The following is a 57671-nucleotide window of genomic DNA, read 5'->3' on the forward strand; positions in this document are numbered from 1 at the left end:
TACCCTGCCCTTCAAGCAAGCCATTGCCGCCAGACTGCATGACACTGAACGCCTGGCTCATACCATCAATCACCGCGCGATACTTGTCCTTGTTCACCAGCGCAACAGAGTAAAGCACCACGAACAAAGCAAAGATCAGCGTCATATAATCGGCATAGGAGACCAGCCAGCGGTCAAGATGCTCGCGACCCTGCAAGTGCAACCGATAGCGCTTGCGCATGGCTACTCTCCTTTCAAATAGGCCCTGAGCCGGCGTTCAACCTGCAAGCCGTTTTCACCATGGGCGATAGCCAGCAGCCCTTCCAGGGTCATCTCCTGAAAGAGTGCATAGTGATAGTGAAATGCGCGTAGCCTGTTGGCGATAGGCAGGTAGATGAGATTGGCAAACCCCACTCCATAGATGGTTGCCACAAATGCCACTGCGATCCCCGCCCCTAGCGCTGACGGGTCTTCGAGATGAAACATGGCCTGGATCAGGCCCAGCACGGCACCGATGATCCCGATGGTCGGACTGTACCCCCCCATGGCTTCAAATACCCTGGCGGCATGTTCATTGCGCTCCTGCTCGATATCGATGTCCGCTTCCAGCAGCATACGGATATCCTCTGTGGAGACCCCATCGACAATCATACCAAGCCCTTGGCGGGTAAAGTTATCCTCCTCCTGCTCGGCCTGATTTTCAAGGGCAAGCAGCCCTTGCTGGCGCGCAAAGACGGCCCATGACTGCAACCGTTCGGCCTGCGTCGCAAGATCCTGGCGGGGAGGGGTAAAAATCCATAACAGCTGGCGCAACGCCAGCAAGATGTACTTGGCTGGGGTCTGCAACGTGACGGCACCAACGGTACCACCCAGTACGATCAAAAAAGCGGGGCCGTCCACCAGCGTCAACAGGGAGCCGCCATGCCACAGTTGCGCGATGGCAATAGCCCCCAATGCCAGGAGCAGACCGAGCAAGCCCATGATTAGCGCCCCAACTCAACCAGAATACGCTGGGCCACCTTGTCCAGAGGGAGTGATTCGCTGGCAATCCCCGCTTTGGCTACTGCTTGGGGCATACCATATACCACGCAGGAAGCCTCATCCTGAGCCCAGATGGTTGATCCCTGCTCTTTCAGCAGTCTGGCTCCATCACGGCCATCAGCCCCCATACCGGTCAGCACAATCGCCAATACCTTGTCGGCATAGGTTTTGGCCGCAGAGGCAAAAGTGATGTCCACACAAGGCTTGTAATTGACCTTGTCGTTGCCATCCACAATGCGAATGCGGGCCCCTGCACCACGACCTTCCAGCAGCATCTGTTTGCCACCGGGAGCAAGATAGGCATGCCCTGGTTTAAGCACATCGCCATCTTCCGCTTCCTTGACGCCAATCTGACATAACCCGTTGAGACGGGCAGCAAACGCGGCAGTAAAAGTGGCTGGCATATGCTGGATAAGCAAGATGGGATGGGGAAAATCCCCCGGCAACTTGGTCAGCACATTTTGCAAAGCAACTGGTCCGCCGGTAGAAGTGCCAATCGCCACCAACTGATAACTCTTGCCACTGCGCTTGAATGAGGCACTTGGCACCGTACGTTGCAGGTCAAGCTGACGATCAGGAGTTCTGGGCGCAGTGCTGCCCAGCGGAGCACGAGTAACCGGTTCAGGTGCTTTGGGGCGAGCAGCTGATGTCATCAGGAAGCGCTTGCGAGAGATCTCCTTCACCCGTTGTTGCAACAGTCTGACCGCTTCATCTTTGTCTCTGGCAATGTCCTCAAACTTCTTGGGCAAGAAGTCTAGGGCACCGGCGTCCAGCGCATCCAGCGTAGCCTTGGCCCCTTCATGGGTCAGGGAGGAGAACATCAGAATGGGGGTTGGGCACTTGGCCATGATCTCCCGCACCGCACTGATGCCATCCATCACGGGCATCTCTATGTCCATGGTGATCACATCAGGGCGCAGTGACAGCGCCTTGTCCACCGCCTCACGTCCATTCTGGGCCGTATCAATCACCGTCAGCATGGGATCCTGATTGATGATCTCGCTCACCCGACGGCGAAAGAAGCTCGAATCGTCGACAACTAATACCTTGACTGCCATTGTTGTTTTTCTAACTCCTTGGGCCTGAGCTATTAATGTCTACGCGCATATGCTTTGAGCAGACTCGGCACATCCAAAATAAGAGCAATTCCGCCATCACTGGTAATCGTCGCCCCGGCCATGCCAGGGGTGCCTTGCAGCAGGTTATCAAGTGGCTTGATCACCACCTCTTCCTGACCAATCAGGCTATCTACCACAAACCCGATTTGCTGAGTGCCAATCTGCACGATCACCACATGTCCGGTATCCTGACGTGAACGTTTGTTGGCGCCACGAATCAACCATTTGTGCAGATAGAAGAGCGGTATCGCCTTCTCGCGCACAATGATGGTGAGCTGGCCATCAACCATGTTGGCCTTTTTCAGATCCAGATGGAAAATCTCGTTCACACAACCAAGGGGAAGTGCGAAGGTCTGCTCACCCACTTCCACCATCAGAGTCGGCAGAATGGCTAACGTCAACGGAACCTTGATTTCAAGACGGGTACCTTTCCCCCAAGTGGAATCTATATGCACCGACCCATTGAGGCTGACAATGCTGGTTTTAACCACATCCATTCCGACACCACGGCCAGAGATATCAGAGATCTCGGCCTTGGTTGAAAAGCCCGGGGCAAAGATCAGGTTATAGGCATCGTTGTCGCTCATGCGAGCGGCAGTATCTGCATCCAGAACACCGCGACTGATGGCAATAGACTTGAGTTTCTCAGGATCCATCCCTGCCCCATCATCCTCGATGCAAAGCAGAATATGATCACCTTGCTGGGAGGCGCTAAGGGTGATTGTCCCTTGCCGCGGCTTGCCCGCTTTCTCTCGCACATCCGGCATTTCGACCCCGTGATCGCATGAGTTGCGAACAAGGTGAACCAGAGGATCGGCGAGCGCCTCTACCAGGTTTTTATCAAGATCGGTCTCTTCCCCCACCATCACCAGCTCAATCTCTTTCTTGAGGGTTCTGGCCAGGTCACGCACCACGCGCGGGAAACGACCAAATACCTTCTTGATTGGCTGCATGCGGGTTTTCATCACCGCACCTTGCAGGTCAGCCGTTACCACATCCAGATTGGCAACCGCCTTTGACATCTCTTCATCATTGCTGGCAATACCTAGGCTCACCAGCCGGTTACGAACCAGTACCAACTCACCTACCATGTTCATGATGACATCGAGGGTCTTGGTATCCACCCGCACCGTCGTATCGCTTTGCACGGCACTGTTTTCTGCTGGCGCAGGCGCAGCCTTGGCGGCAGGCGCTGGTGCCTTGGCTGCTTCAGCGGGTTTTGCGGGGGCTGCCGGTACTGGTTTGGCAACAGGAGTGGCCGGTTTGGGCGGAGTCACCGCAGCAGGTGCGGCAGGTGCGGCAGGTGCGGCAGGTGCGGCAGGTGCGGCAGGTGCGGCAGGTGCGGCAGGTGCGGCAGGTGCCATAGTACTCTGAGGCCCTTGACCACGACCATGCAATTCATCAAGCAGGCGTTCAAACTCATCATCATCGATAAGCTCGTCCACCTCTTTTTGCACCGATTTCAGAGGATTCACCTCTGGCGCCCCCATGTGCTGTCCCTGGCCATGAAGCTGGTCCAGCAAGGCCTCAAACTCATCATCGGTGATATCGCCAGAGCCACCCGCTATCGGGGCTTCTGCAGCCGTCTTGGTCGGAGCCCCACCCACGCCGTGGAGCTCGTCCAGCAGGCGTTCAAATTCGTCTGCAGAAATTTCATCTATCGAGCCGCCGCCATTGACAGGAGCAGGCTCGTTGCTGGTGGCTGCGGGTTCAACAACGTCTGGAACAACTTCTTCAACAACTACCGGTACTGCAGGTTCAGATTCTAAAGCCGCAGCCGCACTGGTAGCAGTGCGCAGTTGCTCTTCCCCTTCCGGCTTGCACAACTCGTGGAGGTCATGAAGCAAATCATCTGACGCAGGGCTGGGTGCTTCGCGATTTTGAACCTGGGCGAACATGACATTGATGGCGTCCAGCGCTTGCAGGATCACATCCATCAGCTCCGCAGTAACGGTTCGCTTGCCATTACGCAAGATATCGAACACGTTTTCCGCACCGTGGCATACATCAACCAGTTCACCGAGCGACAGAAAACCTGCCCCCCCTTTCACGGTATGGAAACCGCGAAAGATGGCATTCAACAGGTTCTTGTCATCGGGCCGCTTTTCCAAGTCGACCAGTTGTTCAGACAACTGTTCCAATATTTCGGATGCTTCGACCAGAAAGTCTTGCAGTATGTCTTCATCAACTTCGAAGGCCATGCGTCACTCCATTAGAATCCCAAGCTAGACAGCAGATCGTCCACATCATCCTGACCATTGACCACATCGGCACGAGCCTCGGGGTTCATGATAGGGCCCTCTGCTTCAATCCCGTTGACAGGAATACTACGAGTTGAATGCTCAGCAGAAGCCTCACCAAACATGGTCAGCATTTCTATTAATTTTGTTTCAACTTCCTGAACAAGCTTGATGACCTTGCGGATCATCTGACCTGTCAAATCCTGAAAATCTTGTGCCATCAGGATTTCTGTCAGCAGTTGCCGTAATTTATCGGCATCAGACTCTGAAGCCTTAATAAAATCATCAAGTTGGTGACATAAGGATTTGAACTGCCCCACGCTCATGTCACGAGACATCAGGGCATTCCAGTTCGGCATCACCAGCTGGATATTGTCATTCAGGCGATCCGCTATCGGCAAACTGGCTTCCACCGCATCCATTGTGCGATTGGCCGCTTTGTCGGTCATATCGATAACGTAGCTCAAGCGCTCCCGAGCATCGGGAATATCATGAGTAGCCAAATCGGGAATACGGGGATCAAGGCGAAATTCTTGAAGTGAATCATGCAGTTGTCGGGTCAGCTGACCTACTTTTTCAAACAGATCGGCTGCGTTGGGGGCACATACTTCGGCAAGCAGTTCATCGGCCAGCTCAAATTCGCCTTGCTCCAGATGAGCAACAAGCATCCTTGCCTGGTCGAGCGAAATCATTGCTCTCGTTTTGGCCATCATCCCTGCAGCTCCTTAGCCAATTCGTTCGAAAATTTTGTCGAGTTTTTCTTTGAGCGTTGCTGCGGTGAAGGGCTTGACGATGTAACCGTTGACGCCAGCTTGGGCGGCTTCAATGATCTGCTCACGTTTGGCTTCAGCGGTTACCATCAGTACCGGCAGATGCTTGAGCTTCTCATCGACACGGATGGCTTTAAGCAGGTCAATACCTTGCATGCCAGGCATGTTCCAGTCGGTAACTACAAACTGAAAATCACCATTTTTCAGCATCGGCAGCGCTGTATTGCCGTCATCCGCCTCATGGGTATTGTTGAATCCCAAGTCGCGCAGCAAGTTCTTGATAATCCGGCGCATCGTTGAAAAATCGTCAACAATGAGGATTTTCATGTTCTTGTCCAAAATTCCCTCCTAAATAGCCACCAGAGTGGCTCACTTACATGATGCTAAAAACGGGTTGTGTCGTGCGGATTATGCCTTAGAGTTTCATCTCAGTGTAGCCAGTACAAACACTTATAGATGCCAATCTCTCAAACGAGCACGCAATCTGTGCATTGCCTGACTGTGGATCTGGCTCACACGCGACTCGCTGACATTCAAAACCTCGCCAATTTCACGCAAATTCAGCTCTTCATCGTAGTAAAGAGAGAGAACCAAAGCTTCTCTCTCTGGTAGACGACCAATTTGCTCGGATAATTGAATCTGAAATCGCTCGGCAGCCAATTCATCGAATCCCGAGCCTGAAGGAGCATCATCGGGGTTGCCGATCACATCCTCGCTGACCCCCAGATCCTCGATACCGATAATTTTGCCGCAAGAGACGTCTTGCAGCATCGCATGGTAATCAGCGATGGAGACCCCCATCTCGGCAGCAACCTCGGTATCTCGCGCGTCACGCCCGTGAGTCTGCTCGACATTCTCGATCGCTTCTGCAATAGCGCGACTATTGCGATGCACTGAACGGGGCACCCAGTCACCACGCCGGATCTCATCCAGCATGGCGCCACGGATGCGGATCCCGGCATACGTCTCGAAGCTGGCCCCCTTGCTACCGTCAAAATTGCGGGAAGCTTCAAGCAGCCCAATCATACCTGCCTGGATCAGGTCATCCAGCAAGACACTGCTGGGCAGGCGAGCCAACAAATGCTGGGCAATTCGCTTGACCAGGGGAGCATGACGCTCCACCAGCACATAGGAATCCTGATGACGCAAGTACGCTTGGGCTTTATTCACGGGAACCTTCCTGTGTTGTGGCCGGTTTCTGCAACAAATTTTCCAGGAAAAACTCCAGATGGCCGCCCGGCTGGTTGGGAACCGGCCAGCTCGCCGCCTTGTTGGCAAGGGCCCGGAACGCCAGTGCGGCCGGCGACTTGGGAAACGCCTCGACAATCAGCTTCTGCTTGCGCACAGCGGCACGCAGATTGGTGTCATAGGGTACACAAGCGACCAGTTCCAGCGAGGTGTCGAGGAAACGATCCGTGACCCGGGTCAGTTTGGCAAAGAGCTCCTGCCCTTCGCGCAGACTGCGCACCATATTGGCCACTACCTTGAAACGAAACACACCGTGATCCTTGGAGAGGATCTTGATGAGGGCGTAGGCATCGGTGATGGAGGTCGGCTCATCACAGACCACCACCATGATGTCTTGCGCTGCTCGGGTGAAGCTCAGCACCATGTCGGAGATCCCCGCGGCCGTATCCACCAGCAGGATGTCGACCTGGGTCTTCATCTCGCTGAAGGCACGGATAAGCTCGGCATGCTGCACCGGAGAAAGCTCGACCATGGACTGGGTGCCCGAGGTCGCAGGCACGATCATCATGCCGTAGGGACCTTCGACGATGATATCGTCGATGGTGCATTCACCCGCCAGGACATGAGAGAGGTTACGATGAACCCGCAGCCCCAGCATGACGTCGACGTTGGCCAGACCCAAGTCGGCATCCAGCACCATCACCCGCTTGCCTTGGGCGGCCATGGCTCCGGCCACGTTCAGGGTCACGTTGGTCTTGCCCACGCCACCTTTACCACCGGAAACGGCGATTACTTTTACTCGATTGTTTTGACGCATTTTGCGCAGACCACTCGCCTGATCCATATACATGTTACTCATAAAACTCCGAATCTTCGGCCTCGCCAAAGCCTGCGCCCCAGAAATAGGGCTCCTCTGTTTCTCGCTCCAGCGAGCCCATGGCAGCCCCGACGAGCTGCGCCGCATTGGCAACCTGAATATCTTCCGGAACCCTTTGTCCGTCAGTGATATAGCTGATGGGCAATGAATTCTGGATACACACGTTAATCACTTCGCCCAGATTCAGACTTTCATCCAATTTGGTAAGTATGCAGCCGCTTAATGGAATACGCCGGAAATGGTCAACCGCCTCCTGCATCACCCGACGCTGGGAAGTTGCCGACATCACCAGATAACTGCGGATCCGTACCTTGGCATTCTTGACCAGGGTATCGAGCTGCTCGGTCAACCGGATATCCCGTTGGCCAACCCCGGCCGTATCGATAAGTACCAGCCGACGATGGCGGAACTGATAAAGGGCATTGGCCAGCTCTTCGGCATCACGCACCTGCCGTACCGGGCAACCCATGATGCGGCCATAGGTCTGCAGCTGTTCATGGGCACCAATCCGGTAGTTGTCGGTGGTGATCAGCGCCACTTGCTCGGCGCCATACTTCATGGCGAAACGGGCCGCCAGCTTGGCAATAGTGGTGGTTTTGCCCACCCCGGTCGGGCCAAGCAGCGCCACCGCGCCGCCCTGACGCATGATCTCGTCCTCGCTGATCTTGAGCTGGGCCGTCAACACCTCGGCCAACTGGGCCATCGCCTGATGGATGGACATATCTTCGGGGATCAGTCCCGCCAGTTGATCGGCAAAGGCATCATCAAAGCCGAGCTTCTTGAGCTCCTTGATCAGCAGAGCCCGCATCGGTTCGCGGCGCTCCACCTCTTGCCACATCAGCCCGGAGATCTGGTGCTCCAGCAATTTGCGGATGCTGGCCATCTCCTTGCGCATCCCCTCCATCTCCTGATCCCGCTGGGCAGGTTGAGGGGCGCGCTGGCCTGAGGCAACCCGGGCCTTGGGCTTGGCAGGTTCCGGAGCGGCGCCCCACTGCCCCTGCTCGGCCAATGTTCTGGGCGCTGCATTGGCAGCAGCCAAACCGGCCGATTGGGTATTGCCCATTGGCGCCCCATTGCCCGGCTTGAGCTTCTGCTGGCGCGCCAGCAAGGCGGCCAGAGTATCGGCATAATGTTCGTTTTGCTCCTTCGCCGGCGTCGGCTCGGGGCGGATCATCTGCCGTGCAGCAGACGAAATATTGACGCTCTCATCGTTCAGCTGACGGCGAACCGGCGCATCTTTGGGCCCCGGAACCTGGGATTGATAATCGACTGCGGCGACTATCTCTACCCCTCCGGTGACCTTCTTGTTGGACATGATGACGGCGTCAGGCCCGAGAGTCTCCTTGACCTCGGCCAGAGCCGTTCGCATATCCTTGGCAAAAAACCGCTTAATCTTCACCCGTCGTCTCCGCTAACTAGTTCTGCCCTACCGCACTGACGATGCGGATCTGCTTGTCGTCGGGCACTTCCTGATAAGACAGAACGCGCAATCCAGGAATGGCATTCTTGACAAATTTCGCCAGGGTATTGCGCAAGATCCCCGATGTCAGAAGCACGGCCGGTTGGCCTTCCAATTCTTGTCGTTGAGTGGCTTCCACCAGCGAACGCTGCATCCGCTCAGCCAGACCCGGTTCAATACCGGCACCATCACCGCCACCAGCCTGCAGGGATTGATGCAATATACGTTCCAATTCCGGCGCCAAGGTAATCACCGGCAGCTCGGGATCGGGGCCTGCAATCTCCTGCACAATCAGGCGACGCAGGGCAATCCGGCAAGCGGCCGTGAGCACTTCCGGATCCGGACTGCGCGGCGCGTATTCAACCAGGGTCTGCAGGATAGTGCGCATATCGCGGATTGGCACGCCTTCATTGAGCAAATTCTGCAATACCTTCACAAGGTTACCCATGCTGATCACTTCCGGCACCAACCCTTCGACCAGCTTGCTCTGATGTTTGCCAATCATATCGAGCAGTTGTTGTACTTCGTCATGGCCCAGCAGCAGAGCCGCATGGTTGGTCAGGATCTGGCTCAGATGGGTAGCCACCACGGTCGCGGTATCCACCACCGTATACCCCAGCGTCTGTGCCTGAGAGACCATCTCCTTGGCAACCCAGACCGCTTCCAGTCCGAAGGCGGGATCCCGGGTGGCTATCCCCTGGATCTGGCCGAACACCTGCCCCGGATTGATGGCCATCTCCTTATCATGGTAGACATTGGCCTCGCCGGTACTGACCCCCATCAAGGTGATGCGGTATTGGTTTGGCGCCAGATCCAGGTTGTCGCGAATGTGGACGGCCGGGACCAGAAAGCCCAGCTCTTGCGAGAGTTTCTTGCGCACCCCTTTGATCCGGTTGAGCAGTTCGCCACCCTGATTGCGATCCACCAGCGGGATCAGCTGATAACCCACTTCCAGCCCGATGATGTCCACCGGCATCACATCGTCCCAGCTCAGCTCTTTCTGCTCATGAGGTTGTTCGGCTGTGGCAGGCAGCAGCTCGCCTTTGGCCGCTTTGGCGGCTGCCAGCTTCTCGCGGCGCAGCAACCACCAAGCGCCGGCAGCGGCGAGAGCCCCCAGACTCAGGAAGGCGAAATGCGGCATCCCCGGCACCAGTCCCATCATCAGCAGAATCCCGGCCGAGATGATCAGCGCCTTTGGATTGTCAAACAGTTGACCTAGCACCGCAGTTCCCATGTCCTGATCGGTATTCTGACGGGTCACTATGATGGCGGCGGCGATGGAGAGCAGCAGGGAGGGGATCTGCGCCACCAGACCGTCACCGATGGCCAACAGGGTATAGATCTCGGCCGATTCGCTGAAGGTCAGCTGGTGCTGCATCATCCCGATGATGAAGCCGCCGATGATGTTGATAAAGAGGATCATGATGCCCGCAATGGCATCCCCTTTGACAAACTTGGAGGCACCATCCATGGAGCCGTAGAAGTCGGCTTCCTGGGTTACATCCTGACGACGCTTCTTAGCCTCTTCCTGATTGATGAGACCGGCGTTCAAATCGGCATCGATGGCCATCTGTTTGCCCGGCATCGCATCAAGGGTAAAACGGGCACTCACTTCTGCGATCCGCCCGGCACCCTTGGTAATGACCACAAAGTTGATGATCATCAGGATGGTGAAAACGATGATGCCGACCGCATAGTTGCCGCCGATCACAACGTTACCAAACGCCTCGATCACATGGCCGGCCGCCGCACTGCCATTATGACCTTCCAGTAACACCACCCGGGTCGAGGCGACGTTCAACGCCAACCGCAGCAAGGTAGCGAGCAGCAGTACGGTCGGGAAGGCAGCAAATTCGAGGGGGCGGCGGGTATAGACGGATACCAGCAGCACCACGATGGAGAGGGCAATGTTAAAGGAGAAGAGCACGTCCAGCATCAGCGGCGGGATGGGTAACACCACCATGCCGAGCGCGGCCAATACCAGTAGAGGGGTACCAAGGCCTTTGCCCAATACTCCCCGGTACTCTTTGAACTGGCCCAATACTGCCTTGAATTCCATCGCGCTTCTCAATTTCAACCTGCTGGTGCCAGATTAAAGCAAACATCAAGCCAACAATACAAGACATTGAAATGCAATGGATTTATTTTGACTACGTCAGAACTTTGTCATTTGCGATATTCGGTCGGAATGGGGAGATCTTTAGCCAGCGGCTGGGGACGGCGCCCCTGACCGCGGCGGAATTTCTTGAGCTGGAAGACATAGGCGAGCACCTGGGCAACCGCCGCAAACAGCCCTTCCGGGATCTCGTGGCCCAGCTCGGTTGAGTGGTAAATAGCCCGGGTCAAAGCCGGTGACGGCATGATGGGGATCTCGTACTCTCTGGCGATCTCCCTGATCTTCATTGCAATTTCATCGGTGCCCTTGGCCACGACCTTGGGCGCGGCACCGGGTTTTCCCGCATCATACTTGAGCGCTACCGAGTAGTGGGTCGGGTTGGTGATCACCACATCGGCCTTGGGTACATCCCCCATCATCCGGCGCATCGCCATCTGCATCTGCAACTGACGGATCTTGCCCTTTACCTCGGGCTTGCCTTCGCTGTCCTTGAACTCGTCCTTGACCTCCTGTTTGGTCATCTTGAGCTGACGCATGTGGTTCCACTGCTGGAACGGCACATCGATGGCCACGATGGGGAGCAGGGCGCAGCAGAGGATGATCAACATCCAGAGAAACAACTCCAGCGCATCGATAATACCGCCGGGGAAACCCTCCATGGATAGGTTGAGCAGGTGATTAAACTGACTTGATAACATCCACCAGGCAAACAGGGTGATGAACACCACCTTGGCGATGGATTTGACCAGCTCAATCAGCGACTGCACCCCGAACATTCGCTTGAGGCCGCTGAGCGGGCTCAGCTTGCTCATCTTGGGCATCATGGCTTCGGTGGAGAAGTTCATCCCCCCCATCAGGGTGTTGCCGATAAAAGCGGCAATCGCCACCAGCGCAAACAAGAGTCCCAGCGGAAGGACCAGTTCCCCCAGCAGCGCCGGCACCATAGCGATCATGGCATTGGGATCGAAAGCCTGCTCCCTGTCCAGGGTAAAGCCCATGGTGACTACCTTGATCATGGCAGTCGCCAGCGAGCCCTTGAGCATCAACAGGCCAAAGACCGCCGAGAGCAACACGCTGGCGGTTCCCAACTCTTTTGAACGTGCAATCTGCCCTTTTTCACGGGCCTGTTGCAGTCGTTTGCCCGTGGGTTGTTCAGTACGTTCCTGGTCGGTATCAGCCATGAGCGCCCCCGAAGCACTGGGTGTTGATCAGCTCGCAGCTGACCTCCTGCACCCGCTCCCACATGATGTCGAAGTGGCCGAGGAACCCGCCGATAGTGAGCCAGAGGATGAGCAGACCCGACATCATGCTGACCGCAAAACCGATACTGAAAATGTTGAGTTGCGGCGCCGCCCGGGTCATGACACCAAAGGCGAAGTTGATTAAGAGCAAGGCGACGATGGCTGAAAGCGACATCACCAAAGCAGCCTGATACATCACACCCAGAAACGCACTCAGGGTTTTCATGGATGAAACCGAGAGGCCGTGCTCGGAGACAGGCAGTGTCTCGAAACTAAGAATGACCAGCCTCAGCATCACCAGATGACCATCCAGCGCCAGAAACACCAGGGTCGCCAGCATCAGATAAAACTGACCCACCACGGGGGCCGACTGGCCATTCATCGGATCCACCAGGGTGGCAAAGCCGAGGCTGGTTTGCATGGCGATGACCTGACCGGCCATCACGAAGCTCTCCATCAGAAACTGGGTCATCAGGCCGAGGGCAATACCGATGAGCAGCTGCTGGCCCAATACCAGAAAGCTGCCGACCGAGAAGAGTTCAATGGGGGGCATTTTCGGAAGCAGCGGGGCAATCAGAAAGGTGATGGCCAAAGCCAGCCCCATCCGTACCCGCGCAGGAGCAAGGCGGCTGCCGAACACCGCCATCACCATCAGCAGGCTGCTCACCCGCGCCAGCGGCCAGAGGATGGAAGACAACCACTCCATGATCAGAGCGGTTGTGTAGGTCATCCCACCACCTCGGGAATTTGATTGACCATCAGTATGAAGAAGTCCATCAGACTCTGCATTCCCCAGTGAGCACCAATTCCCAGGGCCAGCAGGGTCACGATAAGACGGGGCAGAAAGCTCAGGGTCTGTTCGTTGATGGAGGTGGCCGCCTGAAAAATGGCTACCACCAGCCCGATAGCGAGGCTGGGCAGGATCACGGCGCTGACCATGATATTGACCAGCCAGAGCGCCTCGCGAAAGACGTCGACAAAGGTTTCAGGACTCATGTTCGGGCTCCTTGCGCTCGACCGGCTAACCGGCACCCAGTCCGAAACTGTTGGCCAACGACCCCAGAATGAGATTCCAGCCATCCACCATCACGAACAGCATCAACTTGAAGGGCAGCGAGACGATCATCGGCGAGAGCATCATCATCCCCATCGCCATCAGAATACTGGCGACCACCAGATCGATGACCAGAAATGGCAAGAACAGCATAAAACCAATCTGGAAGGCGGTTTTCAGCTCGCTGGTGACAAACGCCGGGATCAGCACCCGTAGCGGCACATCGGCAGGTTTCTCCACCTGCACGTTGGCGATCTCCATAAAGGTGTTGAGATCCTTGATCCGGGTCTGGGCCAGCATGAACTGATGGATGGGCAACTCGGCCCGCTCCAGCGCCTCCTTTGCCTGAATGGTCTCGGCCAGATAGGGCTGCAACGCCTCATCATTGATGCGATCCAGCACCGGCGACATGATGAAGAACGACATGAACAGGGCGATGCCGATCAACACCTGGTTGGAGGGACTCTGTTGCAGACCGATCGCCTGGCGCAAGATACCCAACACCACAATGATGCGGGTAAACGAGGTCATCATGATCACCATGGCCGGCAAGAAGGAGAGCGCGGTCATCAGCGCCAGTACTTGCAGGGTCAGGCTGTACTCCTGAGAGCCATCCCCCATGGTCTTGACGGTCACCGCCGACATGGCGTCCTGTGCCAGCGCAGGCCAGGAGCAAAACAGTGGTATCAGCAGGCTGACCAGCAGCCCCGTTTTCAGCCATAAGCCGTTAGCTTTTTTCATGCTTGCCCATCAATTTGCCAAGCTGCTGGGAAAACGCCTGCGGCTGGTTTTCGTCCAGCGGCTCCTCCAGCCGGTAGAGAAAGTTGACCTGCTGCGGTGTTACGCCGACCAGCAGTTGCTGTTCGCCCACCTTGACCACCAGCAGCTTCTCTTTGTAACCCACCGGCAACGAGGCGATGACCCGCATCTGGCCGCCCCCCATGGCGGTCGCCAGCTTGCTCTTCTTGAGCAGAAAGCCCAGCACCAGAATGAGACCAATCACCATCAGACTGGAGAGCAACCAGGAGCTCAGACTAGGCACGTTGGCAGATGCCGCTGTCTCGGCAAAGGCCGGAACAGGCAGCAATAACAACAGGAGGCGCATCATTTGAGCTTCTTGATCCGTTCAATCTGGCTGATGACGTCAGTCAGGCGGATACCGAACTTGTCGTTCACCACCACCACCTCGCCGTGAGCGATCAGGGTACCGTTGACCAATACGTCCAGCGGCTCGCCTGCAACCCGATCCAGCTCCACCACCGAGCCCTGGTTCAACTGCAACAGGTTGCGGATGCTGATCTGGCTGCGGCCCACCTCCATGGCGATAGTGACCGGAATATCGAGAATGGTGTCGAGCTTGCGACGCTCCTCGGCACTGATGGGGGCATCATCTTTCAACTCTTCCAGCGGGGCTGGCTTGGCTTCCGCCGTCACCTGCTCCTCCAGAGCCGCAGCCCAGGCATCAGCCATCAGATCCTCTTCCTCAGTTCCGCTCATCTTGTTTCCTTATGCTACTTCGTGACCGTTTACCGTAATAAACCGTCAATTATCGCTGTTGATCTTCGATACTGCGCTCGAGCTCTTCCAGCTCGGCCTCGCCATCAATTCGTACCCCGCCCCGGGTCACCAGATGCATCTCCGTCTTGACCCCTTCCGGACGTTTGAGCTTGTCGGTGATCTTGAGCGCCACATTATCCTTGGTGCGGCCCATCTTGGCGTGGAAAGTGGGCAAGTCCTCCACAAAAACCAGCAGATTTTCCGGCATATCGACCGGAATGATATCGCCGGGTCGCAGCTCCATCAGCTCACGCAAAGTGAGTTCGGTCTCCAGCAGCTTGGCCCGCAGCTCCACCTTGACGTCCATGATCTCGTCACGCAGCGCCTTGCTCCAGCGTACGTCGGTATCCCCCTTGTCACTCTGCACACCGGCATCCAGCAGCTCGCGGATCGGCTCCAGCATGGAGTAGGGCATCGCCACGTGGAAGTCGCCGCCGCCACCATCGAGCTCGATGTGGAACGAGCTGACCACGATCACCTCGGTCGGGCTGACGATGTTGGCCATCGCAGGGTTCACTTCGGAGTCGAGATACTCGAACCCCACGTCCATCACCGGCGCCCAGGCATCCTTGTAATCCTCAAACACCAGTTTGAGCAGCATCTGGATAATGCGCCGTTCGGTCGGCGTGAACTCGCGCCCTTCAATCTTGGCGTGATAACGGCCATCGCCACCGAAGAAGTTCTCTACCAGAATGAAGACCAGTCGAGCCTCCATGGTGATGAGCGCCGTCCCCTTGAGCGGGCGGAACCGCACCATGTTGAGACTGGTCGGCACAAACAGGGTATGAACATACTCGCCAAACTTGAGCATCTGCACCCCGTTGATCGAGACCTCGGCGGTACGACGCATCATGTTGAACAGACTGATCCGCATATGGCGGGCGAAACGTTCATTCACCAGCTCCAGCGTCGGCATGCGACCACGGACGATGCGGTCCTGGGAGGAGAAGTCAAATTGGGCTACGCCGGGGTCTCCAGCGCCGCCTATCTCTTCCTCTTCGACATCATCGACACCGTGCAAGAGGGCATCAATTTCGTCCTGACTTAACAGATCGCTCACGCTTCACCTATTGCATTACAAAGCCGGTAAACAGCACTTGTTCGATAACGGGGGAAGAGACTAGGTCCTTGAGCACCCGACGGCACTCTTCCAGTGAATCCTTGCGCAGCTTCTCCTTGCCTTCAAAGGTCATCAGCTGTTCGGCACTGGCTGCGCTGAATACCCGCAGCAAGGTGCCTTCAATCAGGGGGATATTCTGCTTGGCCAGCATCTCGTCGGCGGTACCGCGCACCATCAGCTGGATCTTGATCTGCACCAGTCGATCTCGCTGGGCACCTGCGACGTTGAAGACAAAGGGGCGCGGCATACCGACATAGAGGGAAGGTTTAGGCGCTTCCTCCTTGGGTGTGGCCTCGGCACCTTCCGCCGCTTCAGCAGGCGGTTTATCGGAGCCGGAGAGCATCAGGAAGGCGCCAACACCACCTCCGCCCAGCAAAATAACCGCCAGGGCAATGATAATGATCAGCTTCTTTTTCTTGCCCGCAGCCGGGTCTTTTAGCGTCAACTCGTTATCGTCAGCCATCCCTTGTCCACCCTAGTCTCAAACTTGTTCGATATCATAAACTTACTCGGGATTGCATCAAGCATAGAAATCAATTCCGGAACCGTTTGTCGATTCCACCAGCAAACTGGGGTTGGAAGTGGTGAGTTCCCCTTCAACCAGCCCGTTACCGGACCGCGGCTGACCACTACTCTGACCCTGCTGACCCTGCCCATTAAAGGTGGGCTGGCCCTGTTGCTGCTGTTGTTGCGACTGCTGCTGCACCTGCGTCTGACCAAGCTGGATCCCCTGCCCTGCCAGCATGTCACGCAGCCGGGGCATTGCCTGCTCCAGCATCTCGCGGGTCTGTCCATGTTGTACCACAAAATGAACGTTGGCCTGGCTGTCGGCTCCCATCTGGATCTGGATCTTCATCTTGCCAAGGCCGAGGGGGTCGAGCTGAATTTCCGCCTGTTGCAGTTTTTCGGCCAGCATCACATTGACCTTCTGGTGCAATTCGGCAGGCGCTTCCTGACTGGCCAGTTTCAAATGGGGTAAATTCTGCGGCTCACGGCGCAACGTCGTCTCAGCGGCGGGCGCCCGGCTATCGGCCACCTGTGGCTGAGTCTGGCTGTTCTGGCCATGCTGAACGGTCTGGCTCGGGCTGCTCTCGCCGCTAGATGTCGTCGCAACCAGTCTCTTCTCCGCCTCACCGGCCTTCGGTTTTACCTCAAGCGAAACCGCTTTGCGCACCTCGTCGGTGCCGGTCACTTCCATCTGCTTGATGCCGGCTGAAATGGTCGACAACGGCGCTTGCGGCCCCTGAGATTCGGCCTGTGCCAACACCTGCTGCGGCGCCAACATCCCGGGGGCGGCAGCGCTATCGCTCTGAGCCGTCGCATTTGCCGTCACGCTGCCCTGAGCTGCGGCACTTTCTGCGGCACTTTGCGCCGTCGTCACGGGCGCCGAACCTTGATTGGCGGCAGTGGCTGACTGCTGGCTACCCTCGGCGGCACTCTTTTCTGCCCCCTTGCCAGCTACCCCACTTCCATCCGCAGTTGCTGAAGTGGTTGCAGCGCCCGCCTCAGGCTGCTTGAGCCCCTCGCTGAAGGCCTTGAGCGCAGCCCCCTGAGTCGCGGCTTGCGTCGCCTGCCCCTTGTTAGTCAAAGCATTGCTGGCAGCGAGATCGGATTTGCTGTCGCCAGCCTCTTTTGCAGCGAGAGACTCCGCGGATTTGGCAGTGTTTGCCGACTCATCGACCGGCAGCACCTTGGCCAGCTGAGCCATCCGCTCGGCCCCCGTGAGAGGCTTGGAGTGCTTGCCATCTGCTCCGAGGGTTTCTCCCTTGGCAGAGGCTTTCTCCCCGGACTGCCTATCCGTAGTAGTGGCTGCATCTTCACCTTCAGAGGAGAGAACGGCAGCAGAGGCATCGCCCTGCGCCACCACTCGCGCCGCTGAAGACGATACGGTGGTTTCTGAAGTCGAATTGGCGGTCGTCGCCAGCGGCGACTGCGCTCCGTTCTGACCGGCAAGCTGGCTGGCAATTCTGGCAGCGGCAGGGGTCTGCTCGCCGTCATCAAGCGCAATCCCCTCCAGCTCACCCTCTTGCGGCAACGGATTGCCGTCTACCGCAGTGGCGCTCTGTTGGGCCGCCACCGCCAGCTGGGGTGTCACTAGCGAGGTATCGAGCTTGAGGGAGTCTTGCAGGCGTAGTAGAAAGTCGGTGGCAGGGACCTCCTCCACCTTGTTGTCGGCGTCAGGATCCTGCTCCTTGCCGGTCTCCTCTTTGGGAGAGGCACTTTCGGTCGCCAAAGATTTGGCTGATCGGACATGGTTACCGCCCTGAGTGGCCTCGGCGGCGCCCTGTTCGCTGTTCCGGGCCTTGGCAATCAGGGTGGCGAAATCACCCTTGCTGTCGCTACCGGTTCCCCCATCGATACTTTTGCTCTCGACGGAACCGCTCAGAGGCGCTTTGTCCAACCCGTTGGCCGGAGCCGAAGGCGTTTGTGTCAACAGTGTCTGCATCATGATGGGATCCCTGAATTCTGGTGGCCCCCAAAGAGATGGCCGCCGACAATGTCCATATCAAAGCAAGTTACAGGCCAGATTGATGAAAACGTCGCAACATGGCGTACTCATCCAGCATCTTCTGCTCCTGACGCTGGGCTTTCTGCTGCTCGCGGCTCGCTTGCTTCTCCAGTAACAGCTCTACCGCCTTGCGCCGCTGCTGGGCCGCCAGCCACTCTTCACGGCGCTGTTCCAGCGCCTGACGCACCTGCAACACCCCTTCGTACTGCTGAGTCGCTGCCTGTTCGAGCTTGTTGATAAAGGCGTGATACTGGGTATTTTGCTGGGGCGAAATCCCCTGCAGGCCGCGATCGGTCCACTGCTGGTGATAGATCTGGCGGTACTGGTTGAGGGCATTTTGCTGATCCATGAACAGCTTGAGATCCTGCTGCGCCTTCACCAGCGCCAGCGCACACTGCTGCTCCGCCTCCACCAGCCGATCGGCCAACAATACCAACCCTTTACTCATCGTCGACCTCTCTGTTACCGACCATCATCAGCGCATCAATGGCATCGCCACCATCTGCAAGGCTTGCAGGCCATCATCATAGTGAATGACCTCGCGCATCCCCTGCTGCAAGAACTGATCCAGATAGGGTTTTTGAATGATGGCGCGGTCAATGCGCGGATCGGAACCCTGACTGTAGGCGCCGATGGTGATGAGATCCCGGTTCTGCTGATAGAGGGAGTAGAACTGCTTGAGAGTGCGCGCCAAATCCATATGTTCCGGCGAGGTCACCATGGGCATAACCCGGCTGATGGACTTCTCGATATCGATAGCCGGATAGTGGCCCGCATCGGCCAGCTCGCGCGACAACACTATGTGGCCATCGAGGATCGCCCGCGCCGCATCGGCAATGGGATCTTGCAGGTCATCCCCCTCGGTCAAGACGGTGAAGAAGGCGGTGATGGAGCCCTGGCCGTCACTGCCGTTACCCGCCCGCTCCACCAGCGCCGGTAATTTGGCAAATACCGACGGTGGATAACCCTTGGTCGCTGGCGGCTCGCCCACCGCCAGCGCGATTTCACGCTGGGCCTGGGCATAACGGGTCAGCGAATCCATCAAGAGCAGCACATTAAGCCCCTGATCGCGAAAATACTCGGCGATGGCCAGCGCCGTTTCACACCCCTTGAGCCGCATCAGTGGCGAGGCGTCGGCGGGAGCCGCCACCACCACGGAGCGGGCTCTCCCCTCCTCTCCCAGAATGTCTTCGATAAACTCTTTAACTTCCCGGCCCCGTTCACCGATGAGGCCGACCACCACCACATCCGCCACCGAGCCGCGAGTCATCATGCCAAGCAGCACCGATTTACCGACACCGGAACCGGCAAACAGCCCCATCCGCTGGCCCTGCCCCACCGTCAGCACGGCGTTGATGGCGCGCACCCCCACGTCCATCGGCTGATGGATCGGGCGGCGAGAGAGCGGGTTGATGCGGTGCTGGGCAAACTGCACGGTCTGGGAGGAGAGAATGGGGCCGAGCCCATCGAGTGGCTGGCCGATGCCGTCGATGACCCGACCAAGCAGGTTCATCCCAACCGGAATGCCGTGCTCTTCGGTGATGGGCACCACCCGGGCACCGGGGATCACCCCCTTGAGCTGCTCGCTCGGCATCAGATAGAGGCGATCGCCAGAAAAACCGACCACTTCAGCCTCCAGCGTCCCATCAAGGGTATCGATGCGGCAGAGAGCACCGATGGCGGCGCGGCAGCCAATGGCTTCGAGGGTCAGCCCCACCACCCGGGTCAATTTGCCGGCGACCGGCGGTTTGGGGGCGCTGTCGCGTACCTTGTACCCTTGCAACCGGTTCAGTAGCGAGCCGCTCATCTGGCCTCCTGAGAGCTAAAAAGTGCAGCCGGACGGCAACGTCCGGCATCGGTTATGGGCGTGAGTCCGGCGAAGCCGGTTTCTGCGACGCATTGTCCCGCAAGAAGTTGCGCAGCAACTGATCGATGCGCACGGAGAGGGTCAAATCGATGCTGGAGAGCTCGGTCGCCAGTTGCAGATCGCCGGGGGAGAGGGTGGGATCGCTCTGCAATCGCCACTGGCGCCTGGCGCACTCGTCGGCGCCAAATGCCTGCTCGATTCGCGCGATATCGTCGGGATGCAACATCAGAGTCACCCCCTGTTCGGCGGCAGGCAGCAAGGCAAGCCCCTCTTTGAGCGCCTCCAGCAAAATGCGGGGGGAGGTCTCCGCTTCGTGACGAATAAGCGCGCGGGCCAGTTGCATCACCAGCGAGACCAACTGCTGCTCCACCGCCAGATCCAGCTCGTTAAGCGGATTGGCTAGGCGGGCGGCGAGCCCCTGCCAGTGGGCGATCTCCTGCTCCACCAGCTCGCGGCCCATGGCCAGCCCCTCCTCGCGCCCCTGTTCGAGACCGGCAGAATGACCCTGTTGCAATCCTTCCAGCTTGCCCTCTTCCATCCCCTTGGCATAACCGGACTCGCGTCCCTCGGCCATCCCCTCTTCCCAGGCGGCTTGACGGATCGCTTCAAGCTCTTCGGCGGTGATGCTGGGGGTCGGCTCCTGTTCGGGCTCCGGTTCCACCACCTCCTCTTCCTGCTGATACCAGTCAGGGGCCAGGCCAAGAGCATTGGTAGGCGCCCCCGCCTCTACCTCGACCTCCATCTCGGGCCAGCCCCAGGTCTCAACCCGGGCATCATCGCCCTCGGGGCGCACATACCCACGCAGTTTGTTGTTCATGCTTTGCGCGGCTCCTCACCACTGCCTGATGCGGGTTTGGCATCGCAATTCGGTTTATGGGCCATGGCTTAGAGGAACTCCTCGCCGCCACCGGCACCCAGCATGATTTCGCCAGCATCCGCCAGACGACGGGCGATGGAGAGGATCTCTTTCTGGGCCGCTTCCACTTCGGAGACCCGGATCGGCCCCATGGCCTCCAGATCGTCTGCCAGCATTTCGGCCGCCCGTTTGGACATGTTCTTGAAGATCTTCTCGCGCATCTGATCGTCGGAGCCCTTGAGGGCGCGTTGCAGCAGATCCCCAGGCACTTCCCGCAGCATGGTCTGGATGCCGCGATCGTCCACATCGATTAGGTTTTCGAACACGAACATCAAATCCTGGATCTGCTGGCTCATCTCTTCGTCCGACTCGCGGATGGAGTCCATCAACTGGCCTTCGATATTGGTATCCAGATAGTTCATGATGTTGGCGGCAGCCTTCAGGCCGCCCATCTTGGCTGCCTGGGCACCGGCCGCACCGGCGAACTGTTTCTCCATGATGTCGTTCAGCTCTTGCAATGCCGCCGGTTGTACCTCTTCGAGGTTGGCGATACGCATCACCAGATCGAGGCGCACCTGCTCCGGGAACTGGCTCAGGATCTCGGCGGATTGCTCCGGCTCCAGATAGGAGAGCACGATAGTCTGGATCTGCGGGTGTTCGTTCTGGATGATGCTGGCCACCTGACGGGCATCCATCCACTTGAGCGAATCGAGGCCGCGGGCGCCGGAACCGAGAATGATCTGGTCCACCAGATTGCTCGCCTTGTCCTCGCCAAGGGCCGCCACCAACGCCTTGCGCACGAAGTCTTCGCTGCCGATACCGATGTTGGTGTACTTCTGGATATCGTCGATGAATTGACGGTGCACCGCCGCCACCCGATCGTGACTGAAGTCGGACATGGAGGCCATCGACATACCGAGCCGCTGCACCTGCTTGGGCTCGAGATGACGGAAGATCTGGGCGGCATCCTCTTCATTGAGGCTCAGCATCAGCACCGCAGCCATCTCCATCCCCGACATCTGGTCGAGGATTTGGCGCTGACTGTCGGTGATGTCATTGCCGGTGACTTGACTCTTCTTTTCTTCAGGCATCTTTGTTCGTTACCCATTCTTTAATGACCTGAGCGGCCAGATCCGGCTCGTTCGCCACCAGCGCACGTACCGCCTTGAGCAAGTCTTCGTCACGGTGCAGATCCGGCAGTTTCAGCTGGCCATCGCGTACACCAAATACCTGATCGTTCTCGACTTGTGCTGACAGCAGGCTCAACTCGTCGTCGCCACCCAGTACGGTGTGGTTGTCGAAATCCACTTCCCCTTCCGGTTTGGCATCCGGGTAGAGCAATCGCTTGAGCATGGGGCGAACAACGGTGACGATCAAGACGATGATCACCAGTACCGAGGCGGCAATCCGCACCGCACGCCAGAACCAGGGCTGATCGTAGAGCGGCACCTCGGCCACGGTATCCAGCTCTGGGCGATTGAACGGAATCGCGACCACCTCAAGGGTATCACCACGGGTCACATCAAAGCCAAGGCCACCGCTCAGCAAACGGCGCAATGTATCGAGTTCTGCCTGGGTACGCGCCTCACGGGTCACGGCCCCATCGGCACCGGGTACCGCTTTGTAATCCACGGCAACCGAGACGGTCATGCGGCGAATGCCTCCCATCTGGCGACGGGTATGGCTGACGGTGGTATCCAGTTCGAAGTTGCGGGTCGCCTCTTTGCGGGAGCGGCCCGAAGCGGCAGCGCTGCCACCATCACCACCGGTCGCCTCCTCGGGAATATTGGAGGCGGCAGGGGGCTGGTTGGAGAGTGCACCAGGCACACCACCGTTGCTGCCGCTGGCGCTGTTCTCTTCCATGGTCATCTCGGAGCGCACAGCAGGCAAGTCAGGGTTGTAAGTCTTGCGGGTCTGCTCCTGCTGGGAGAAGTCGAGAGAGAGATCCACTTCCGCCGTATAGTTGTCGGCCCCCAGCACCGGGATCAGGATGGCGTCAATTTTTTGTTTGTACTCCAGCTCCTGCTTCTGCTGCATGGCAAACTCTTTGCGAGTCTGGGCCGAGATCGGGTCTTGCGAGCCGGAGTTGAGCAGGCGGCCATTCTGGTCGGTGACGGTGACGCGGGTCGGCTCGAGACCGTGCACGGCAGAGGCAACCATATCGACAATGGAGTCCACCTCCCCCTGCCCCAGCGCCGCTCCTTTCAGGTTGAGCACCACGGTGGCACTGGGTTTGCGTTCGTTGCGGGCAAACACGTTGTCTTTCGGGATAGCCAGCAGCACCTGGGCCTTGGCCACATTCTGGAACTGCTCGATGGCGCTCGCCAGCTGGCGCTCGCGGCTCAGCTTCAGACGTTCACTCTCCATCCGCTGGCTGACGCCGAAACTGGAATCTTTCAGCAGGATATCTTCACCACCGATGTTGCTATCGGTGGCATTGGCAAGACCGGCACGGGTCAAGGCCAGCTGGATAGTGGGGTAGCTTTCGGCGTTGACCAGCACGCTCTTGCCATCCACCTCATAGGGGATCTTCTGCTGATCGAGGAAATCGAGAGTCTTCACCAGCTCCTGAGTGGTATAGGTGCCGAGGGGACGCATGTCCGGCTCCTTGCCCCACAGCAGGATAAACACCGCAATGGCCAGACAGATGGCAAGCCCCAGGATCAGGGTGATTTGCCGCAGCACATCGGTGTTGGACAGGAAGCCCAGCGCCGAACTCTTCTGCTCATTTTCATCGAGGGCGGCGGTGCCCTCATCGTTTATCAGCAGATCGCCGTTTTGGTCAGTAGCCACGATTTATGTCCTTATTGCTGACATGTTCATGATGTTCAGTCGTCATGGTTTATTGGCGTCGCTTATACCGGCATGTTCATGATGGTCTTGTAGGCATCGACCATCTTGTTGCGCACCTGTACCGTGGCTTCAAAGGCGATAGACGATTTTTGGCCCGCGATCATCACCTCGGCCAGATCCACCGACTTGTCGCCCATATCGAAACGGGTACGCAGGTCATTGGCGGCCCCTTGCAGCTCGTTGACGTTGCCAAGCGCCTGTTGCAGCAGCTGACCAAAGTCGGAGGTTACCTGACGACCGGGTTGTGCCAGCGGCGTTGCGCCTGCTTCGATCTTGAGCGCCTGCATCTCTTGCATCAGGCTGCTTGCACTAATTTCCATTTTCCATCCCCAGACAAATCATTGACGCTGGCATGCAACAAGCAATTAGAGTGCCAATGCGTTAAAAGCGCGATGCGGATGAGTGGACTGACCAGGCCGGACGGGTTCGACAACGGCAGGTGGCTCTGATTAAATCCGACTCTGACGCCCACTTTTGCTGGCTGGCAAGGAGTCCGCTCTGGATTATCGCAAACCCGTGTTCAAGGCGATGGACTACATCAGCCACCATCTGGATGACAATCCGGGCCTGGATGAAGTCGCAGCGGCGGCAGCCATCTCCACCTTCCACTTCCACCGTATTTTCAAGACGATGGTCGGCGAAACCATTGCCGGATTTACCCGGCGCCTGCGTATGGAACGCGCTGCCCGTCGCTTGCTCGCCTCCCCCCAAAGCGACATCACCACCCTCGCACTGGCCACCGGGTTCTCCAGCTCGCAGAATTTCGCCAAAGCCTTTCGCCTGCACTTCGCCATGAGCCCCTCGGAATACCGCCAGCAGCAGGGGGGAAACTGGAAAAGCAAGATTGGAAACGATCCCCTTCCCTTTGACACCTATGATGGCCTGGTCATGCACCCGGTCACCGAACACCCGGGTCTGTTGCAGGGGGCTAGCGTCAGGCAGATGCCCGCCCGGCGCGTGGCGTACATGCGCCGCCTGGGCCCCTATGGCAAAGAGACCTGCGAGCAAGCTCATCGGGATTTGCTCGCGCTGTTCGCCTCAGACGAGGCGATGACACCGGCGGGTACCCTGAGTCTCTATTGGGATATCCCCGATATCACCGATGAGACCCGTTGCCGTACTGACGTCTGCATCGAGCTGGGGCCAGAGATCCCCGCTGGGCGCCAGTTGACCACCCAGACCATCGCCGCGGGACCCTATGCGGTTTGTCAGTTTATCGCTCGTGGCGATCAACTGGTTGCCTGCTGGGAGACGGCGTTTCGCTGGGTAGTGGGCCAAGGGCTGAACTGCGACGATCGCCCGTGTTACGAGCAATACCACGCAGGCACGGATCCCGACCGGGGGCACTACGTGTTTGATATCTGTATCCCGCTGATCAACCGATAAGCCGATACCTCATTTCCATTTACCCACTTCGGTGCCTTCGGGCACCGAAGCGACGGAGTCATGCCCATGAATATCAAAACGCTGTTTCTCGCCAGCCTGCTGGTGACACTTCCCGCTGCCGCCAATGCCCAGTCACAGAGCCAGACACTGATCTTTGGCGGCACCATCTACAGTGGTGATCCGGCGAACCCTCACCCGGAAGCGGTCGGCATTGAAGGTAAAAAGATAGTGGCAGTCGGCAGCTATCAGGAGGTCAGCGCCCGTCTAGGCAACCATGCCAAGCGTCTTGATCTGAAAGGAAAGTACCTGATGCCAGGCCTCATCGACAGCCATGTTCATGCGGCATTTGCCGGTTTTCAGGGGATGACGGTTAACTTTCCCGATGCGTTGAATGAGGTTGAGCAGGTGCAGCAATTTCTGACCCGCAGCAAGGATGATCCCCGCCTGACACTGGGCGATGTAGAGCTATACAGCAATGTCTCCCTCGACTACTGGCATCAGCTTCCCCTGCTCGATCAGGTGTTCAATGGCCCGCAATACCGGCAGATCCCAGTAGTGCTTGCCGGTTCGGATGCCCACACCGGTTGGGCCAATCAGGCCATGCTGCGCAAGGCTGGCATTGATGCCGACACCCTTGCCGGTCGTTATGCTCCGCTGAAAGGCAATTTTGGCCTCACCCCATCCGGCATGCTCAATGGCTTTGCCTCGGAAGGCGGCTGGGATGCCATCCTCAAGGCGCTGCCCCCCGTCAGCGACGAGAAGATTGCCAGTGCCATCATGACCGCCGCCAAACAACTCAATCAGGTGGGCATTACCGCCTGGATGGACCCTATCAGCAACATTCGCCCCCTCGCCCCCATCTTCAACGCCGAGCCGGATCGCCGCAATACCGGCCTGCTGCCGGCGTACAGCATGCTCTCCCGGGAAGGCAAGCTGACCGGACATGTGTCCGCACTGGCACTGGTGGGGATACATGCATCACCCGCCATCATTGATGACGTATTGGCGCTGCAACAGCAGTTTCAAGATGCCCCGGACGTTAAACTGGTGGGGATCAAGATCCTGCAAGATGGTGTCATCGAGTATCCATCCCAGACCGCCAAGTTGAGCGAGCCCTACCTCAACCGTCCCGGTTACAGCGGCAAGGACGATCTGGACAAGCAGCGTTTCAACGAGCTGATCCGCACCGCGGATGCCCATCAACTTATCGCTCACTTTCATGCCATCGGCGATCGGGCCGTCCGTGAATCCCTCGATGCCATCGCCTATGCCCGGGCCCACAATCGGGATCACCGCCTGCTGCACAGCATCACCCATCTGGAGGTGGTGAGCCCGGCCAGTATTGCCCGCTTCAAACCGCTCAATGTGGCCGCATCGATGCAACTGTTGTGGGCCGGGAAAAACGTGGCGACCACCCTGTTGCTTGAAGGAAAAGTGCCCCCGGCACTGCTAGCCCGCCTCTATCCAGCAGGCAGCTTGCTGCAAAGCGGCGCCATTATCGCCGGTGCCAGTGACTGGCCGGTCTCCAGCCCCAACCCTTTCCTCGCCATGTATACCGCGATCACCCGCCAAGGTGAGCTTGGCTTGCTGCCCCCCGCCAGCGAGCAGATCAGCCGTCAGGCCATCTTGCAGGCCTATACCCTCAACGCCGCCAAGGTAATTGGACGGGAGAAAGAGATTGGCTCCATCAGCGCGGGCAAGAGTGCTGACCTGATCTTGCTGGATCGCAATCTGGAACAGGTAGCAAGCGAAGAGCTCAAGGAGACCAAGGTGCTCTGGACCATGTTCAAGGGCAAGCAGGTCTATTTAGCCCACTGACACCGAGAGAACAAACAGGCCCGCACTGCGGGCCTGTTGGCAAGATCACGACAAGCGCATGGCGTGCAGTGAGCAACCGATAATGGCGGGATTAGCGGCTCGTTTCAGTCAAGTCCTTGTCAATCCAGTACTTGGAGCCGGAAATATTGGCATCGAGCAGCAAGCCCTTCTCGCCAATCTGGTAGATGGCCATGCCGCCGTTGTATTTGGCGGTCAGCTCGGCGCTCTCCTTGCCGGCCACCACGCCCACTTCGGAAGTGGCCTCCCACCCCTGGGTCACGAAGGCATCGAATCTGGCCTTGTCTTCAAACAGGATCACCTGCTGATAGAACTTGCCACCAATCCCAGCCGCCAGACCCGCGCCAAACATCTTCATATAGGTGTGCTTGCCGGTTTTGCGATTGACTGCCACCCCGGCCCCCTGATTGGTATGCAGCATCAGGGAGAACTTGCGCGAATCGAACACTGCATAGCCATAAGCCTTGTCAAACAACAACTTGGCTGATGGCTGCTCGTTGAACAACCGGATCAGCGCAGTGTCGGCCATGGTATTGAGCGCGATCCTCGCCTCTTTCGCCGTCTTGGGGTTGAGCATCTCGTTGAGCTCCTTGTCGGCCGCCTTCAGCCACTCCTTGCCGGTCGCGATGCTCTTGTCGGTCCAGACCCCGGCGGTATTGAAGGCATCCTCCCCCCAGGCCGAGATGGAGGCCCAGCTCTTCTTGGAGAAATCGCTGACATCCTGCCACACCTCCTTGCTGGTCTCGCTCACTGCCGCTCCCAGATCGGACGCTGCGGCCTTGAGCTTGGCCCAGTCGGCATAACAGGGTGAGAAGGCCAGACTCAGTGACAAGGCCAGCAACCAGTTACGCTTGTTCATTTTTTCACTCCCGTATTGTCGAGTGTCTGGGTTACCTGAGACGATCACCTACAACAGGCTACCCGCTGAAAATCACTCCCGCATTATCGGAAGGGGAATCCGGTTAAGCAATCATTGAGTCCTGTTTATACCGCCACAGCCCGACAGCGGTTAACAAAAAGGCTGCTCATCAAAGAGGAGCAGCCTTGTTAAGCACAGTAAAACCGGACGGGCTTATTCGACCATCATCACCTTACAGGTGTTGGTACTACCCACGGTTTCCATCTTGTCACCGTGAGTCAGCAGCACCATGTCACCGCTCTGCAACAGCCCCTTCTCCTTGAGCACGGCCAGCGCGTCGCGGCACACTTCGTAGACCGGTTTGGTCTCGTCACCGTCAAACATCACCGGAGTGACGCCACGGTAGAGGTTAGTCCAGGCCAGGGTCTTGTTGTGGGGAGACATAGCGAAGATCGGCAGACCAGAACTGATACGGGACATCAGCAGCGGGGTGGTGCCGGACTCGGTCAGTGCCACGATCGCCTTCACCCCTTCCAGGTGGTTGGCCGCATACATGGTGGACATGGCTACCGCTTCTTCAACGGAAGTGAAGGTGTAGCTCATGCGGTGGTTGGAGACGTTCAGGCTCGGGTGCTTCTCGGCACCGACACAGACGCTTGCCATGGAAGTCACGGTCTCGATGGGGAACTGACCGGCGGCAGTCTCGGCGGAGAGCATCACCGCATCGGTACCATCCAGCACGGCGTTGGCCACGTCCATGACCTCTGCACGAGTCGGAAGAGGCGCATTGATCATCGACTCCATCATCTGGGTCGCGGTGATCACCACACGGTTCAGACGACGGGAGTGGCGGATCAGCTTCTTCTGTACGCCAACCAGCTCGGGGTCACCGATCTCGACACCCAGATCGCCACGGGCGACCATCACCGCATCGGAACCGAGGATGATGTCTTCCATCGCCTCATCGGTGGCGACGGTTTCGGCGCGCTCGACCTTGGCCACGATCTTGGCATTGGAACCGGCTTCGCGGGCCAGCTCGCGGGCGTAGCGCAGATCATCGCCACAGCGCGGGAAGGAGACAGCCAGATAGTCCACATTCATGCGGGCAGCAGTCTTGATGTCTTCCTTGTCTTTCTCGGTCAGGGCCGGAGCGGAGAGACCGCCCCCTTTCTTGTTGATGCCCTTGTTGTTGGAGAGCGGCCCGGCCACGGTCACCGTGGTGTGAATGCGGGTGCCTTCAACCTGCTCGACCTTCAGCTGCACACGGCCATCGTCCAGCAGCAGGATGTCGCCCTGAACCACATCGTCTGGCAGGCTCTTGTAATCGATGCCAACCTGCTCCTGGCAACCCTCACCCTTGCCGAGTGCCGCGTCGAGAATGAACTTGTCACCGATGGCCAGATAGATTTTGCCATCCTTGAAAGTGGAAACACGGATTTTCGGGCCTTGCAGATCCCCCATGATGGCAACGTGACGACCGAGCTTGGCAGCAATGTCACGCACCTGATTGGCGCGCAGGATATGGTCTTCAGCAGTGCCGTGAGAGAAGTTCATCCGCACCATGTCAGCCCCGGCGCGAATGATCCCTTCGAGGATCCCTTCGCGGTCGGTAGCCGGACCGAGTGTGGTTACAATCTTTGTACGTCTAGGCATGAAAGACTCCAATATGAAGTTGATATGACTTGAGATTCTGCCCCATCAAGCCCATGGCTCGATGCACCCGTTTGCAAACCATCTGGGTGGTTTTTGTTATTAAATTACAATTCTACACCAAGGCGGGTGGCATAGACAGTCGGGGGCCGGAGCCCCCGACGGTTCAGGAAGAGTGCGGGGTTTCGAAGCGGGATTCGCGCAATCCCTCTTTCACTTTCTTCAGATTTTCGCGAAATTTCATCCCCCGGCGCAGGGTAAAACCGGTCGCCAGCACATCCACCAGCGCCAGCTGGGCGATGCGGGATGCCATCGGCATATAGACATCGGTATCTTCCGGCACATCCATGGAGAGCACCAGATTGCACTCGCGGGCAAGCGGGGAGTCCTTGGCGGTCATGCCGATCACGGTGGCGTCGTTCTCGCGAGCCAGCGCGGCGATCTCGACCAACGCCTTGGTGCGGCCGGTGTGAGAGATCAGCACCACCACATCCCCTTCGCTGCTGTTGATGCAGCTCATGCGCATCATGACGATATCGTCAAAGCTCACTACCGGAATGTTGAAGCGAAAGAATTTGTTCTGGGCATCGCGGGCAACGGCGGAGGAGGCGCCAAGGCCGAAGAAGCTGATCTTCTTGGACTGGGTCAGGATATCGACGCAGCGGTTGATGGCAGAGATATCCAGGCTGTTTTTGGCGGCATCCAGACAGGCCATGGTGGATTCGAAGATCTTGGCGGTATAGGTATCCGGCCCATCTTCCGCTTCCACATGACGATTTACGTAAGGGGTGCCATTGGCCAGGCTCTGGGCCAGATGGAGTTTGAAATCAGGAAAGCCCTTGGTATCGAGACGGCGGCAAAAGCGGTTGACGGTCGGTTCACTGACGTCGGCCATCTTGGCCAGAGCGGCGATGCTGGAGTGGATGGCGGTCTGGGGAGACGCCAGGATCACCTCGGCAACCTTGCGTTCTGATTTACTGAAACTTTCCAAGTTGTTCGTAATTTTATCAAGGGTATTCATCATCACCACCAGGCGTTTTTGTAATTTAGCTTCAGTGTCTTTGCACTCAATCTACGGCTAAGCAAGTTTCCATTCAAGCTAAGGACTATACAAGACAAGCGGTTATGGCAACTAACGCCTGCCATACAAAGTATGACTCATCTCTAATTATTTCGTACTTTTCGTTACAAAACGTCACCTTGCCATGAAAGCGCTTACAAATGTTGCAAAGCAACAACACTGTGAGCAGGCGCACGTTTGTATCGATCCGGCGGGTGAGCAAGCCTGAGCTCGGATAGAATGGGCCGTCATAATCCAACAATAATCTCGGGACACCAGAGTCGTCCCCATCCTGTAACGAAGGAGTTGTTATGCAGCATACCCATGCGCTGGTCGGCGATGTCGGCGGCACCAATGCGCGTCTGGCCCTGTGTGAGCTGGCCACCGGTACTATCTCTCAGGCAAAGACCTACTCAGGTCTGGCCCATCCCACCCTTGAAGCCGTGGTACGCCTCTATCTGGAGGAACACAAGGTTCAGGTGGCTGAAGCCTGCATCGCCATCGCCTGCCCCATCAACGGTGACTGGGTTGCCATGACCAACCACAGCTGGGAGTTCTCCATCAGCGAGATGCAGAGCAATCTCGGGCTGGCACGCCTGCAAGTGATCAACGACTTTACTGCGGTCTCGATGGCGGTGCCGGTGTTGGCTGAATCGGATCGCATCCAGCTTGGCGGCGCCGCGCCGGTAGCGGGCAAGCCCATCGCCATCTATGGTGCAGGCACAGGCCTTGGGGTCGCCCATCTGGTCAAGGCGGGTGAGCAGTGGCTGAGCCTGCCGGGTGAAGGTGGTCATGTGGATTTTGCTGCCAACACCGAAGAGGAAGATGCGGTACTGCAAGTAATGCGAGGCGAATTGGGCCATGTCTCGGCAGAGCGTTTCCTCTCCGGCCCGGGTCTGGTCAATCTCTATCGAGGGCTGGTGAAATCCGATGGCCGTGAGCCCGAGCCGTTTGCCCCCAAAGACATTACCGAGCGCGCACTGGCCGGGGTGTGCCTCGATTGCCGTCGCACCCTGAGCCTGTTCTGCGTGCTGATGGGCCGCTTTGCCGGCAATCTGGCCCTCAATATGGGCACCTTTGGCGGCGTCTATATCGCAGGTGGCATAGTGCCGCGCTTCCAGGAGTTCTTTACCGGTTCCGGTTTCCGGGTCGCCTTTGAAGACAAGGGGCGCTTCAAGTCCTACCTCAAGGAGATCCCGGTGTTCCTGATCACCCATGAAGGGCCGGGGCTGCTCGGTGCAGGCGCTTACTTGCGCCAGTCGATGGGGATCACAATCTGATTGAAGAGGGGGGCGAGGCGGGATCATCCATGGTTCAGCCTCGATTCAGTGTGAATGGCATAAAGTAGCCGCACGTAACCAAGAGTGTTGTGCTTCACAAGGAGTGGAAAGCGACTCTCATCCGCTGGATACGTTTGTCACCTGACAAGCCTGAACTGTTTCAACCGGCCTTTTGGCCGGTTTTTTTTATGTCTGATATCCGGGATTACTGGGCCAGCGCCTTCAACTGCGCCTTGTCTGGCGGATTGTTCCAGTCGATGGGACCGTGGGTAAAACGGTACTGCAGCCGTGGCAGGCTGGTCTCCAGCCACTCTTCCCGAAAATAGGCATAACCCTGATCCCAATCCGGATCATTGGCCCAACCGCTCTGCAGGAAGTAGAGGCGAGTGCCCTGCCCTTCCGGCACAAAGCGCAGGCAAACCTGGGTCTTTTGCTGGCGGATATGGGGCAGGCTGGGCGGGAAATTCCAGCTGAAACTGAGCAAGTCATAGGGCATGACGGCCATGACCCGGCACCCTTCACTGCCACGTTCACCCAGCGGGGCATCAGGCCTGAAGTAGATCTCGAAAGGACCATTCGGTTCGGCCACCATCAAACATTCGGGAGCCAGAAAACTGCGCAGACCGCTTTCGGTAGTCCAGGCGTGCCAGACATCGTCTATGTGCGCCGGAACAAAAATGTTGCCTTCAATCAGTTTATTGTCCATAAATCAGCGATCCTCAAGCCATCCATACAAGGGACTCCGGCAGTATAGCCCCATGGCAAATACAATGGACAGTGCTTAATCACACCCTTGTCATTTGCATCGATTAACCTGCCGCTGTGCAGCTGCCTTAATGAACATTGGCTCGGGAGGGCATCATGATCCGGCTCATGGAAGAACACGACATTCCCCAACTGGCCCGGCTGTTTTTAAAGAGCCGCCGCCACACCTTTCACTGGGTTGATCCCGCCCGTTTCCAACTCGAGGATTTCGAGATGCAGACCAAAGGTGAACAGGTGTGGGTCGCCGAGCAGGGGGGCAATATCTGCGGCTTTATCGCCATCTGGCAGCCCGATAACTTCGTCCATCACCTCTATGTGTCAAGCGACTGGCACGGTCAGGGGATAGGGCGCGCCCTGCTGGAGCGGGGCCTCGCTGATTCGCCGCACGGCTCGCTCAAGGTTGCAACCCGCAACACGGCGGCGGTAGCCTTCTACCATCGGCTGGGCTGGCAAAACAGTGATGAGACAGGCCACTGCGAGGTCACCGGCCCTTGGTGTAAGTTATTTAGAAACTAGCGGGACGCCCGGCAACTGCGCTTTGTGGTTGAACAGGCACCAGCGGTGCCGGGGGGAAGAACCAGCGGTAGAGATCGAACCAGCCATCTCGCTGGGCAATCACAACCTCATGCACCGGATCGCGCTGAAAGATCGCCACCTTGTTTTCAGTCAGCGGCACCCAGGCATAGTTGACCAGCGCATATTGCGACTGGATCAGGTTGTACTCATTGAGATAGGAGTCATCGTTACCCGATTCGTGCAGTTGGGTACGACTGTCGATGAGGTAAACAAGCTGGTTGAAGAAGGTCAGTTGAAAACCGGTCACCCGCCACTTCTCCCTGGTCGCCTCCTCCTCTTCGATCACGGTGATTTTGCCCCAGCGGCACACCCCGTGATAGTTGACTCCATTGGCCGACATTTTCAGGTCGTAATGGCAGCCCAGACTGTTGATAAACATCCCGACCACAAACAGCAGCACGACAAGCAGTGGCAACAGCAGCAAGGTATTTTTCAGCGTTCGTTTCATCAGAGATCCCTTACAGCGTTTTTTCGAGCTCTTTATAGGAAAGCACGCGAACCTGGTGGCCGGAGACAAGCACCAGCGATGCCGGTTTGACTGGAGGCACGTCGCTCCGAGCCTCCATCTGGCAAACAACGCCGGTCGGCGAGTCGGTACAGTGCACATGGAGCCACTCGAAATGGAGATAGCTGGCGACAAACGCCACCAGCACAGCCAGTAGCAGATTGACGTATATCAGGCCCCTTGCCAGCATTGGCCGCCCGATACCGCAGAGAAAGGCAAGTTTGGCGCGCTCACCAAAAGAACGAGCAGCAGCAGGCTCTTTGATGACCTCGTGGTCGGAGCTTGGTGATGTCGACGGTGGCTGCGCAGCCGCTGCAGGCGTGGGCTCGCTCATCGGCTCGGGCAAGGGCTCACTCTCTGTTGGCAGTGCTTTGCCGTAATAGCTCTTCATCTTGCAGTTCAGATGCAGGGAATACCCTTTTTTCGGGGTACTTCTGATATCCAGCGTCTGGGGGGATGAAGCGAAGTGGCGGCGAATATTGGCGATAGCCACGTTCAGGGAGTTGGGGCTGATGGGGCGACCCAACCAGCCGATATCAAGCAACAGATCCTTGTCGCACACCTCGTCATGGTGATCGAGCAGATAGCTGAAAATGAGGCTCTCTGCCGATGACAAGCGCACCACCCGGGCGCTTTGCAAGTTGTCCTTGTCGGCACAGAAGATCAACTCTCGCCTTTTGACATCAAAAACATAATCACCGAAGTGATAGGCTGATATGTTATTGCCTAGCGCAACCCCCGTCATACCAACCACCTGTTATTTGCATTCATCATGAAGAAGATGGGATTCCACACCTGATAAAGCCAGATGGCAGCTCAGGACTCGCTGTAATTAAACGAAATTCTAAAGGGTCGAGATCAGCGGCACAATAGATGCAGGCAGGCACGAGCGGGGAAAATGAAAATATGCGTCCAGCGCTGTCGGACTGCGTATCGGGCAGAGCATGATGCTGCGAGTTTCGCCTATCGCGGCCACGCCAATCTCAGCTGAACAGTGACATGGGCATGACGAAAAGCTCTGCTGGACAAGGCCCCTTGCCCCTCACAACATCTCGCCGCACTTCACAATAAAGGGAACCTTGCATGCCCCGCAGGATGATCCAACGGGGCGAAGTGAACTGACTAGACCCGAAACTGCTTGAGCAGGGTGTCGAGCTGGGCCGACAGCTGCCGCAGATCACTGCTGGCTTCGGCAACCTGTGCCACTCTGGCCGCACTCTCGCTGTTGAGCGTCGCAATCCGGTTGACACTGTGGCTGACCGCCTCTGCCACCGAGTGCTGTTCTTCCGATGCCTGGGCGATATACATGTTCATCTCGCGGATCAGGCTGACCTGATTTTTAATCTTCTCCACCGATGTCTGCACATCTGCCGCCTCGATGCCGGCGCGGGATGCCTTCTCCTGACTCTGTTGCATTCCGGCCCCGACATTCTGGGTCGCTTGCTGCAACCGCTTGATACCGGCGCTGATCTCCTCCGTCGACTGGCGAGTACGGCCCGACAAGGTGCGCACCTCATCCGCCACCACCGCAAAACCGCGCCCCTGATCACCCGCCCGCGCCGCCTCGATGGCCGCGTTGAGGGCAAGCAAATTGGTCTGCTCGGCAATGCCGTTGATCACCTCGATGATGGTGCCAATGCTGCTGCTCTCGGTCGAAAGGGTGCGCATCAGGGTGGCGACCCGCTCCACCTCCCCCACCAGTTGATGGATGGCCTCATTGGCATGGCCCGCCAGATTGTAACCCTGCTCCACATAGAGGTTGGCCTCATCGGTAGCGCCAGAGGTTTTCACCGCATTGCCAGCCACTTCCTGCACAGCCTGACTCATCTCGGTGATGGCGGTAGCGACCTGATCCAGCTCGGATTGCTGGGCGTCACTGCCTACCCGGGTATCTGCCGAGAGGGAGTCGCAGAGTTCGGCGGTTTGCAACACACCGGCAGAGAGCTCGTTGATCTCCGCCACCATCTCCTGCAACTTGGCAATAAAGTGATTGATGTTGGTGGCCAGCGCGCCCATCTCATCCTGGCGGCTGATCTTCAGACGCCGGGTCAGATCCCCCTCTCCTTTGGCCAGATCAAACACCGCCTGATTCATCTGATGGAGCGGCCTGAGCACATTGCGATGAATCAGCACCATCAGCAACGCGATGATGCAGAGATCGAGCACCAGGATCTGCCAGACGGTGGTGATCAACTGCTGGCGCAGTTGGGCCTGAATGGCAGCATCACTGGTTTGCACCAGCAATCGGGCCACAGTGTTTTTCTGGCCGCTGTCGTCATAGACCAGATCATACCCCCCGTAGGCAGACACATCGGCAGGCATGGCTGTCACGGGGGCAATGTCCCCCGCCGAATCACGGGCAAACCCGGCCACCAGCTTGTCCTTGTTGACCACCAGCAAAGCACTCAGGATATCGGCCGCCAGCTCGGACTTGAGCGATGCCTCGATGAAAGCCGATTCATAATTCCACAGCGGGCCGGGCAGGGAGAGCTGCAGCCGGCCGATGGCCTGTTCGACCAGCACACTCTGTTTGCTGTAGCTCTCCGCCCTTACCGCGTTGTAGTTGTAAGCGCCAAACAACACCAGTAGCAGACTCACCGACAGGGAGGTCAACACGGCAATCCTGAACGTCAGACTTTTCCAATCCATGGTTTCCTCCCGGTTTTACGGCAGCCGGCGCAGTGCCATTAAGCGGCACTTGCTATTGGTACTGTTACTGGTACTTGGCATTGATCTTGTCGATGGTGCCATCCGCCTTCATGGCAGCGAGGATCTCGTTGAGCTTGGTGATGAGCTCATCGGGCGTGTCCTTGTTAAACGCCAAGCTCATCTGGGTTTCCTTGAACACGAAGACCGGCTTGGGTGAGGCCACCTTCTCCTTGCTGGCCAGATAGGGGGCCAGATACTGGCCGGTAGCCCAGAGATCGATGCGACCTGCCTCCAGTTTCTTCACGTTGGCGGTATCGTTGGCCGCCAGCTGCAATTTGGCAAATCCCTGGGCCTTGAGATATTCGGCGGCCGCATCACCGTTATAGCCACCCACCGAATACTGCTTGGCATCTTCCAGCGACTTGACCGTGATATTGGCGGTCGAACTGGAGAAAAACACCCAGTTGTTATTGACCAGCGGCCCTACCCACTTGAACAGTGCTTCCCGCTCCGGAGTGCGGGTCGTGGAGTAGAGGGCGGTATTAGGAGTACCGAGGGTATCTTCGTACGCCCGTTTCCAAGGCATCAGGGTCAGCTTGTATTCGACTCCAGCACGCTTGAACAGTTCTTCGACCACCTCGGTCGACAGCCCGACAATCTTGCCCCCCTCCCCCTGCATGTTGAATGGCGGGTAATCCTCGGTCATCACATTCAGTGGCGCAGCCTGAACAGCGCTTATCGCCATCATGGAAGTGACTGAAAAAATTGCACTTTTCCACAGCAGTTGATAGTTCATTGCAACCTCGCTTTGCTTGCCATTCATCCCTGAACATCCGCCGTTACCGATGGCGGTGCACGTCTGACCCGCTGGGGTCATGCCGGCTTTCACGGCTCGCCGCCCACCCATGTGCAGCAGCAAACAGATCCGGATTTTGCCTGTGCGCAACGAAACGCAACCGGCGAGGGAGGCTCACAACAAATCGAGGAGGAAACATGCCAGTGCAGCATAAGGGGAGTGCGGAGTGGGGCGGATAAGCCTCTGCCATACAACAGCGCCGTGGCAAAGAAAAAGCGCATCGTTTTATGACAGGGGTCTGGGAGAGAAATGATAGAAAACGCCAACATCCATTTTCCCATACTGCTCGAGGAGACCTCAGAGCCAAACCTGTCCTTTAGCTAAGGTCACGAAAAGAGATACGTCAAATGAGAATGCTAACCCCCTCATCTGCTTCCAAATTAGATTCCAGATGAGCTCCGTCGAGCCAAAAAGTGGCGCTAGATATCCGAAAATGAGAAGGCCACCGCGAGGTGGCCTTCTCCAAATCAACAATGAACGTCTGGTGAAACTCAGTCCTTGGCCGCGTCCATCACACCTTCTTCGGAGTGCGCAGGCAGGATCAGGTTGAGCAGGATGGCGGCAACGGAGGCTAGGCCAACGCCGGCCAGCGCGAAGTCGCCAATCTTCATCTCCAGCGCACCGACACCGACGGTCAGAGTCACGGCAACGATGGCGATATTGCGTGACAGCCCCAGATCCACCTTGGATTCCACCAGCGTCTTGAGACCTATGGCAGCGATGGATCCGAACAGCAGCAGCATGATACCGCCCATCACCGGCATCGGGATGGAGGTAAGTAGCGCATTGAACTTGCCAAAGAAGGCCAGAATGATGGCAAACACCGCAGCCCAGGTCATGGTGACCGGATTGAAGTTGCGAGTGATCATCACGGCACCGGTCACTTCGGCGTAGGTGGTCACGGGAGGGCCACCGATGAAACCGGCGAAGCAGACGCCGATACCGTCACCGGCCAGCGTACGGTGCAAACCCGGATCCTTGGTGTAATCCTTGCCAGTCACGCCACCAATCGCCAACACGCCACCGATATGCTCGATACAGGGGGCGATGGCTACCGGCAACATGAACAACGCAGCAGCCCAGTTGATCTCCGGGGTTTCGAAGTGGGGCAGCGCCAGCCAGGGGGCGTTCACCATGCCATCGAAACTCACCTGGCCCATGAACACCGCCGAGACATAACCGGCAATCACGCCGCACAGGATGGGGATCAGCTTGATCCACCCCTTGCAGAACACAGCTGCAATCAGGGTGACCGCCAGCGAGATACCGGCCAGCGTCAACGCAGTCCCCGCAGGTACCACCTGCTCACTACCGGCACGGCCCATCGCCATGTTGCAGGCAACCTGCGCCACAGAAAGACCGATGACCATGATCACCGGGCCAATCACCACCGGGGGCAGCAATTTGTGCACAAAACCCATCCCTTTTGCCCGGATCAGCGCAGCCAGAATGAAATACATGAAACCGGCGGCAAACAGGCCAAACATGGTGGATGGCAATCCCCAGGTCTGGGTGGCGTAGATGATGGGGGCGATGAAGGCAAAGCTGGAACCGAGGAAAATCGGGACCTGGCGGCGGGTGCAGAGCTGGAACAACAGGGTGCCCACACCGGCGCCAAGCAGGGCCATGGAGGGGTTCAATCCGGTGAGCAGGGGCACCAGAACCATGGCACCGAAGGCGACAAACAGGATTTGCAGCCCGGCGACACTTTGCTTGACTAAGGAAAACATGGATGTCCTTAATTTTTTGATAACTGATGGGGATATTTATCACTTTTCAGTCATCACAAGACTTTTTCAAGGCACAAAATGAACACAAATTCGTCACTTTTTACCTTTTACTGCTTGGGAAGGGCATGAAACTGGCTTTTTAGGCGGGATTCGTTGCTACAAGCATCGAGTATGCGATTTTACGCATTATTATGACGAACGCCAATCGTTTTTCCATCATGTTTATTGTGTTCATGGTCAAAAATGCCGCCGCCAGAGGGCGCTCTATAATGGATCCTGTGAATCAAGATGGACAAGGAGTCCCCATGTCACAGCCCCCATTCAAGGCCAACCAGCGCAGATTGCTTATTGGCTCGGCCATCGCACTCGCCCTGTTTGCAAACCCGTTCAGTTATGATTTCGCCCACAATGAGTGGCAAATGAATCAGGCCTATGCCAAGTCCTGCTTTATCGCCGGCACTCGCATCACGATGGCCGATGGTTCCACCCGCCCCATAGAGACGCTCCGGGTCGGTGAACAGGTGCTGGATCAGCACGGCGGCAGTAACCGGATCCTGGCGGTCGAACGGGTCATACTGGGCAAGCGCAGACTCTATGGGATCAATGATCTGCCCCCGTTCTTTACCGCAGAGCACCCTCTGCTGACCACTCGGGGCTGGGCAGCCATCTCACCGGCCATGACACGAACCGAAAACCCGCAACTGGCGGTGCTGCCGCTATTTACCGGCATGCAGATAATGTGTCGCCCCGCACCTGTTATGGTGACGGGCAATCTGGCCCTGCAACCCCAGCCGGAATTACTGCTGGTTGAGTCACTCTGCTGGATCGAGGCATCTCCCACTACCGCACTCTTCAATCTGCTGCTCGATGGCAGCCACAGCTACATCGCCAATGAGCTGATCGTTCACAACAAAGATGGCGATGGTGGCAGTGGGGGCAGCAGTGGTGGAGGCAGCAACAGCGGTGGAGGCAGCAACAGCGGCGGAGGCAGCAACAGCAGCGGTGGCAGCGACAGCGGCGGAGGCAGCAACAGCGGCGGAGGCAGCAACAGCGGCGGAGGCAGCAACAGCGGCGGCAGCGACAACGACGGTGGCAGCAACAGCAGCGGTGGCAGCGACAGCGATGGGGGCAGCGATGACAGTGGCGGCCAAGGCGAGCATGCCGGCGGAGAGCAGCATGGTGGAGGTGAACGGCATGCTGGTGGAGAAAAACATGCAGGGGGAGAACGCCATGGGGGTGGCCGCGGGTTTGGCAATGGCGTTGATGACAACGGTGTGGATGCCGTTGATGCCAACGGCAACAAGCTCAGAGGCGATGGCACCATCGATGACAACGGCGTGGATGCCGTCGATGCCAACGGCAACAAGCTCAGAGGTGACGGCACAGTCGATGACAACGGCGTGGATGCCATCGATGCCAACGGCAACAAGCTCAGAGGTGACGGCACAGTCGATGACAACGGTGTGGATGCCGTCGATGCCAATGGCAACAAACTCAGGGGCGATGGCACGGTCGATGACAACGGTGTGGATGCTGTCAATGCCAACGGCAACAAACTAAGAGGTGATGGCACGGTCGATGATCGCCAGCAAGTGCTTACCGATGAGCAAGAGCGGGCGCTGCTCAACAACGGTTTTCGCCAACAGGGGCAACCATGATGCGATATCTGTTACCACTCCTCCTGCTCGGCCTCACTGACTGCGCCACGGTCGACACCCCGCCGCTTTACCATCAGATGGATAAGGCAGATGTTCAACTGGCCAATCAGGCCCTCGCCAAGGCGCTAGAAACCCGCACCAAAGGGCAGAGCCTCACCTGGTTCAATCCGGCTAATCGTCACTCGGGTAGCGTCACCCCGCTACGCACCTTCCGCCATACCAGCGGGGAGTGGTGTCGCGACTATCGCGAGCAACTCTATATCGGCAAGGCGAGCCAGCAGTGGCAGGATACCGCCTGTCGCAATCAGCAAGGGCGCTGGCGGCCATTGCAAACTTAGTGAATACCACCGGGGATGAATGAAAGGGGGTAGCAGCGCTACCCCCTTGTCATCTTTACCGATCCGTTATCCGAGCGGTAAATACGCGGTTATACCCGACGATAGGGCAGGTAAACCGGCTCCCACATGTGGTTGAGGATATGCTGCTGCAGATCCTGACCGATCAGCGGGTGGGAGGGATCCCGACGCACGATATCCTTGAGCACGGCGGTCGCCACATGCACCGAGATGCTGCGCAGCTCGCGAATGCGGGGATAGACGGCCCCTTTCGCCAGGTCAACCTCACTCACGCACTCAGCCAGCGCAAAGGCGGCGGTAGTGAAGACATCGGGCGTGATCTCGCGGATCTGGCTGACGATTGCCGCCAGACCTACACCGGGGAAGATAAAGACGTTGTTGCCCTGCCCGACCCGGAACTCCTGCCCCTCGTAGCTCACATCCTTGAACGGACTACCGGTTGCAACGATAGATTTGCCCTTGCTCCAGCGGTAGATATCTTCCGGCAGCGCTTCACAGTTGGCGGTCGGGTTGGAGAGCGGGAACACCATGGGGTGCTCGCAATGCTGCAGCATCAGCTGAATATGCTCTTCCTGGAAGGCACCGCCCGAGCCGCTGGTACCCAGCAACACGGTAATGGGCACATGACGCAGCACATCGGCCAGATTGGCCTTGCCGGGCACCTCGGTATCCCAGCCCGCCAGCAGCAGCCCCGGTTTGGCGTAGCGACGCTTGTACTCGTCGAGCCCGTCCCGGTTGTCGCACACCAGCCCCTGGGTATCCAGAATGTAGATGCGATCGCGGGCCGCCTGCGGATCCATCCCCTCACGGATCATCCCCGCACAGATTTGATCCGCCACGCCGACTCCGCCGGCACCCGCGCCATAGACCAGATAGTTCTGTTGGCCCAGGGTCTCCCCCTTGACCTTGACCGCGCCGATGATACCGGCCAGCACCACGGCACCGGTGCCCTGAATATCATCGTTGAATGACGGCAGTGACTGCTGGTAGCGGGCCAGATTGTTGAAGGCATTGGATTTGCTGAAGTCTTCCCACTGCAGCACGGCGTTGGGGAAGTGGCGCTTGACTCCCTGCACGAACTTGTCGATGAACTCTTCGTACTCCTTGCCGCGAATACGCTTGTGCGGGCGGCCCAGATACATGGGGTCATCGAGCAGTTTCTGATTGTCGGTGCCCACATCCAGCGCGATGGGCATGCAGCAGGCGGGGTGAATACCGGCCCCCAGGGTATAGAGCGCCAGCTTGCCGATGGGGATGCCCATGCCGCCAACACCCTGGTCGCCGATCCCCAGAATGCCCTGGCTGTCGGTGACGACTATGATGCGGATCGATTTGGCATCGAAGTGACGGGCCTGACTGCCCATGTCATCCACGTTGTCCGGGGTGATGTAGAGGCCGCGCGGCTTCTGGAAGCGGTGGCTGAACTCCTGACACGCCTTGCCCACAGTCGGGGTATAGATGTAGGGAGTCATCTCCTCTACATGGCGTGACAACAGGGCATAGAAGAGAGTCTCGTTGCGATCCTGCAGGGCACGCAGGTTCTGGTACTTCTCGATATCGCTGCAAGCGCTCTTGAACCCCTCATACACTCGCTCGAGCTGGGCTTCAAAAGTTTGCACCTGAGGCGGCAGCAAACCATCGAGATCAAAATCGGCCCGCTCCTGTTCGGTAAAGGCCGTGCCCTTGTTGAGGTATCGATTGTTAAGCAGATCAGTGCCGGTCAGTGCAACGGGGCGAAAATCCTGTCCCTGTGCATCTTTCCACAGCAGATATTGTCCGGTAGCCATAGTCATTCTCTTTGATTTACGTGAAATTGCCGTTCGGCAGGAGAGCAAGACTCATAATGAAATCAATCATATGACGTTTACTCGATCGGTTTTGTGAGCTTGGGCATACCCTGCGGCCAAAATAGGCGCCCGGCAACCCCGGCGAGACAAATATCCACGGCAATGAATGAGACTCATGTTAGCATTGCGGGCAACCCAGCCCCTTTCACCGCATCACAGCCGGGAGTGACCTGATGCCCTCGCCTCTGCCAGCCTGCGTCCCCTTCTTTCTGCCATGCGCCTGATCCCGCTGCTTGCTCTGTGGTTGTTTCTGACCAGCCAATCGGCTCTCGCCGCTCCGGGCCGGGTGCTCAACATCATCGTGGGTGAATGGCCCCCTTTTGTCTCCGAGCAGTCAAAACAGCACGGTCCAGTGGCCCACCTCATCAGCGATCTGTTCAAGGAGGCGGGCTATCAGGTGAAGTTCCACTTCGCCCCCTGGGGTCGGGTCTATTCGCTGGCGGCCAACAGCCAGCTCTACGACGCCACCGCCGTCTGGATGCACAAACCGGAGCGGGAGCTGGATTTTCTGTTTAGCGAAGCGGTGCTGCAGGAGCAGTTTGTCTTCTTCTCCCTCAAATCACGGCAGCTGCAGGCCGAGCGCCTTGAGCAGATCATCGGCATGCGGTTGGGGGGCGATATCGCCTATAGCTACGGGCCAGATCTGGACAAGATGGTGGCCGATGGCAAGGTAACCCAACAGAAAGTCACCGACGTGAAACAGAATTTCGGCAAGCTGCTGCGCGGGCGGATCGACCTCTATCCGCAAGAGCTGCGAGTCGGTTTGGCCGAGTTGCAGAGCCAGCTCGACCCCGCCAGCGCGGCACTCATCACCCACAGTCAGACCCCTTTTCTGCGCAACGACAGCTTCGTGATGTTCCCACGCAAGATGCCGGATTCAGCCAAACTGCGGGATCAGTTCAATCAGCAGTTGCAGCAGGCCATCGCAAGCGGACGTTATAAGCGCTACTTCGAGCGGCTGGCCCGGGGGGAATATTGACCTTGGCGAGGCAAAAACAGAGGGGATAAAACAACGGTGGCGGCCCTTTGTGGCCTCCACCTCTGTGATGCTTGTCAACTGCTGGCATTAGCCGCTGATGCCCACCTCCAGCTTGAACGGCGTCTTGGCCTTGCTGCTCTCGGCCGCCCCCATCTGGTAGACCCGAATGGTATAAGTGCCCTTGGCGGGCAGGGTCGCCTCAAAGTTGTTCCCTTCCGTAGAGCCGATAAACATCGCCTCCCCCTTGCTGCCCGGCGGCAGAATATTGAAGTAGGGCTTGCCGGTCAGGATCACCACCATGCTCTGGCCCTTGTTGGCCGTCAGCTTGTAATCGAGGGTCTGGCTACCCTGAATGGTGCCGTTGATAGTCGCCCCTGACTCCCCCTTCTTGAACTGCACCTGCTGGGTCTTTATCCCGTCAGCCGCCTGCGCCACGCCCGCAATACCACCGAAGAGCGCAGATGCACATACCGCTGCCAGCCATGCTTTTCTCATCATTTGTCATCCCTTGTGTGAATGGAACCCCTGTTACTGTTGCTCAAGGTGGCCCAAAAAACCATCGCCGTTTGCGGCATCGCTCAATCAATTTGCCATCACGATCGACCCGCCATCAAAAGGGGCGCCGCAGCGCCCCTTCTCTTTACTCTTTGTCGACCATCAGCTTGATTTGCCCGTCTTGGGCTCATCGAGGGTGTGTTTCACCTCTTCATACCAGAGGTCGTGGTGCTCCTTGGCCCAGGTCTCGTCCACCTCGCCGGTCACCATCCCCTCCAGCGCCCCTTCCAGCTGGAACAGACCCATGTAGATATGGAAGATAAAGCCGCAGATAAGGATCAAGGCGCCTACGATATGGATAAAGCTGGCCCACTCCATCTGGCGGCGCAGCTGGCCGAAGATGGGGAAGTCGAGGAACAGCCCGGTCGCCACCACAATGCCGCCAAACCAGATCAGCAACCAGAAGATCGCCTTCTCGCCGCCGTTGGAGAAGCCTGCCGAAGGGTGACTCCCCTTGTGCTTGCCGAGCATGCCACCAAACTTCATGAACCACTGCACATCCACCATGTTGACGATGTTGTGGCGGAACCACTTGATGAGTACCCCCATCAGGCAGAGGAAGAAGAGCGGCCCCACGTAGTTGTGGAACACCTTGGCGAACCAGATCCAGTTCTCCCACACTCCGAGGCTCACCACCGGCTTGATGAAGTACTTGCCATAGATGATGGCCAGCCCCGACCCGGAGAGGGTCAGGAACATGGCCGCCGTGGTCCAGTGCAGCGCACGATCCAGCCTGCTCCAGCGCTTGAGCTTGCGCCCGGTGCGCGGTTTGGAGAGCTTGGTCTGCCCCACCACCAGATACATCAGGCCACACATGGCGAGCGACCCGAAAATGGCGATGGCGCCGAGCGGCGACACCCACTTGGTCTTCACCTCGAACCAGAGCTGGCCCGGCACCGAGATCAGCACCCCGTGCTCCGGCGAGCGGGAAGTGGTCACCCCCTCCTGCCCATCCTTCACCGCCCGCCAGTAATCGGCGCCGGCAAAGCCGACCGCCTCTTTCTCGGCATCGGCGAAACTTGCGGTACTCACCAGCAGCAGGGCAGCAAACAGGGCCATTAGCCAGGTTTTCATGCCGCCCCTCCCTGCTTGTTCAGCTTGCTGGCATCGTGAAACAGCTCATCGCCATTACCCCAAGCCGCATCCTTGGCACCGCGATAGGCAACCCGCTCGCGGAAGATATCGGAGATCACCTGCGCATCCCCTGCCAGCAGTGCCTTGGTGGAGCAGAGCTCGGCACACATCGGCAGCTTGCCCTCGGCGATGCGGTTGGCACCGTACTTCTGACGCTCAGCCTCGCTGTGATCCTCTTCCGGGCCGCCGGCACAGAAGGTGCACTTGTCCATCTTGCCCCGATCGCCAAAGGCGGCGGTCTTCGGGAACTGGGGCGCCCCGAACGGGCAGGCAAACAGGCAGTAGCCACAACCGATGCAGAGATCCTTGTTGTGCAGCACTATGCCGTCGTCGGTGTGATAGAAGCAGTCGGCCGGGCAGACCGCCATGCAGGGGGCGTCGGTGCAGTGCATGCAGGCGACCGAGATGGAGGTCTCCCCCGGCAGGCCGTCGTTGAGGGTTACCACCCGGCGGCGCTGGATGCCCCACTCCAGGGCATCGTCGTTCTCGTTCTTGCACGCCGTCACACAGCCGTTGCACTCGATGCAGCGCTTGGTGTCACACATGAATTTCATTCTGGCCATGGGATCAGGCTCCTACTTTGCGAAAACGGCACAGGGTGACCTTGGTCTCCTGCATCTGGGTGACCGGGTCATAACCATAGGTGGTGACTATGTTGACCGACTCCCCCAGCACATAGGGGTCAGACCCTTCCGGATATTTGGATCGCAGATCCTTGCCCTCAAAGTGGCCGCCGAAGTGGAACGGCATAAAGGCGAGCCCCGGTTTGACCCGCGGGGTCACCAGCGCCTTCACCTTGACCCGGCCCCCTTCCGGCCCCTCGACCCACACATCCTGACCGTCGCGCACGCCGACGTCGTTGGCATCCGCCGGGTTCATCTCGACGAACATCTCCTGCTGCAATTCAGCCAACCAGGGGTTGGAGCGGGTCTCGTCGCCGCCCCCCTCATACTCCACCAGACGGCCGGAGGTGAGGATGATCGGGAACTCCTTGCTGACATCCTTCTCCTGCACCGAGGCGTACTGGGTCGGCAGACGCCACAGGCTCTTCGAATCAGGCCAGGTGGCGTAGTCGGCCAGCAAGTCGCGGCGCGGGGTGTAGAGCGGCTCGCGGTGCTTGGGCACCTGATCCGGGAAGGTCCACACCACGCAGCGCGCCTTGGCGTTGCCATACGGCACAAAGCCGTGCTTGATGGCGACCCGCTGGATACCGCCGGAGAGGTCGGTCTTCCAGTTCTTGCCCTCGGCCTCCTTCTTCTCGGACTCGGTCAACTCATCCCACCAGCCGAGCTGCTTCATCAAGTCGGCAGTGATCTCGGGATAGCCGTCTTCCACCTCACTCCCCTTCGGCCAGGAGTCTTCGGCGAGCAGCGAGACGCCCTGATACTCGATGCCGAAACGGGCGCGGAAACCGCCGCCCCCTTCCGACACCGGAATGCTGGTGTCGTAGAGGATGTGGCTGCCTGGGTGCTTCATCTCCGGGGTGCCCCAGCAGGGCCAGGGCAGACCATACACTTCGCCACTGACCGGGCCACCCTCGGCCTTGAGGTTGGTCTTGTGAAAGGTGTGCCAGTTCTGCTGGTGCGCCTTGAGCCGCTCCGGGCTCTGGCCGGTGTAGCCCACGCTCCACATGCCGCGGTTGTATTCGCGGGTGATGTCTTCCAAGAGCGGCTGGTTGTTCTCCACCTTGATGTGTTTGAACAGCTGGTCGGCAAAGCCGAGCTTCTTGCTCAGGAGATACATGATCTCGTGGTCGACCTTGGATTCGAACAGGGGCTCGATCACCTTGTCGCGCCACTGCATGGAGCGGTTGGTGGCGGTGACGGACCCATAGGTCTCGAACTGGGTGGTGGCCGGCAGCAGGTAGACGCCGTCGGTGCGATCGTTCATGACGGCAGCGACTGTGGGATACGGGTCGACAATCACCATCATGTCGAGCTTTTGCATCGCCTTCTTCATCTCCGGGCCGCGAGTCTGGGAGTTGACCGCATGGCCCCAGTAGAACATGGCGCGGATATTGGAGCCCTGCTCAATGAGATCGGCGTTCTCCAGCACCCCGTCCACCCAGCGGGAGACCGGAATGCCGTTGTTGTTCATCGGCAACTTGCCGTTGTAGGCCTTGTTGTCAAATCGCGCCTTGATCCACTCGTAATCGACGTCCCACACCCGGGCCCAGTGCTTCCAGGAGCCCTCTTCCAGCCCGTAGTAGCCGGGCAGAGAGTCTGAGGTGACGCCAAAATCGGTGGCGCCCTGCACGTTGTCGTGACCACGGAAGATGTTGGTGCCCGCCCCGCTCTTGCCCACGTTGCCGAGAGCCAGTTCGAGGATGCAGTATGCGCGGGTATTGTTGTTGCCTGTGGTGTGCTGGGTACCGCCCATGCACCAGACCACGCAGCCGGGACGGTTGTCGGCCAGCAGCTTGGCAGCGCCATAGACCTGCTGTTCGTTGAGGCCGGTCACCCGCTCTACTTCTGCTGGGGTCCAGCGCGCCACCTCTTTTTGCACCTCATCCATGCCGTAGACGCGGGTGCGGATGAACTCCTTGTCTTCCCAGCCGTTCTTGAAGATGTGCCAGAGCATGCCCCAGATAAAGGCGACGTCGGTGCCCGGACGCAGGGAGAGGTACATGTCAGCCTTGGCGGCGGTGCGGGTGCGGCGCGGGTCGACCACCAGGATCTTGCAGCCGTTGCGCTCTTTCGCCAGCAGGATGTGCTGCATGGCGACCGGATGGGCCTCAGCCGGGTTGGAGCCGATAAACATGATCGACTTGCTGTTGTGCATGTCGTTCAGGCTGTTGGTCATGGCGCCGTAGCCCCAGGTGTTGGCTACGCCAGCCACCGTGGTGGAGTGGCAGATCCTCGCCTGGTGATCCACGTTGTTAGTGCCCCAAAGCGACGCCATCTTGCGAAACAGGTAGGCCTGCTCGTTGGAGTGCTTGGCGGAGCCGAGCCAGTAGACGCTGTCGGGACCGGACTCCTTGCGCAGGCGCAGCACCTCGTTGCCCACCTCTTCGATGGCCTGATCCCAGCTGATACGCTGCCACTTGCCGCCCACCAGCTTCATCGGGTACTTGAGGCGACGCTCACCGTGGCCGTGCTCGCGCAGGGCCGCCCCCTTGGCACAGTGACCGCCAAGGTTGAAGGGGTGATCGAAAGCTGGCTCCTGACCGGTCCAGACGCCGTTCTGCACCTCGGCATAGACGCCGCAGCCCACCGAGCAGTGGGAACAGATGGTGCGCTTCACCTCGACCGGCACCCCGGCCGCCACGGTTTTGGCCTCGGCCCGCTGCATCATGGCCGGGGCCAGCCAACCGGCGGCCACAGCGCCACCGGCCACCAGACCCGAGTTGACCATAAAGGCGCGGCGGGTCAGCCCCTGACCGCGAATGGCCTCATTGCCCTGCTCGCCCGCCTGGGGCTGCTCGGCACGTTTTGTCAGTTTCATGAGTTCTCCTTCACTGATCCGGCTCAGTCAGTGCCGCGCAGGGTGCGATAAAAGTCGTGAACATGGGGGGTCTCCCGATAGCCCTTGTCAGGCTCGGTGTCGTGGGTCAACACCTCTTTGCCCACCACCCGGCCGGTGGCACCGGCCAATACGCCTATGGTGGCGACCACGCCAACTCCCTTGATCAGATTGCGGCGGGACGGGTCTTTCAGCTGTTCATCGCTCATTCTTGTGACCTCTGTTGTTGTTCTTGCCGGCGCCTGCGCGCCAGCTTCGCGTCCAATGGGATATCTCGTCTGCTCGTTTATGCGCAGCTCTTGTTATGCGCAGATAGGGGCGTTCAGCCCGGCACCACGCAGGCGCCAAACGGCAGGCGCAATTCGTTTTCCAGCTTGAAGAAATCTTCGGCAAGGGCGCCGACCGCCCGGTAGAAGCTCCCCCCTTTCGCCTGTTGCTGATCACGGCAGCAGGCGAGTACCCAGGGGGCAAGGTGGCGCTCATAGAAGCGGTTGCGCTCCGGGTGCTGCTCGCCAATCAGTACCGCCATCACCTCGCAGAGGGCGGCCAGATGATCTTCCGGCTCGCACACTCCGCTCTGGCGCTCAAAACCGAGGGACTGCAGATCTGCGCGCAGCACTGCCAGCGGCAGCTCCATCAATGAGCCGGTGAGATACCAGGAGGCAAACGGCACGATCTCCCCGCGCCCCAGCCCGATAAAGAGATCCTGATACTCCTCGGCAAGCTCGTTTTCGTGGTGGCTGCTGGCCGCCAGCTGCACCAGCCCCAGCCCTCTGGCAAAGGGGCCCGGCATAGCCTGCAACCCTTGCAGCCAGGCGAGCTGTTCGCCACGGGGAGCGGCGCGCCAAAGGCTCGCCAGCAGGGCGTAGAGATCGGCGCTGCTCTGTTCCAGTTCGGCCATGGTCAGTTCGCCAGCCTTTTCGTTATGTTGTTCACTCATCACTGGCCCTCACACCTTGAGCTGGGAGACGGGATCCGCCGCCAGCGCTGCAAACACATCCTTGACCCGGCAGTCTTCACACATCAGCAGCCGCTGGGCGGCCTCGTTCTGGAAGTGGGAGTGACCGGCCAGTTTTTGCTGGATGCGACGGATCATCGAGGCGGGCGCGAACGGCTTGGAGCAGCGAATGCAGCAGGCAGCCTCTTCGGCTTTCAGGCTCTGCACAGCGCGGCGCGCCTCGGGTTCCGGTTGCAGGCGGGGCACCAGTACGATGGCCTGCTCGGGGCACGCCTTTTCACACATGCCGCACTGGATGCAATCCTGCTCGATAAAGTTGAGACCCGGAGTGTGCCCCACCGCATGCAGGGCACGACTCGGGCAGACCGCCACGCAGCCCATGCAGAGGGTGCAGTCAGACTCTTTGAGTGCCACACTGCCGTAAGGGGCACCGTGGGGCACCGCCAGCGGCTCGCGACTCCCCTCATTGGCCTGCCAGAGGGCATCGAAGGCGGCAAACAGGTTCTCCCGTTTATCCCCTTTGAGCGGCTTCTCCAGCAGGGCAACGGCTGGCAGGCCGGAAACAGGCTCACCAGCATCAGTGTCAAACAGAGCGATGCGATCGGCAGCGAGACCGGCGCCCGCCAAGAGCACTGTGGCGCTCGCCAGCTCCCGCTCAACCAATGCCCGCACGCTAGCAGGGGCATCGTCGCCCAGCGCAATGCGCACCGAGCTGGCACCATAGGCGAGGGCGGCAAACCAGCTCTCGATGCCTAAACTCGCGCTCTCCTCCACCCTGACCGGCAGCCAGTTGGCGGGCAAGCGGGCGAGCTCGGCTTCCACCCATTCGCGCTCGTTTTCACCGGCGATCAGCAGTCGAGGCGCTTCGCCGCCCGCCTCCCGGTAGTGCTTCAGCAATCGGAACAGGTAGTCGCCGCTGGTGTTGGCATCTGGCTGGTGATAGGCAATCGCCCCGGTCGGACAGGCAGAGGCACAGCTGCCAAAGCCCTGACACAAATGAGGATCGATCTGGATGCGACCATTGACGGGCTTGAGTGCATCGGTCGGACAGACATCGAGGCAGCGGCTGCAACCGGGCACGCCGCGGGCGGTAAAGGCGCAGGCCTCGGGGTCGAGGCGAAAATAGCGCGGTTTGTCGAAAATACCGGTCAGCGCACAGAGCTCGGCGAGTCGTTCGGCCAGCTCTTGGTCATCGGCAAGATGCAGATAGCCGACCGGCGGGCGCTCCAGCGCAAAGAGCGGGGCACGGCCCAGATCGGCCACCAGATCGAAGCGCGGTTCGCTACCAACAACCGTTTGTTGTGGAAAGCAGAGCGCAGCCAGATTAACCCGTTCACCCTGCCCATTGAGGCCAATGAGCTGGAACTGCCCCAGATACCCTGTCAGGCTCGGTTCGCGCAGGGTCAGGGCCGCGAGGGATGCGGTGGCATCAAAGATGGCTTCGAGATCGGCCGCCTCGGCATCGTGGACCGCTTCGCTCACCAGCAGGGTGGGCTTCACCCCGGCGGGCAGCAGGCTGGCGGCGCGGCGAATGCGATCTTCCGGGCCGACCAGCAGCAGGCGCCCCTGACTCTGGTAAGAGACAGTGGCCGGGATCAGGTTATCGGTCTTGACCGTATGCTGCAGGGCATAGGCGCGCGCGTTATGCGCGGCCGCCCCCGCCCCATGGGCAAGATTGGAGGCTAGATTTGGGGTCAGACTTGGCAATGTTTGTTCAGTGCTCACATACGCTCCTGTGCGCACCACCTCATGGGATGGGCGCTTGTTGGTAAGCCGAGAGAGCAAGAGGCGAGCCAACTCCCCCGGGAAAAAAGTGACTGACAGGGAGTCAGGATCCTGAGGGTTCCATTCCCCCACCTTTGGTTGGGACATTTTGTCCACCACAGGAAACCAAAATGTCCCGATCGTCGGTGTGGGTTTGAGAATGGTTATCAGCCAGCTCGTCGGCGGCAGGTTTGCTGGCAACCGCCACCGGTTCAGCAGACCCGCTGGCCGGGTTGGCCGATTCGCTCTCCGGGGCGATCACCTGATCCACCAGCCAGTTGCGCAGCCCGGCGGTCAGGGCTGCGGGCAGCAATTCGGGCTGGCTGAAATCCTGGGTGTAGTCGTCGAGCCCATCCGGCTTGTGGCTGCGAAACATGGCCCGCAGCGCCTCCTTGTCGGGGAGTTTGGCCTTGCCCGGCTGAGCCGTTTTCAGCTGCGACTCGCCACTCTCCAGCCTCTCAACGGCAAGGGGTTCACAGCTCCCCTTGTCAGTGCTGACTACGGGGCTATCCAGCGCAGTATCTGGAGTTTCAGCTTCGCCACTGCCTTCGATGGGGGCGGCAACCGCCTCGGGGCTAACCTCTTCCCTCGGCTGCAATACCTGATGCTTGCGCGCCTCACTCTTGCGCGACGACCAGCGCTTGAGGAACTCACTCATGGGCGCGATTTCCGCTGTCACTGCCACGCTCACGGCCATCGGGGCCGGTGGCCTTGACGGCGCCGCAGCTGGCTTGATCTACCGTATCGACACCGAGCTGATCCTGCGCCCGCCCCTTGCCCTTCTTGCCCTTGCGACGGGCCTCCAGCAGCTCGCCGTGGCGGCCGATAAAGGCCTCCACCCAGGCTTGCAGCGCCTCGGGCAGCGGACAGGAGAGCACCTGCCGCTCGCCATCCATATAGGCGGCGGCCACGGTCTGGCTCAGGGTGAGGCCATCGGCCACAAAGCCACTGTCAACGCGGCTTCCGGTGACAAAGAGGCGGGGCGAGCCGGAGCTCAGATTGAAGCGATAATCCCCCCGCTCATCGCGAAACAGGGTAAGGGGCAAGGCACCGGCAGCCTCGGGTTCGGCGGGATGGAGCGCCACAATCTCGAAACGGCGGCTCTGCCAGCGGCCAACCTGGCTGTCGATGGCCTTTAACTCCAGTTGCAGCCAGCGCTGCGGGGGCAAGGTATTGGTGGTGTCTTGCACTGTCACGGCTCCCATCAGAAGGTCTCGGCCGGGCCGCCCTCCCCCCGTGATCCACCCCGTTCGAGGCAGATCAGAGCAGGGGATTAAGGGCAGCCACGGCCATCAATGGGATAAGACTTAGCAAGAGTGGGGCCAAGGCAGGTTTGGTGGTTAATAGGTGCTTTGATGCGGGTTGGGGCGTCGTCCAGGACATGGGTTGGTGCGGGCGTAGGTTGGTGCAGAGCGCAGCGAAGCCCAACATGCGGAGTAAAACCAATCCGCCAGAGTCTAATCAAAAGGGATGGCAATAACCGAATAACACTGAATTATCCGATTATTGCTTTTGAAATATTCCACGGTAAACGTTGGGCTTCACTTCGTTCAGCACCAACCTACGCTTTAGCCCAACATACGAGATGAGCTCAATAAACGTTCATGCGGACGCCCTGTGGGTGATCCTAGGCAGATTTCGGCTAAAACACACTTTTCAACGCGCCTAGGCCACCACTAACATAGCCAAATAACCATCCTCTTTGGGGATAACACCATGGCAGTACGGATTGCTATCTCACAGGTTAACGCAGCAGACTGGGCTCAATCACTCAGCAACTCGACGAGTGACAAGCGGGTAGCCGTCACCGTTTGTCCAGCAGGATGATGGCAAGAGCCCTGCGCGTACCGACCAACTTGGTGATAGCTTGCTGACCAGACTGATGACCGATGAATTTGAGTTGAGGGAATAATGAGTAATTTTACCTTTCTTGAAAAAATTCAACCCGCACTTGCACAACTTGGCTGCAGTGCGGAACTGTATTGCCATAACGACAGACAAGCGGCGTTGGTTAAACTTCGGTGTTTTGTTGAGGTCATCGTTGGTGATATTTACAGTAGCTTGGCGTTGACGCCACCAGAACGAGATGACTTATATAATCGTCTGCGAGATGACGAGTTTAAGAATGTCGTTGGTGACCGCAGTATTTTGACTAAGTTAGATACAATTCGCTTCAATGGTAATAAGGCCGCTCATTCTGCTAGTGGAACAGTTGATATTTCCATAGATGAGACATTTTGGCTGATCAAAGAGGCTTTTCTTATTGCCCGTTGGTACGCGCAGACCATTCTTAATGAGACGATTTTTCCTCCCGAGTTTGTTAATCCAGTACAGCCGATCGATATTACCGCATCTTTACAAGCAGAATTATTGCTGCAGCAGCAAGAGCTTGCAACTCGTGAGTCTGAGCTAAAGGCAAAGTTGGCTGCCAATCAAGAAACGTTTGAACAAAAGACAACGGTATTGTTAGCCGAGCTGAGTGCTAAAAACGATGCGCTTTCGAATGTAAATAAAGAGCAAGCACTACTGCAGATAGCGCTTGAGCAGAAACAAAAAGATTTAATGGCTTCACAGCAGGCTGTGTCAAACTATCAACTGCGCGAAGAGTTTAAGCAAGCAAGTATGTCATCGGCATCAAGCTTCGATCTGGATATGGAGCTGACTCGCCGAAATATCGATATCTTTGACTGCTTTGAAGATGTAACACTGACATCAAGCCAGAGAAAAGTTGTAAATCAAGTCAATGACTTTCTGAAAGATCCTAATCAAAATGTTTTTTTGTTGAACGGCTATGCCGGTACAGGTAAAACATTTATTACCAAAGGCATCACACAGTATTTGGATAAAATAGGCCGTGAGTTCAAAATTATGGCGCCTACGGGTAAGGCGGCCAAGGTTATTTCAGATAAAACCATGCAAGCAGCCTGCACAATACATCGGGCCATTTATAATTACGAGAACATAAAAGAGTTTAAGGTCGATGGGATTGATGGGTCTGAAACTTACCGCTGTTATGCAGAGTTAAAGGTTAACGTCGATACTGCAGAAGCGGTTTACATCATTGATGAAGCCTCCATGGTGTCTGATAAATATTCGGATGGTGAGTTTTTCCAGTTTGGTTCAGGTTATTTATTAAGAGACTTGCTCAAATTCATCAATTTTGACCATAACGATCATAATAAGAAGATTATTTTTATTGGTGACAATGCGCAGTTGCCACCTGTAGGTATGAATACCTCACCAGCACTTGATGCTTTTTATCTCAGCAAGAACTATCAACTGAAGGTTGTCTCAGGGTGTTTAACTGAAGTTGTACGCCAAAGAGCTAACAGTGGTGTATTGGTCAATGCAGCTATGCTACGCGATGGGCTAGAGCAAAAGGTCTTCAATAAATTGCAATTCGTTGTGAATAATGAAGACGTATGTCAACTATATCCCGATAATCTTCTCAATGCGTTTTTAGAGACCTGCGATGGGAAAATAGGTAAAACAGGAGAGAGTGTAATCATTGCCTCTTCAAACCGACAGGTTGGTGAATATAATCGACTCATTCGTGAACAGTTTTTCGACGGTCAGCAGGAGATGGCCAGAGGCGATAAAGTTATTTCGGTAGCGAATCATTATCGACCTGACGCCACTATTACTAATGGCGAGTTTGGTATGATAAAAGAGGTTATATCACCGCACCCTGAATTAGTCAGCGTTATTATTAGCGTGAAAGGCGATACTGGCCAAATGGTTAAAAGGAAGGTTGATCTAAGTTTTAGAGATGTGATTCTGGGGTTTCGTAATGATTTCGGTGAGCCATTTTATTTTGAGGCCAAAGTCATAGAGAATCTACTTTATAATGATGATCCGGCCTTGTCGTCAGATGAGCATAAAGCAATCTATGTACATTTTCTAAATAGAAATCCTGAGCTGAAACGTAAGGGCAATGAACAAAAGAGGAGGGTTGCATTATTGCAAGACCCTTATTTTAATGCCTTTAAAATTAAATTCGGCTACGCTATCACAGGACACAAAGCGCAAGGGAGTGAGTGGAAAAATGTGTTTTTGCAGTGCCAGACCCACCATAAAAAGTTAACAAAAGAGTACTTTCGTTGGTTGTACACTGCAATAACACGTGCATCTGAAACCTTGTATGTAATGGATCCACCAAATATCTCGCTGTGGCCTGGAGAACCTCGGGTAAAACCTGATGCTACTCCTGAACTCCCCCCGGAAAAACCAACAAATGACAACAAAGATATCGTTCAAAGGCCAGTGGGCCCTGAACCAGTGGACACATTCATTTTTCGTAGTGACAAACCGCAATTACAGCGTCTCTATCAATGTGTAAAAGCGGGGGTTGATGGTACCGGGATTTCGATTGTAGATGTACTTCATTACGACCATCAAGAACGCTACATTTTCAAGCGAGGTAATGAACAGGCTTCAATTAGTTTTATTTATAAGGGTAGTTGGAAAATTTCTCACGTGAACAGTCTTGGGCAAGGTGGATTTGACACAGAGTTGATGACTTTGTTGGCACCACTGGAGGGGACGCTGTTAGATTTGCCTGAACCAAAGTCTGATGGAGGTATCACGTTTTCACATCCATGTTTGAAAGAGCTTTATGAATATATTTCTTCTCAATTAATCGAAGAAGATGTGGCAGTTACTAAAATTAAATCACGTGAATTTTGTGAGCGGTATTACTTTCAACGCGAAAACGAGTTGGCGGTTATAGATATTTTTTATAACAATTCTTACCAGTTTAAAAAAACAGTAAAAATGTCACAGTTAAGTAATTCCACCAGATTGATGGATGAGGTAATTGATAAAATTGGGGCTATAGCATGAATGAGCAGCCTTTCCGTACCGTTACAAACTTGCGTAAAGCAGGTCATTTGCAAGAAGCGTGGAATGTTGGTTTTGCGGCGCTGGAACAGTCTCCGCAAGATGCGTATCTTAAAGGTGCATTATTTTGGGTGTGTTATGAGTTTATAAAGCAGCATCAACTTAAGATATCAAAACGTGCCGCGTCTTCGAATAATTTTCGACCCAGTGATTTCGAGTTTGAGTCTATTGAAAGCTTGCTGCAAACCATAGTGACATTTGACATTCCAACTGGTGGGTTGGAATACAAGATGCTGTTGGTTCAGTTCAAAAAGAATCTTGAGTGGTTCCCCACATTAATTCATTTTGTTCTGCGCCACCAAGGTTCGCTGTTTGATGCGGAAGCCAAGCAGCCATTTCAATCTGAGAATGGTGAAGTGCCCAGCTTGATGCTCACTACTGCTCGGCAAATTGCGCATGCCTGGCTGCGCGCACACGATTTTTGGCAGCTGGATCTGAATCAAGTTCTGTGTTTTATCAAGCTTGCCCGTCAGCAAGTATCTGATACAAAGCACTTGATTTGGCTCGATTACGATCAATCAAGGTGCTTAATCGTTGCCGGTCAATATGACCAGGCTCGTGAATTGTTGTTGCCCATTTTACGGAAAAAACAGAAAGAAGCCTGGGCTTGGGGAGCGCTGGCAGCAAGCTATCAGCAACAAGACCCTAATTTTGCGCTGAAATTTTTTGCCAAAGGGATCATCTCGGCGCATGAGGTTACTTTCAGTTTGAAGTTGCTTCAGGGCGCGATCCCGTTGTTGCTTGCCAATCAGCAAGTCGCAGAAGCATCCATGTGTTTAAAAACGGCATTGCAGGCATACCAAAGCCACGGATGGAAAGTAAAACCCGAGCTTGAGCAGTTGATGGCTCAACCATGGTATAACGCCAACGTTAATGAAAGTGACCTGAAAGCATTTTTAACCTCTCTTTGCCGAGACGCTATCGAATATCTCTATGGTCCAACCGAGAAAGTGATTGGAGTCATTGAGAGTATTCACAAGTCAGAGAAGGGCTTTCAAGTCTTTGTGAATAAAACCACCCACTGGTCGGTGAGGATGGGAGTACATAAAAGCAATCAGAAGC

General features: G+C 57.4%; 53 protein-coding genes (2 of these 53 running past the window's edge). 9 read left to right on the plus strand and 44 right to left on the minus strand.

Features of this window, described 5'->3' with window-relative positions; genetic code table 11:
* The 25 genes from OKC43_RS04105 to fliE all read right to left on the minus strand — a co-directional run.
* Positions 1-220, minus strand: partial view of a flagellar motor protein MotB gene (locus tag OKC43_RS04105; RefSeq protein ID WP_267511606.1) — the beginning only. Its footprint begins 701 nt before the window's first position; only the first 220 of its 921 coding nucleotides appear in the window; it begins with the start codon at positions 218-220; its stop codon lies off the left edge, out of view.
* Positions 221-222: 2 nt separating this feature from the next.
* A complete protein-coding gene (locus OKC43_RS04110; protein WP_005343988.1) occupies positions 223-960 on the minus strand; it encodes a flagellar motor protein in 738 nt (245 codons plus the stop codon).
* 2 nt (positions 961-962) lie between these two features.
* Positions 963-2078, minus strand: a complete 1116-nt coding sequence (locus OKC43_RS04115) for a protein-glutamate methylesterase/protein-glutamine glutaminase (protein ID WP_270803960.1) — start codon at positions 2076-2078, stop codon at positions 963-965.
* A gap of 32 nt (positions 2079-2110) precedes the next feature.
* On the minus strand, positions 2111-4339 hold the full coding sequence (locus OKC43_RS04120; RefSeq protein WP_270803961.1) for a chemotaxis protein CheA: 2229 nt from the start codon (positions 4337-4339) through the stop codon (positions 2111-2113).
* Between the two features lie 11 nt (positions 4340-4350).
* A complete protein-coding gene (locus OKC43_RS04125; RefSeq protein WP_005353668.1) occupies positions 4351-5091 on the minus strand; it encodes a protein phosphatase CheZ in 741 nt (246 codons plus the stop codon).
* 12 nt (positions 5092-5103) lie between these two features.
* Positions 5104-5475 carry a chemotaxis response regulator CheY gene (cheY, locus tag OKC43_RS04130; RefSeq protein WP_005334709.1) on the minus strand — a complete coding sequence of 124 codons (372 nt, stop codon included), beginning with the start codon at positions 5473-5475 and terminating at the stop codon, positions 5104-5106.
* Between the two features lie 123 nt (positions 5476-5598).
* Entirely contained in the window at positions 5599-6318 is a 720-nt protein-coding gene (locus tag OKC43_RS04135) for an RNA polymerase sigma factor FliA (protein WP_019444723.1), read from the minus strand.
* The gene (locus OKC43_RS04140) at positions 6311-7186 is read right to left on the minus strand and encodes a MinD/ParA family protein (RefSeq protein WP_013723550.1); all 876 of its coding nucleotides are present in this window, start codon (positions 7184-7186) and stop codon (positions 6311-6313) included. Before OKC43_RS04140 ends, OKC43_RS04135 begins: the two co-directional genes overlap by 8 nt.
* A gap of 1 nt (position 7187) precedes the next feature.
* Positions 7188-8612, minus strand: a complete 1425-nt coding sequence (flhF, locus tag OKC43_RS04145) for a flagellar biosynthesis protein FlhF (RefSeq protein WP_069529541.1) — start codon at positions 8610-8612, stop codon at positions 7188-7190.
* A 16-nt stretch (positions 8613-8628) separates the two neighbouring features.
* The gene (flhA, locus tag OKC43_RS04150) at positions 8629-10731 is read right to left on the minus strand and encodes a flagellar biosynthesis protein FlhA (protein ID WP_005353675.1); all 2103 of its coding nucleotides are present in this window, start codon (positions 10729-10731) and stop codon (positions 8629-8631) included.
* 107 nt (positions 10732-10838) lie between these two features.
* Positions 10839-11969, minus strand: a complete 1131-nt coding sequence (gene flhB / locus OKC43_RS04155; protein ID WP_005334720.1) for a flagellar biosynthesis protein FlhB — start codon at positions 11967-11969, stop codon at positions 10839-10841.
* A complete protein-coding gene (gene fliR, locus OKC43_RS04160) occupies positions 11962-12759 on the minus strand; it encodes a flagellar biosynthetic protein FliR (protein ID WP_058055733.1) in 798 nt (265 codons plus the stop codon). The genes flhB and fliR overlap by 8 nt, the downstream gene beginning before the upstream one ends.
* Positions 12756-13025 carry a flagellar biosynthesis protein FliQ gene (gene fliQ / locus OKC43_RS04165; RefSeq protein WP_005334727.1) on the minus strand — a complete coding sequence of 90 codons (270 nt, stop codon included), beginning with the start codon at positions 13023-13025 and terminating at the stop codon, positions 12756-12758. The genes fliR and fliQ overlap by 4 nt, the downstream gene beginning before the upstream one ends.
* 25 nt (positions 13026-13050) lie before the next feature.
* Positions 13051-13824: a flagellar type III secretion system pore protein FliP gene (fliP, locus tag OKC43_RS04170; protein ID WP_005334729.1), complete on the minus strand. Its 774-nt coding sequence runs from the start codon at positions 13822-13824 to the stop codon at positions 13051-13053.
* Positions 13811-14191: a flagellar biosynthetic protein FliO gene (gene fliO, locus OKC43_RS04175; RefSeq protein WP_005362049.1), complete on the minus strand. Its 381-nt coding sequence runs from the start codon at positions 14189-14191 to the stop codon at positions 13811-13813. The genes fliP and fliO overlap by 14 nt, the downstream gene beginning before the upstream one ends.
* A complete protein-coding gene (fliN, locus tag OKC43_RS04180; RefSeq protein WP_005298791.1) occupies positions 14188-14580 on the minus strand; it encodes a flagellar motor switch protein FliN in 393 nt (130 codons plus the stop codon). The genes fliO and fliN overlap by 4 nt, the downstream gene beginning before the upstream one ends.
* Positions 14581-14629: 49 nt before the next feature.
* Entirely contained in the window at positions 14630-15700 is a 1071-nt protein-coding gene (fliM, locus tag OKC43_RS04185) for a flagellar motor switch protein FliM (protein WP_005334736.1), read from the minus strand.
* A 7-nt stretch (positions 15701-15707) separates the two neighbouring features.
* Positions 15708-16223 (minus strand): flagellar basal body-associated protein FliL, encoded by a 516-nt coding sequence (fliL, locus tag OKC43_RS04190; protein WP_270803962.1) that lies wholly within the window; start codon positions 16221-16223, stop codon positions 15708-15710.
* 57 nt (positions 16224-16280) lie between these two features.
* Positions 16281-18209 carry a flagellar hook-length control protein FliK gene (locus OKC43_RS04195; protein WP_270803963.1) on the minus strand — a complete coding sequence of 643 codons (1929 nt, stop codon included), beginning with the start codon at positions 18207-18209 and terminating at the stop codon, positions 16281-16283.
* A gap of 67 nt (positions 18210-18276) precedes the next feature.
* Entirely contained in the window at positions 18277-18717 is a 441-nt protein-coding gene (fliJ, locus tag OKC43_RS04200) for a flagellar export protein FliJ (RefSeq protein ID WP_005334746.1), read from the minus strand.
* Between the two features lie 27 nt (positions 18718-18744).
* Positions 18745-20076, minus strand: a complete 1332-nt coding sequence (gene fliI / locus OKC43_RS04205) for a flagellar protein export ATPase FliI (protein ID WP_005334747.1) — start codon at positions 20074-20076, stop codon at positions 18745-18747.
* 52 nt (positions 20077-20128) lie between these two features.
* A complete protein-coding gene (gene fliH, locus OKC43_RS04210) occupies positions 20129-20953 on the minus strand; it encodes a flagellar assembly protein FliH (protein ID WP_270803964.1) in 825 nt (274 codons plus the stop codon).
* A 68-nt stretch (positions 20954-21021) separates the two neighbouring features.
* Positions 21022-22083, minus strand: coding sequence for a flagellar motor switch protein FliG (gene fliG / locus OKC43_RS04215; RefSeq protein WP_005334749.1), 1062 nt, complete (start codon positions 22081-22083; stop codon positions 21022-21024).
* Positions 22076-23785, minus strand: a complete 1710-nt coding sequence (gene fliF, locus OKC43_RS04220; RefSeq protein ID WP_270803965.1) for a flagellar basal-body MS-ring/collar protein FliF — start codon at positions 23783-23785, stop codon at positions 22076-22078. Before fliF ends, fliG begins: the two co-directional genes overlap by 8 nt.
* Positions 23786-23847: 62 nt before the next feature.
* Positions 23848-24165 (minus strand): flagellar hook-basal body complex protein FliE, encoded by a 318-nt coding sequence (gene fliE / locus OKC43_RS04225; protein WP_005362062.1) that lies wholly within the window; start codon positions 24163-24165, stop codon positions 23848-23850.
* Between the two features lie 154 nt (positions 24166-24319).
* On the opposite strand from fliE, the gene OKC43_RS04230 reads away from it, so the two are divergent.
* Both OKC43_RS04230 and OKC43_RS04235 read left to right on the plus strand, forming a co-directional pair.
* Positions 24320-25231: an AraC family transcriptional regulator gene (locus OKC43_RS04230; protein WP_270803966.1), complete on the plus strand. Its 912-nt coding sequence runs from the start codon at positions 24320-24322 to the stop codon at positions 25229-25231.
* 66 nt (positions 25232-25297) lie between these two features.
* The gene (locus OKC43_RS04235) at positions 25298-27049 is read left to right on the plus strand and encodes an amidohydrolase (protein WP_270803967.1); all 1752 of its coding nucleotides are present in this window, start codon (positions 25298-25300) and stop codon (positions 27047-27049) included.
* A 91-nt stretch (positions 27050-27140) separates the two neighbouring features.
* Here the strand turns inward: OKC43_RS04235 and befA are convergent, their stop codons facing one another.
* From befA to OKC43_RS04250, 3 genes are all read right to left on the minus strand, one after another.
* On the minus strand, positions 27141-27926 hold the full coding sequence (befA, locus tag OKC43_RS04240; protein ID WP_005353696.1) for a beta cell expansion factor BefA: 786 nt from the start codon (positions 27924-27926) through the stop codon (positions 27141-27143).
* 213 nt (positions 27927-28139) lie between these two features.
* Entirely contained in the window at positions 28140-29579 is a 1440-nt protein-coding gene (pyk, locus tag OKC43_RS04245) for a pyruvate kinase (protein ID WP_005362071.1), read from the minus strand.
* A 163-nt stretch (positions 29580-29742) separates the two neighbouring features.
* Positions 29743-30597: a MurR/RpiR family transcriptional regulator gene (locus OKC43_RS04250; RefSeq protein WP_005334759.1), complete on the minus strand. Its 855-nt coding sequence runs from the start codon at positions 30595-30597 to the stop codon at positions 29743-29745.
* 350 nt (positions 30598-30947) lie between these two features.
* Between OKC43_RS04250 and glk the strand changes: the two genes are divergently transcribed.
* Positions 30948-31916: a glucokinase gene (glk, locus tag OKC43_RS04255; protein WP_270803968.1), complete on the plus strand. Its 969-nt coding sequence runs from the start codon at positions 30948-30950 to the stop codon at positions 31914-31916.
* Positions 31917-32121: 205 nt separating this feature from the next.
* Here the strand turns inward: glk and OKC43_RS04260 are convergent, their stop codons facing one another.
* Complete coding sequence (locus tag OKC43_RS04260) at positions 32122-32622, minus strand: SRPBCC family protein (RefSeq protein ID WP_005334766.1); 501 nt, start codon at positions 32620-32622, stop codon at positions 32122-32124.
* A gap of 155 nt (positions 32623-32777) precedes the next feature.
* Between OKC43_RS04260 and OKC43_RS04265 the strand changes: the two genes are divergently transcribed.
* A complete protein-coding gene (locus OKC43_RS04265) occupies positions 32778-33197 on the plus strand; it encodes a GNAT family N-acetyltransferase (RefSeq protein ID WP_270803969.1) in 420 nt (139 codons plus the stop codon).
* On the opposite strand, the gene OKC43_RS04270 is transcribed toward OKC43_RS04265, so the two are convergent.
* From OKC43_RS04270 to OKC43_RS04290, 5 genes are all read right to left on the minus strand, one after another.
* A complete protein-coding gene (locus OKC43_RS04270; protein ID WP_042082504.1) occupies positions 33187-33705 on the minus strand; it encodes a hypothetical protein in 519 nt (172 codons plus the stop codon). The two genes, OKC43_RS04265 and OKC43_RS04270, sit on opposite strands and share 11 nt — an antisense overlap.
* A gap of 10 nt (positions 33706-33715) precedes the next feature.
* Positions 33716-34429, minus strand: a complete 714-nt coding sequence (locus OKC43_RS04275) for a winged helix-turn-helix domain-containing protein (RefSeq protein ID WP_270803970.1) — start codon at positions 34427-34429, stop codon at positions 33716-33718.
* Positions 34430-34884: 455 nt separating this feature from the next.
* Positions 34885-36411 carry a methyl-accepting chemotaxis protein gene (locus OKC43_RS04280; protein WP_270803971.1) on the minus strand — a complete coding sequence of 509 codons (1527 nt, stop codon included), beginning with the start codon at positions 36409-36411 and terminating at the stop codon, positions 34885-34887.
* 64 nt (positions 36412-36475) lie between these two features.
* Complete coding sequence (locus tag OKC43_RS04285) at positions 36476-37207, minus strand: substrate-binding periplasmic protein (protein ID WP_199428276.1); 732 nt, start codon at positions 37205-37207, stop codon at positions 36476-36478.
* A 551-nt stretch (positions 37208-37758) separates the two neighbouring features.
* Positions 37759-38997: a uracil-xanthine permease family protein gene (locus OKC43_RS04290; RefSeq protein ID WP_005334784.1), complete on the minus strand. Its 1239-nt coding sequence runs from the start codon at positions 38995-38997 to the stop codon at positions 37759-37761.
* Between the two features lie 305 nt (positions 38998-39302).
* On the opposite strand from OKC43_RS04290, the gene OKC43_RS04295 reads away from it, so the two are divergent.
* Positions 39303-40655 (plus strand): hypothetical protein, encoded by a 1353-nt coding sequence (locus OKC43_RS04295; RefSeq protein ID WP_270803972.1) that lies wholly within the window; start codon positions 39303-39305, stop codon positions 40653-40655.
* Complete coding sequence (locus OKC43_RS04300; protein ID WP_270803973.1) at positions 40652-40993, plus strand: RT0821/Lpp0805 family surface protein; 342 nt, start codon at positions 40652-40654, stop codon at positions 40991-40993. Before OKC43_RS04295 ends, OKC43_RS04300 begins: the two co-directional genes overlap by 4 nt.
* Before the next feature lie 89 nt (positions 40994-41082).
* Here OKC43_RS04300 and OKC43_RS04305 read toward each other — a convergent pair whose 3' ends face one another.
* Complete coding sequence (locus OKC43_RS04305; protein ID WP_270803974.1) at positions 41083-42798, minus strand: NAD-dependent malic enzyme; 1716 nt, start codon at positions 42796-42798, stop codon at positions 41083-41085.
* A 274-nt stretch (positions 42799-43072) separates the two neighbouring features.
* Here OKC43_RS04305 and OKC43_RS04310 point away from each other — a divergent pair, with 274 nt between their 5' ends.
* Positions 43073-43837, plus strand: coding sequence for a substrate-binding periplasmic protein (locus tag OKC43_RS04310; protein ID WP_270803975.1), 765 nt, complete (start codon positions 43073-43075; stop codon positions 43835-43837).
* Between the two features lie 87 nt (positions 43838-43924).
* On the opposite strand, the gene OKC43_RS04315 is transcribed toward OKC43_RS04310, so the two are convergent.
* From OKC43_RS04315 to OKC43_RS04355, 9 genes are all read right to left on the minus strand, one after another.
* Positions 43925-44335, minus strand: coding sequence for a hypothetical protein (locus OKC43_RS04315; RefSeq protein WP_013723543.1), 411 nt, complete (start codon positions 44333-44335; stop codon positions 43925-43927).
* Positions 44336-44494: 159 nt separating this feature from the next.
* Positions 44495-45466, minus strand: a complete 972-nt coding sequence (locus tag OKC43_RS04320) for a formate dehydrogenase subunit gamma (protein WP_270803976.1) — start codon at positions 45464-45466, stop codon at positions 44495-44497.
* Positions 45463-46089 (minus strand): formate dehydrogenase FDH3 subunit beta, encoded by a 627-nt coding sequence (gene fdh3B / locus OKC43_RS04325; protein WP_005334799.1) that lies wholly within the window; start codon positions 46087-46089, stop codon positions 45463-45465. The genes OKC43_RS04320 and fdh3B overlap by 4 nt, the downstream gene beginning before the upstream one ends.
* 4 nt (positions 46090-46093) lie before the next feature.
* Complete coding sequence (locus OKC43_RS04330) at positions 46094-48970, minus strand: formate dehydrogenase subunit alpha (protein ID WP_270803977.1); 2877 nt, start codon at positions 48968-48970, stop codon at positions 46094-46096.
* Between the two features lie 23 nt (positions 48971-48993).
* Positions 48994-49197, minus strand: a complete 204-nt coding sequence (locus OKC43_RS04335; protein WP_005303194.1) for a transcriptional initiation protein Tat — start codon at positions 49195-49197, stop codon at positions 48994-48996.
* A 113-nt stretch (positions 49198-49310) separates the two neighbouring features.
* Entirely contained in the window at positions 49311-49928 is a 618-nt protein-coding gene (locus tag OKC43_RS04340; protein WP_270803978.1) for a TorD/DmsD family molecular chaperone, read from the minus strand.
* Positions 49929-49937: 9 nt separating this feature from the next.
* Positions 49938-51671 carry a 4Fe-4S dicluster domain-containing protein gene (locus tag OKC43_RS04345; protein WP_270803979.1) on the minus strand — a complete coding sequence of 578 codons (1734 nt, stop codon included), beginning with the start codon at positions 51669-51671 and terminating at the stop codon, positions 49938-49940.
* A gap of 103 nt (positions 51672-51774) precedes the next feature.
* On the minus strand, positions 51775-52368 hold the full coding sequence (locus OKC43_RS04350; protein WP_270803980.1) for a DUF3306 domain-containing protein: 594 nt from the start codon (positions 52366-52368) through the stop codon (positions 51775-51777).
* Positions 52361-52915, minus strand: coding sequence for a DUF3305 domain-containing protein (locus OKC43_RS04355; RefSeq protein WP_158112137.1), 555 nt, complete (start codon positions 52913-52915; stop codon positions 52361-52363). Before OKC43_RS04355 ends, OKC43_RS04350 begins: the two co-directional genes overlap by 8 nt.
* 706 nt (positions 52916-53621) lie before the next feature.
* On the opposite strand from OKC43_RS04355, the gene OKC43_RS04360 reads away from it, so the two are divergent.
* The gene (locus OKC43_RS04360) at positions 53622-56552 is read left to right on the plus strand and encodes an AAA family ATPase (RefSeq protein WP_270803981.1); all 2931 of its coding nucleotides are present in this window, start codon (positions 53622-53624) and stop codon (positions 56550-56552) included.
* Positions 56549-57671 carry the 5' portion of a DUF7017 domain-containing protein gene (locus OKC43_RS04365; protein ID WP_257725198.1) on the plus strand. The gene runs 299 nt beyond the window's last position, so the window shows 1123 of its 1422 coding nt (coding positions 1-1123); the start codon lies at positions 56549-56551; the stop codon falls past the right edge of the window. Before OKC43_RS04360 ends, OKC43_RS04365 begins: the two co-directional genes overlap by 4 nt.

Origin of the sequence: Aeromonas sp. Y289-2 (assembly GCF_027705925.1) — a bacterium.
GTDB classification, from domain to species: domain Bacteria; phylum Pseudomonadota; class Gammaproteobacteria; order Enterobacterales; family Aeromonadaceae; genus Aeromonas; species Aeromonas veronii.

Bases quoted from the DNA above. Each gene is read 5' to 3' on its own strand.
- OKC43_RS04330 (WP_270803977.1), bottom strand. From the start codon at position 48,970: ATGAAACTGACAAAACGTGCCGAGCAGCCCCAGGCGGGCGAGCAGGGC.
- OKC43_RS04340 (WP_270803978.1), bottom strand. From the start codon at position 49,928: ATGAGTGAACAACATAACGAAAAGGCTGGCGAACTGACCATGGCCGAA.
- OKC43_RS04110 (WP_005343988.1), bottom strand. From the start codon at position 960: ATGGGCTTGCTCGGTCTGCTCCTGGCATTGGGGGCTATTGCCATCGCG.
- pyk (WP_005362071.1), bottom strand. From the start codon at position 29,579: ATGCCTAGACGTACAAAGATTGTAACCACACTCGGTCCGGCTACCGAC.
- OKC43_RS04250 (WP_005334759.1), bottom strand. From the start codon at position 30,597: ATGAATACCCTTGATAAAATTACGAACAACTTGGAAAGTTTCAGTAAA.
- fliP (WP_005334729.1), bottom strand. From the start codon at position 13,824: ATGAAAAAAGCTAACGGCTTATGGCTGAAAACGGGGCTGCTGGTCAGC.
- fliN (WP_005298791.1), bottom strand. From the start codon at position 14,580: ATGAGCGGAACTGAGGAAGAGGATCTGATGGCTGATGCCTGGGCTGCG.
- befA (WP_005353696.1), bottom strand. From the start codon at position 27,926: ATGAACAAGCGTAACTGGTTGCTGGCCTTGTCACTGAGTCTGGCCTTC.
- OKC43_RS04260 (WP_005334766.1), bottom strand. From the start codon at position 32,622: ATGGACAATAAACTGATTGAAGGCAACATTTTTGTTCCGGCGCACATA.
- fliL (WP_270803962.1), bottom strand. From the start codon at position 16,223: ATGGCTGACGATAACGAGTTGACGCTAAAAGACCCGGCTGCGGGCAAG.
- fliE (WP_005362062.1), bottom strand. From the start codon at position 24,165: ATGGAAATTAGTGCAAGCAGCCTGATGCAAGAGATGCAGGCGCTCAAG.
- OKC43_RS04300 (WP_270803973.1), top strand. From the start codon at position 40,652: ATGATGCGATATCTGTTACCACTCCTCCTGCTCGGCCTCACTGACTGC.
- OKC43_RS04350 (WP_270803980.1), bottom strand. From the start codon at position 52,368: ATGAGTGAGTTCCTCAAGCGCTGGTCGTCGCGCAAGAGTGAGGCGCGC.
- OKC43_RS04270 (WP_042082504.1), bottom strand. From the start codon at position 33,705: ATGAAACGAACGCTGAAAAATACCTTGCTGCTGTTGCCACTGCTTGTC.
- OKC43_RS04235 (WP_270803967.1), top strand. From the start codon at position 25,298: ATGAATATCAAAACGCTGTTTCTCGCCAGCCTGCTGGTGACACTTCCC.
- OKC43_RS04285 (WP_199428276.1), bottom strand. From the start codon at position 37,207: ATGAACTATCAACTGCTGTGGAAAAGTGCAATTTTTTCAGTCACTTCC.
- OKC43_RS04195 (WP_270803963.1), bottom strand. From the start codon at position 18,209: ATGATGCAGACACTGTTGACACAAACGCCTTCGGCTCCGGCCAACGGG.
- OKC43_RS04315 (WP_013723543.1), bottom strand. From the start codon at position 44,335: ATGATGAGAAAAGCATGGCTGGCAGCGGTATGTGCATCTGCGCTCTTC.
- fliR (WP_058055733.1), bottom strand. From the start codon at position 12,759: ATGACCTACACAACCGCTCTGATCATGGAGTGGTTGTCTTCCATCCTC.
- OKC43_RS04140 (WP_013723550.1), bottom strand. From the start codon at position 7,186: ATGTATATGGATCAGGCGAGTGGTCTGCGCAAAATGCGTCAAAACAAT.
- OKC43_RS04295 (WP_270803972.1), top strand. From the start codon at position 39,303: ATGTCACAGCCCCCATTCAAGGCCAACCAGCGCAGATTGCTTATTGGC.
- fliJ (WP_005334746.1), bottom strand. From the start codon at position 18,717: ATGAGTAAAGGGTTGGTATTGTTGGCCGATCGGCTGGTGGAGGCGGAG.
- fliH (WP_270803964.1), bottom strand. From the start codon at position 20,953: ATGAACAACAAACTGCGTGGGTATGTGCGCCCCGAGGGCGATGATGCC.
- OKC43_RS04280 (WP_270803971.1), bottom strand. From the start codon at position 36,411: ATGGATTGGAAAAGTCTGACGTTCAGGATTGCCGTGTTGACCTCCCTG.
- fdh3B (WP_005334799.1), bottom strand. From the start codon at position 46,089: ATGGCCAGAATGAAATTCATGTGTGACACCAAGCGCTGCATCGAGTGC.
- OKC43_RS04265 (WP_270803969.1), top strand. From the start codon at position 32,778: ATGATCCGGCTCATGGAAGAACACGACATTCCCCAACTGGCCCGGCTG.
- OKC43_RS04290 (WP_005334784.1), bottom strand. From the start codon at position 38,997: ATGTTTTCCTTAGTCAAGCAAAGTGTCGCCGGGCTGCAAATCCTGTTT.
- OKC43_RS04120 (WP_270803961.1), bottom strand. From the start codon at position 4,339: ATGGCCTTCGAAGTTGATGAAGACATACTGCAAGACTTTCTGGTCGAA.
- fliG (WP_005334749.1), bottom strand. From the start codon at position 22,083: ATGCCTGAAGAAAAGAAGAGTCAAGTCACCGGCAATGACATCACCGAC.
- flhA (WP_005353675.1), bottom strand. From the start codon at position 10,731: ATGGAATTCAAGGCAGTATTGGGCCAGTTCAAAGAGTACCGGGGAGTA.
- OKC43_RS04310 (WP_270803975.1), top strand. From the start codon at position 43,073: ATGCGCCTGATCCCGCTGCTTGCTCTGTGGTTGTTTCTGACCAGCCAA.
- fliI (WP_005334747.1), bottom strand. From the start codon at position 20,076: ATGAGCGGCTCGCTACTGAACCGGTTGCAAGGGTACAAGGTACGCGAC.
- glk (WP_270803968.1), top strand. From the start codon at position 30,948: ATGCAGCATACCCATGCGCTGGTCGGCGATGTCGGCGGCACCAATGCG.
- OKC43_RS04360 (WP_270803981.1), top strand. From the start codon at position 53,622: ATGAGTAATTTTACCTTTCTTGAAAAAATTCAACCCGCACTTGCACAA.
- fliO (WP_005362049.1), bottom strand. From the start codon at position 14,191: ATGATGCGCCTCCTGTTGTTATTGCTGCCTGTTCCGGCCTTTGCCGAG.
- cheY (WP_005334709.1), bottom strand. From the start codon at position 5,475: ATGAAAATCCTCATTGTTGACGATTTTTCAACGATGCGCCGGATTATC.
- OKC43_RS04305 (WP_270803974.1), bottom strand. From the start codon at position 42,798: ATGGCTACCGGACAATATCTGCTGTGGAAAGATGCACAGGGACAGGAT.
- OKC43_RS04355 (WP_158112137.1), bottom strand. From the start codon at position 52,915: ATGGGAGCCGTGACAGTGCAAGACACCACCAATACCTTGCCCCCGCAG.
- OKC43_RS04125 (WP_005353668.1), bottom strand. From the start codon at position 5,091: ATGATGGCCAAAACGAGAGCAATGATTTCGCTCGACCAGGCAAGGATG.
- flhB (WP_005334720.1), bottom strand. From the start codon at position 11,969: ATGGCTGATACCGACCAGGAACGTACTGAACAACCCACGGGCAAACGA.
- OKC43_RS04320 (WP_270803976.1), bottom strand. From the start codon at position 45,466: ATGAAAACCTGGCTAATGGCCCTGTTTGCTGCCCTGCTGCTGGTGAGT.
- OKC43_RS04335 (WP_005303194.1), bottom strand. From the start codon at position 49,197: ATGAGCGATGAACAGCTGAAAGACCCGTCCCGCCGCAATCTGATCAAG.
- OKC43_RS04115 (WP_270803960.1), bottom strand. From the start codon at position 2,078: ATGGCAGTCAAGGTATTAGTTGTCGACGATTCGAGCTTCTTTCGCCGT.
- fliQ (WP_005334727.1), bottom strand. From the start codon at position 13,025: ATGAGTCCTGAAACCTTTGTCGACGTCTTTCGCGAGGCGCTCTGGCTG.